Genomic DNA, 53,974 nt, shown 5'->3' with positions numbered 1-53,974 from the left:
CTCTCTCCTGCCAACTGAAAGTCGACTGACAATGTTACAGATGTGCTAATTCAAGATGAACTGTAACGGAATTGGAGGCGTCAGCAACCAGATACCAAAGGTGCAAATGTCATTTCAAATCAACTTCCAACGGCTCATTATCGATATTCTTTTGCACACGCGGGTTTTGACGATCATCCGAGCGACAAATCATCAGGGGCAACCAGCTCGCTGCCAGCGCTACCGGCGCCCGCCTCAATCCATATGCGCGGCAGGCGTGGCGGCGCCGGCCGGAGCGGTCTTCGGCTTGCGGAGCAGGAAGACAAACGGAATGGCAACCAGCGTCATCACCATCAGTAGTTTGAAGTCGTTGACATAGGAGATCATCATCGCCTGGATGTTGACCATGCGGTCCACCTGCGAAAGTGCCGTCGGATCGCCGCCTGCTGCCGCCGGCGAGAGTGCCCACAAATTGGGGTTGAACGGGTTGATGAAGGCCGACAATTCGGTGTGATTGACCTGCGTGTTGCGCACCATGAGAACCGTCACCACCGACACGCCGATTGACGAACCGAGATTTCGAACCAGGCTGAACAGGGCCGTGGCGTCGGTGCGGAAGCGCACGTCGAGCGTGGCGAAGGCCACCGTCGACAGCGGCACGAACACCATGCCCATGCCCAGGCCCTGGATGACGCCGGAGCTGAGGATCAGCCAATTGTCCATCTGCGGCGTGAAGGAAGACATCGTGTAAAGCGACTGCGCTGTGAGCAGAAAGCCGATGACGACGAGGATGCGGGCGTCGATCCTGCTCATGAGCCGCCCAACGACAAGCATCGAAATCATCGTGCCGACACCGCGCGGCCCCAGGACGACGCCGATGGTCACGGTCGGATAGCCGAAGATGGTCGACAGCATCGGCGGCAGCAGCGACATTGAGGCCAGGATCAGCACGCCCATGACGAAGATGAAGGCCAGACCGGTGACGAAATTGCGGTCGAGGAAGATCTTGGGGTCGATGAAAGGACGTTCCGCCGTCAGTGTGTGGATGATGAACACCCAGAAGCCGGTGATCGAAAGAGCAAGCTCGATCCAGATTTCGACCGAGGAAAACCAATCGACCTCGCCGCCGCGGTCGAGCAGCAGCTGCAGTGCGCCGACGCCGAGCGAAATCATGGCGAAACCGAAGAAATCGAAGCTGCGGAACCGCCGGGCAACGACCGGCAAATAGGCTGCCATGCCGAGGAAGGCGATGATGCCGACCGGCAAATTGATGAAGAACACCCAGCGCCAGTTGAAATTCTCGGTCAGCCAACCGCCCAGCGTCGGACCCAGGATCGGCCCCAGCATGATGCCGGCGCCCCAGATGGCCATCGCCTGGCCGTGGCGTTCCCTGGGGTTGATGTCGAGCAGGAAGGTCTGCGACAGCGGCACGATGGCGGCGCCGAACACGCCCTGCATCAGCCGGAAGAACACTATGCTCTCCAGGCTCCAGGCAATGCCGCAAAGCATCGAGAACACGGTGAAGCCGACAACCGCCGCCAGGAACAGTTCCTTGCGGCCGAAGCGGTCGGCCAGCCAGCCGGTCACCGGCGTCATGATCGCGGCGGCAACGATGTAGGAGGTCAACACCCAGTTGATGTTGTCGGGCGACGCGCCGAGGTCGCCGGTCATGGTCGGCAGCGCGACATTGGCGATCGTGGTGTCGAGCGCCTGCATGACCGTCGCCAGCATCAGCGCCACTGTGATCAGGCCGCGATGCGGCACTTCCTTGAAAGGTTCTGGTGTGGTCATGATGCGGAACTTCCGACAGGTAACAATAACGTGTACACTAGGTTTCCGGGCGGCGAGGCCTTCTCTGGTGAAGAGACCCTCATCGCGGTGGGACGCGATCTATCGATGTGGGGGTTACATCGATCGAAGGTCTCGACACATCAGGCGCTTGCCGCCCGGAAATCCAAGGTCCGAAGGATGGGCGCCGAGATGGTCCAGGTTCTGGGCAGGCCGCGATGCGGCCCGGTCCAATCCACCCCTCGTTCAACCTGCCGTCGGGCCGATCCTGTCATCTCAACTTCACCTCGCCTGCGGCGGGCGTTCTGCCGGGCCGTGATCCTGCTTTTCGAGATCACGGTCCATTCACAGTCTATTGTGCTTCGCCTGCGGTGGCGTGGCCGAAGATAGCGGGGAACCCGCGGGCCACGCCGGTATCCACCGTAACCGACGCGCTCATGCCGGTGCGCAGCGCCATTTTGGCGTCGGCATCGGTCAGTTCCAGGCGCACCGGAATGCGCTGCGTGACCTTGACCCAGTTGCCGGTGGCGTTTTGAGCCGGCAGCAGCGAAAACTCCGCGCCGGTGCCGGCGGCGATCGCCTTGACGGTGGCCTCGAAAGTTCTGCCCGGATAGGTGTCGACGACGATCTCGGCCTTCTGGCCAGGCTTCATGTGGGTAAGCTGGGTTTCCTTGAAATTGGCATCGATCCAGGTGTCGCCGGTCTCGACCAACGCAAACAGCGGCGTGCCGGAACCGACATACTGGCCGACCTTGAACGAGGAGGCCTGGCTGATGACGCCGTCGGCCGGCGCCTTGACCGTGGTCTGCGCCAGATCGTAGGCGGCCTTGTCGCGCGCGGCGAGTGCGGCCATCACCGTCGGATGCTTGTCGGTCTCGATATCGGGATTGCCGGCGAGAGCCGCCTTGGCGCTGATGATGCCTTGCTCGGCAACGGCCAGTTGCTGCCTGGCCTTGTCGAGATCGTTCTTGGCCTCGTCCAGCAACGATTTGGCGTTGATGCCCTTCTGGGCAAGGTCGGCGGCGCGGTCATACTGCGACTGCGCGTAGTCGACCTGGCTGGCATCGGACTTTTCCTGCGCCAGCGCCTGGCTGTAGGCGGCGCGCAGCTGTTCGATACCGACGCGTGCGACTGCGACCGCCGCGTCGGCCTGCGCCAATGCGATCCGGTAGGGCTCGGGGTCGACGGCAAACAGCACATCGCCCTGCTTGACCTGCTGATTGTCCGAGATGCCGACCTGAACGATGCGGCCGGCCGTGTCCGAGGCGATCGACACCTTGGCCTGCTGCAAATTGGCGTTCTCGGTTTCCTGATAGCGGCCGCCGGTCACCCAGACATAACCGCCACCAATGGCCAGCGCGGCTGGCAGGGCGACCATCAGCAGCAAGCGGCCGATGCGGCGCTTCTTGACCGGAGCCGGAGCGGGTTGAACCGGGGGAGCCATCGCGACAGGTGCTGCGGCCGGCTGTGCAGGCGCTTCGGCGGCAGGCTGCGCCGGCGTGTCGAGCTTGCTTACATTCTCGTCTAGTTTGGCTGCCGCGTTCATGCTGCTGCCCCTTCCGTATTCTTCAAGGACGACGTCTCGCCGTCCGCCAGGTTTTGCACGATGGTGTCCAGCGCCCGGATCAGGACGCGGCGGTCGTCCGGCGAAACGCCGACCAGCGATTCCTCATAAACTTCGCCGGCAAGGCTTTTGACCTCGGCATAGGCCGCGTTCGCCTTGGCTGTCGGGAAGATCATGCGCACGCGCCGGTCGGTTGCATCGGAGCGCCGTTCGATCCAGCCGCCCTCCTCCATCCGGTCGACGAGGCGTGAAACGCTGATCGGCTCGATTTCGAGAAGTTCGGCGAGGCGAGCCTGGGCGACGCCGGCCTCCTTGGCGACGCGAACCAGAAGCCGCCATTGTGCCGAGGAAAGGCCAAGACCGCTGGCGCGCGCCTCGAAGCGCTTGCGCATAAGGCGCTGCACGTCGTGGATCAAAAAGCCCAATCTATCTATGCCGTCGGAAACCATGAGCGGTATATATTATAAGCGTGCTTACCATTCAAGGCGCCGCATTGCGCCAGAGCCGAAAAAGAGGGATGGCAGCCATGCAGATGCGGTCACGGCACAGGCAATGACGGTTGCGGATGACCTCCCGACCGAGACGTGAATTGCCGTCGAGAACGCCGCGAGGAGAAAGGTCGTCTTGCGCGTCCTCGCCACCGGCACACCTAGGCTTTCGGCGGCATTTTCGCCGGCGGGGAAGGCATCGAGCCGGCGGTGGTTCCACAGGGCATAGGCAAGGATGGTGCCCGCACCCAGCGCGCCCGGATATTGTCCCAGCGAGCCAGGCCGAGGCCGCCCAGCAGCGGCTTTCCACGATGGTGACCTGCCACAGTCGACCAGCGCCCTTCGATTTTACGACAGGCGCAATTTCCATCAAACTGGCCTCGCAAAAAGCCGGCAGCATGGTGTGGGCAAATGCGAGGAGACTCATGAACCCGACCGAGAAAGCGCTGTGGTTTGTCGAGAGCCATTTGCCGGAAGCGATCTCGCTTGAGGATGTCGCGCAAAACAGCGGCGTCTCGCGCTTTCATGTGACGCGCGCCTTTGGCGCCGCCACCGGCCGTTCGGTGATGGGCTATATGCGCGCGCGCCGGCTGACCGAAGCGGCGCGCAAGCTGGCTTCCGGCGCGCCCGACATCCTCGCGGTCGCGCTCGATGCCGGCTACGCCTCGCACGAAGCCTTCACCCGCGCCTTCCGCGATCAGTTCGGCACGACGCCGGAACTGGTGCGCGCGCAGGGCAGCCTCAGCAATCTCGACCTGGTGGAGCCGATCCTGATGGACCAGTCCTTCCTCGCCTCACTGCCGCCGCCGCGCTTCGAGACCGGCCGTCCCTTCCTCATTGCCGGCCTCGGCCAGCGCTACAGCTGCGAAACCAGCGCGGCCATTCCGATGCAGTGGCAGCGCTTCGGTCCCTATATCGGCAACATTCCGGGCGAGACCGGTGACGTCGCCTATGGCGTCTGCGTCAATGGCGACGATGCCGGCAATTTCGACTATATCGCCGGGGTCGAAGTTTCGGATTTCTCGGACCTGCCGAAGGAGCTTTCGCGGGTGCGGGTGCCGGCGCAGAAATACGCCGTGTTCACCCATGCCGAGCACATCTCCACCATCCGCCGCACCGTCAACACGATCTGGAACAAATGGCTGCCGGCCTCGGGGCACGATATAGCCGACGGCCCCGAATTCGAGCGCTACGGCCCGGAGTTCGATCCGCGCAGCGGCAATGGCGGGCTGGAGATATGGGTCCCGGTGGCCTGAACGCCGCTACAGCTCCAGGTTCCAGTTCTGGCCGACCAGATCCTTGCCGAAGGCGTGATGGCGCTCTTCGTCCACCAGCCTGAAGCCGGCACTCTCGTAGACGTGGCGGGCGGCGGTCAGGATGTCGTTGGTCCATAGGGTCAGCGTCTTGTAGCCCTTGGCACGAGCAAAGCCGATGCACTCCTGAACCAGCCGCTTGCCGATGCCGAGGCCGCGCGCCGATGGTTCGACATAGAGCAGGCGCAGCTTCGCCACCGCGTCGGATTTGCGCACGACGAAGACCGAGCCGACCAACTCCCCTTGCCGTTCGGCAATCCAGCTGCGTTCCCATTCTGGATCGAAGGATTTTACGAAGGCGCCGAGGATTTCGGCGACCAGCGCCTCGTAGGTTTCGTCCCAGCCATAGTCCTGTGCGTAGATCTGCCCTTGGCGGCGCACCACCCAGCCGATGTCGCCGACCTGCAAGGGGCGCAGCATATACGGCACTTTGAACTCCGGGCTGTCGCCCAGGAGTTGCTGCACCGTCTGCATGGCCTTGACCAGCCGGTCCTGTTCGGCAGCAGGAAGCCGCGCCAGCAAGGCGGCGACCTGGTCGTGCGAAGCCCGGTTCAGCGGCGCGAAGGCCTGCCGTCCCACCGGCGTCAGCGTGATCGACGACTGCCGCGCATCCGACGCCAGCGGCGCGCGCGCAATCAGCTGCAGGTGCTCGAACTTCTTCAGGAGCCGGCTGACATAACCGGCGTCGAGGCCGAGATCGCGGATGAGATCGCTGGCGGTCAGGCCATCGCGATGCGCCAGTTCGTAGAGCACCCGCGCCTCGGTCAGCGAGAAGGCGCTTTTCAGCAGGCCTTCGTCGAGCAGACCTATCTGGCGGGTGTAGAAGCGGTTGAAAGCCCGCACCGCGTCGATGCCTTCCTTGCCGGGTTGATGATGGATCGTCATGGGAAGCCTCCTGCCCATCAACGATCGGTCATTTATTTGACTTAGTCAAGTATCGAGGAGATGCTCCCCCGGTCGTGTCTCAGGCGATGGCGCGGCGGCGCCGTGCGACCAGGACGAACAGGCCGAGCAGCACGACGCTGGCCGCAGCACTGGCGGCGGCAAATTCCGGCACCGGCCGAAAATCCTTGCCGTCGATCAGCAGCGATGCCGCGACCGGGCCGATCGCCAGACCGAAAAGCTGGGCCGCCGGCACCAGAAGCACGGCCGTGCGCGTCTCGTCGGCGGTGATCGCCAGCCGGATCTGATAGGGCACGATGAACAGAAGGATGAAGCCCATGATCAAGGCCGCGACCCAGAAAACCGTCAGGCCGGGGCTGCCGGCGAGCACCAGGGAACTGGCGACGGCGACAACGCCGATCGCCGCGATGGCGAAGCGGTAATCGATACTCGCCTCGAAGACGGTAGCCGTCATTGCGCCCAGCACCTGCAATGCGAGGCTGGCCGAGACGATCAGGCCGACGGTGCGGCCATCGATTCCGTATTGTGCGCCAAGCGGCTCCAGAAACGCCCAGACCGAGCCGAAGAACATGAAGTAGCAGAAGACGCACAGCAAAGCGGCAAGCGAAGGAACGGTCAGCACATTGCTGAACTGTTCCTCCTTGGGCAGGTCGGCATAGTTATCCGGGACGATAAAGGCGACCGCCACCGATGCGATGCAGACGACGGCAAGGACAATGAAGCCGCCCGCCGATCCGGCGGCCGGGATGACGTAAAGCGCCAACAAGAGCGCCAGGGCGCATTGCGCCAGAGTCTGAAGGGTGACGAAGAAGCCGCCGATGCGCTCGGCCCGGCGCGAACGGGCGATCAGTTCCGTGGCGACCGCCACCAGCCCACCCTCGGCGAGGCCCGCCACCGCGCGGGCGGCAATCAGCGAGGTCGAGGTCAGCGCATAGGCGGTCGCGCAGTTAGCCAGCGCCAGCAAGAGCAAAAGGCAGGCACTTTTCGAGCGCATATTGTGGGCGGCCAGCATCATGGCGATGACCGCCGATCCGATGCCGATGGCGATCATCTCCGCCGTGGCGACCAGCGCGAGTTCGTCACCGCTGACATGCCCTTCGGTGTAGAGCGCGCCGAGAAGCACCGGCTGCAGCCCGAGAATGAGCAGGCCGACCGAGCCGATCCACAATGCCGAGGCGAGCTGCGCCCCAGTCGGGTTGCCGACCAGCCAGTCGCCGTTCCCGGCATCGGCGTTACCAGCAGAAGTCACGGTCGCCTCCCAACGTCCTTGCCTGTCGGCAAAAAAACTGACAGTCTGTCAGCATTTAGAAACTGATACTCGATCATATTCGTTTGTCAATCAGTAGGGGGACTTGGCACCAATAAGGCTGGGGATGGTCTGGGCGATCGAATGGTCTGGGCGATCGAGAGGATGGCGGCATGAACGAAGCAGTGCAGATGACGACCGAACCGAGGCGCAGGCCCAAACAGGAGCGCAGCCGCGAGCGCATCGACGCCATCCTGTCGACGACCATGCGGCTGATCGGCGAGAAAGGCATCGACGCCGTCACCATGAAGGAAGTCGGCGCACAAGCCGGCGGGCCGATCGCCACCGTCTATCATTACTTCCCCAACAAGTCGGCGATCCTGGCGATGCTCTACGAGCGATTCTCCGAAGTGAGCCGCGCCCGGCTTGCCGCGATCGTTGCCGACGTCGGCGGGCTGGGCGACGTCATCGCGGCGGCCGACCGGCTGCTCGACGACTACTATGAGCGCGTCGCCGGCGACCCCGCCATTCAGGACCTGCAAAACGCCATCCAGGCCGACAAGGCGCTGAAGAATCTCGACATCGCCGAAACCCGGCGCCAGGCGACGATGTTCTGCGACCATGTCGGCCCCTTTCTCGCGCCAGAGCGACGCAATGAGTTCGGCCGTATGGTTTTCCTGATCTTCCAACTGGCCGGCGGCGTCGTGCGCATGGCGCTGACCCAGGACCAAAAGGAAAGCCGCCACACCATCGAGGACTACCGGTCGATCATCCATACGCAGTTGGGGCTGTTCCTCTAGCGGCCGATTCGACCCCGTCCGGTCCGGTGGATGAGGTTTTCGAAGCCGTCGGCCAGGTTGGCGGTGCCGGCGGCAACGATCTTCGACAGGTTTCTGGCGCGACCCGGGGTCTTGTTGGCATCGAGCAGCACGGCCCTGCCCTCATGCACGACAAAGTCGAATTTGCCATAGTCGAAGCCCAGCTTCCGACGCAAGGCGCGCAATTCGTCGGGAACCGCAACCGGCTCCCGGCGGATGGTGTCGTCGCCCTTGACCAGGCGCTGCGGCGAGACATAGCGGGTGCAGCGCTCCCGATCGCCGCAGAATATCCAGAACCGCGCCGCAAACCCGTCGGGCTCGATTTCGGGAATGAATTTTTCCACGATCAGGTCGGCACGCCTGAAAATCTCCGGCGCCACATCGGCCAGCGAGGCATGCACCTGATAACGGTCGAAGGTCTGCGCGCCCGGGAAAGGCACTGCCTTGCCGGCGCGAACGGATTTTCGGTTGAGCTGCTCCTCGGGCGTCCCCCAATGATTGAGGTTGCTCTTGACGATGACCTGGCCGCTCCAGTTGGCACCCTCCTCGAGGATCGCACCGCTGATGCGGCGCTTGGAAATGTCGGTTGCACCAAGATTGAGACAAATCGGAAATCCGCGCGCGTAGTCGACATAGTCCGATGGCGTCACTGTCGCGTCGACATGCAGGACGGCAATATCGGCGTTATGACTTGCCGAGGGTCCACGCATGATCTGCACGGAGTGACCGCGCCGTTTCAGCTCCGCCAGGACGTCGAACAGCATGTAGGGGCTGTCCTGGCGCAGCAGGAGGCCCCGCCGGCTCTGGAAGCGGTCAAATTCATGCGTTATGACGGCAATGCGGGCCATGGCCTATCCTGCATGAGGTAACTCGCAAGGCAACCAACAGCCTGGAAGGAAATATGTCCAGCCTTTCCCCAAACCGTTCCGCATGACTGAGCATTGGGACGCAATTCGCCGTCATTGGCGGCTTCTCGGGTCGCCGCTGTGTCCGCCCCCGGAAGCTGTCGCCGCCTATGAGCGCGAACTTAGCCTGCAATCGGTCGATGTGGTGCTGCTCGGGGTCACGCCGGAGCTTGCCGGCCTCGGAAGGACCATGCTCGCGATCGACGAGTCCACTGCCATGATATCGGGCATCTGGCCGGGCGATACCGCCTCACGCAAGGCGGTGATCGGCAACTGGCTGGAGTTGCCGCTGGGCGACGAAAGCGCCGGGGCGGTGATCGGCGACGGCTGTCTGTCGGCGCTGGACTCCTCGGTTGCACGGCAGGCGCTGCTTGCCGAGATCGCGCGTGTGCTGAAGTCCGATGGGCGGGCTGCATTGCGCGCCTATGCAAGCCCTCAGGTGCCGGACGATCTGCAGGAGGTCCGGGCGCTGACGCTGTCCGGTGGTGTCGCGACCTTCCACGAACTCAAATGGCGCATTGCCATGGCTTGTGCCGGCGGCGATCCCGACCGCGCCATTCCGGTGCGGGCGATCCTCGACGCCTTCGATGCGCTGTTTGCCGACCGGGAGGCCCTTGCCGCGACGACCGGATGGGAGATGCCGGTCATCGGCACCATCGATGTCTATGCGAATTCGCAGACTGTCTACAGTTTCGCCCCGGCGGCGACGCTGGTCGAAGAGGCGAGCCGGTTTTTTGACAGTGTCCGCCTCGCGCCGACAGGGACCTATGGGCTGGCTGAACGCTGTCCGCTTCTGGTGCTTAAATCGCCGCGGCGCCGGTAGGGTCTGCCGTCGGATCGCGGCACGGCTCCAATTGGCACAATTGTGCTCACCGTTCGCCTTGACTCTCGAAAGCCACGCGCTTATTTCAGCGCACGTTAGCACTCTCCCCAGGTGAGTGCTAACGCACATCCGGCACCGCCGGATCGAGGAACAGCTCTCACCGTTCTCATTCGAGGAAGAAAAAATGGCAAAGTCGAAGTTCCGCCCGCTTCATGACCGCGTGGTCGTACGCCGGGTCGAATCCGAATCCAAGACCGCCGGCGGGATCATCATCCCGGATACGGCAAAGGAAAAGCCGCAGGAAGGCGAGATCATCGCCGTCGGCTCCGGCGCTCGCGACGAAGCCGGCAAGCTGGTCCCGCTGGACGTCAAGGCCGGCGACCGCATCCTGTTCGGCAAGTGGTCGGGCACCGAAGTCAAGCTCAATGGCGAAGACCTTCTGATCATGAAGGAATCCGACATTATGGGCATCATCGGCTGATCATCGGCCTCACCGTCAACTAAATTCGGGCTTGATCGCAAGCCCCCTGCCAGGAGCTAAAAAATGGCTGCTAAAGACGTAAAATTCTCCCGCGACGCCCGCGAGCGCATGCTGCGCGGCGTCAACATCCTCGCCGACGCAGTGAAGGTCACGCTCGGCCCCAAAGGCCGCAACGTCGTCATCGACAAGTCGTTCGGCGCACCGCGCATCACCAAGGACGGCGTCACCGTCGCCAAGGAAATCGAGCTTGAAGACAAGTTCGAAAACATGGGCGCGCAGATGGTCCGCGAAGTTGCTTCGAAGACCAACGACATCGCCGGCGACGGCACCACGACCGCGACCGTTCTGGCGCAGTCGATCGTCCAGGAAGGCCACAAGGCCGTTGCCGCCGGCATGAACCCGATGGATCTGAAGCGCGGCATCGATCTGGCCGTCACCGAAGTCGTTGCGGCTCTCGGCAAGGCTGCCAAGAAGATCAAGACCTCCGAGGAAGTTGCCCAGGTCGGCACGATCTCGGCCAATGGCGACGAGTCGGTCGGCGCCATGATCGCCGAAGCGATGCAGAAGGTCGGCAATGAAGGCGTCATCACGGTTGAGGAAGCCAAGACCGCCGAGACCGAGCTGGAAGTCGTCGAAGGCATGCAGTTCGACCGCGGCTATCTCTCGCCCTACTTCGTCACCAACGCCGACAAGATGGTTGCCGAGCTCGAGGACGTCTACATCCTCCTGCACGAGAAGAAGCTGTCCAACCTCCAGGCCATGCTGCCGGTTCTCGAAGCCGTCGTGCAGACCTCCAAGCCGCTTCTTATCATCTCGGAAGACGTCGAAGGCGAGGCTCTGGCCACGCTGGTCGTCAACAAGCTGCGCGGCGGCCTGAAGATCGCCGCCGTCAAGGCGCCGGGCTTCGGTGATCGCCGCAAGGCCATGCTGGAAGACATCGCCATCCTGACCGGTGGCCAGGTCATCTCGGAAGACCTCGGCATCAAGCTCGAGAATGTCGGCCTCAACATGCTCGGCCGCGCCAAGAAGGTGTCGATCTCCAAGGAGAACACCACCATCGTCGACGGCGCCGGCAAGAAGGCCGAGATCCAGGGCCGCGTTGCCCAGATCAAGCAGCAGATCGAAGAGACCACGTCGGACTACGACAAGGAGAAGCTGCAGGAACGTCTGGCGAAGCTCGCCGGCGGCGTTGCGGTGATCCGTGTCGGCGGCGCGACGGAAGTCGAAGTCAAGGAAAAGAAGGACCGCGTCGATGACGCCCTCAACGCGACCCGTGCGGCCGTGGAAGAAGGCATCGTCGCAGGCGGCGGCGTCGCTCTCCTGCGCGCTTCGGCCAACATCAAGGTCACCGGCGTCAATGCCGACCAGGCTGCCGGCATCAACATCGTTCGTCGTGCACTGCAGGCTCCGGCCCGTCAGATCGCTTCGAACGCAGGTGCTGAAGCTTCGATCGTTGCCGGCAAGATCCTCGACAACAAGGGCGCGACCTACGGCTACAACGCCCAGACCGGCGAGTATGGCGACATGATCGCCATGGGCATCGTCGACCCGGTCAAGGTCGTTCGTACCGCTCTCCAGGACGCGGCTTCGGTCGCCGGCCTGCTCGTCACCACCGAAGCCATGATCGCGGAGGCTCCCAAGAAGGAGTCTGCTGGCGGCGGCATGCCTGGCGGCATGGGCGGCGGCGGCATGGGCGGCATGGGCGGCATGGATTTCTAATCCAAGCTATCCGGCTTATGCATACGGAAAGGGCGCCGAGAGGCGCCCTTTTTGTTTTGGAAAGCGGATGGTTAGGCGGCGCTGTCCGCCTGCCGCGCAACCTTGCCTGCAAGCACCGCCTGCTCGACAAGCGCCGCCACCTCGTCGGCCACCACCAGCACCGGGCCACGATCGCGGGTGGCCCTCGCAATCACCATCAGCCCTTCCAGCGAGGATTCGACCAGCAGTGCCAGGGCATGCGCCCGGCGTTCGGGCACTCCTGCCCTGACAAAGGCCTGTCGCAGCAAGCCGATCCATTGCTCGAAAGCCGATCGGCAGAGTTCCGCCAGTTCCGGCACATCGGTGGGTGAATCCAGCACCACCGGCGCGATGGGGCAACCCAGCGAAAAATCATTGTCCTCCAGCATGCGCCCGACCGACTGGTAGATGTGATGGACGGCCACTGCAGGATCGCTCTCGGCTGCCAGTGCTTCGCCCAGCCTTTTCGTGACGTCGGCAACGCTGTTGCGCGTCACCTCGATGACCAGTTGGTCCTTGCCGCCTGGGAAATGAAAATAGAGCGAGCCGCGCGGCGCCCCGCTGGCGCCCAGAATGTCGTTGAGCGAGGTGCCGTGATAGCCGCGCTGCCTGAGCAACAAGCCTGTGGTCTCGAGTATGCGGGTGCGGGTGTCGTTGGCCATGTCAACCTCTGTCAGCAGTGACGCATTATAGGCCTTGCCAAGAATATGACAATCGGTCTATATAATATGTGGATCAGTCTATATACTATTAAGGGGAGTGACATGCGCAGCTACCGTCTCGAAGGGTTTGGTGGAACCGAATCCCTGGCGATGCGCGACGAGGCGCGGACGGAACCGAAACCGCATGAGATCGTGGTGCGAGTCCGCGCCGCCTCGCTCAATCGGCGCGACACGATGATCCTTGGCGGCACCTATCCCTTGCCGGCGCGGCAAGGCATCGTGCCGCTGAGCGACGGAGCCGGTGACGTCGTCGCAATCGGCGATGCCGTCACCCGTTTTGCCGTCGGCGACCGCGTCACCGGCAGCTACTTCGCCCGCTGGATCGATGGCCGCATCAATGCCGGTCTGATCGACCAGCTCGGCTGTACGCTTGACGGCATGCTGACTGAGTTTGCCGTGCTCGACGAACAATGGGCGGCGCGACTGCCCGATCATCTGAGCTGGCACGAAGCGGCGACGCTGACCTGCGCCGGCGTGACGGCCTGGAACGCGGTGACCGGGACCCGGATTCCGAAGCCTGGTCAATGGGTTCTCACCATCGGTTCGGGTGGCGTTTCGCTGTTTGCTCTGCAGTTCGCCAAGTTGCTCGGCTGCCGGGTTGTCGCCATCACATCGCGCGCGGAGAAGGCCGACAGGCTGCGGGCGCTGGGCGCCGACCTCGTTGTCTCCAGCACCGACATACCGGAATGGGGCGGCTGGGCGCGCGAGCAGACAGGCGGCATCGACCTCGTCGTCGAAACCGGCGGCCCGGCCACCTTCGCGCAGTCGCTGATTGCCAGCACGCTTTATGGACACATCGTGCTGCTGACGCTGCAGGACGCCAGTGGCAGATCGATCGAGATGCCGGCAGCGCTTTATCAGCGCAGCCTCGCCACCATCAGCCGCCTGTTCGTCGGCAGCCGCAGCAATCTCGAGGCCATGCTGCGCGCCGTGTCGCAGCATCGCCTCAAGCCCGTTGTCGACAGGGTCTTCCCCTTTGCCGAAGCCCCCGAAGCGTACCGCCACTTCCAGCAGGGCGACGTGTTCGGGAAGGTTGTCATCGACTGCGCCTGACCCAATTGCCCGCTTTTCAACCCCGAACCAGGAGAACGACCATGACCATCCGTGAAGCTTCCGCAGAATGGCAAGGCACGCTGAAGGAAGGCGGCGGCCGTCTGCGGCTTGGCAGCGGCGTCTTCGAAGGCGCCTATTCCTTTCCGTCGCGGTTCGAGAACGGTCCGGGCACCAATCCCGAAGAGCTGATCGGGGCAGCACATGCCGGCTGCTTCTCGATGGCGCTGACCTTCATCCTCGGCCAGGAAGGCCACGTCGCCCGCACCATCCGCACCGTCGCCAAGATGCATCTCGGCGCGACCGCCGCCGGGCCGACGATCACCCGCATCGAGCTCGAAACGGAGGCGGAGGTCACGGATCTCGCCGAAGACGAGTTCGAACGCCTGGCGCAGTCGGCCAAGGCGACTTGCCTCGTCTCGCGCGCCTTGGCCGGCGTGCCTCAGATCACCCTAAAGGCCGTGCTGGTCAAAGCCGTCAAAGATCAATGAAACCGGGAGAATATGATGAAACAGGAGCTTATCATGGACGCAGCCGGGAATGATTTGTCCCGGCAGACGGCCGAGATCATGCATCGCTTCAACGATGTGTTCCAGCTGCACGATCCGTCCGCGCTTGCCGAGTTGGTGGCGCAGGATTGCGTTATCGAAAACACCGTGCCGGCGCCGGACGGCGCCCGCCATGCCGGCAAAGAGGCGTGCATTGACCTATGGTCGGCGATCGCCACCCAGCCCGGCACGCGCTTCGACCTCGAGGAAACCTTCGTCGCCGGTGAACGGGCGACGATCCGCTGGCGCTACTTCATGGCCGACGGCAACTCCATCCGCGGCGTCAACCTGATGCGTGTCGCGGACGAGCTGATCGTCGAGGCGATGGGTTACGTCAAAGGATAGAAGCGTTGCCCGGCACTCCCGTTCCCAGCCCGGAATCTCGCTCAAGTCGAGTTTCCGGGCCGGTTTTCTGGTCACTGGATGACGCGGTGCAGCTTCACCGTGGTGCTGGGACTGTTCTGGATGGTCTGGAAGATCACGCAATAGCGATCCGTGAGTTCGAGCAGTTGGTCGAGCTGACTTTGGGGAGCGTCGGTGTCGATGTCGAACCGCAAGCGGATTTCCTTGAAGCCGACTGGAACACCCGCAGTCACGCCGAGCGTGCCGCGAAGATCGACGTCACCTTCCGCGGAAACTTCGGCGGACCTGATCGGAATTTCGAGCACGGCCGCCGCCGCGCGCATCGAGACACCGGCGCATGCGATCAGCGCCTCCAGCAGCATGTCGCCGGAGCACAGTTCCTGGCCGCTGCCCCCGGCCATCGGATGGATGCCGGCAAGCGCCAGCCCGCGTCCGGTCTCGACCTGGCAGGTGACGGTGGACGCGTCGGCGACGCCTTTGGCCTTCAAGGTGAGGAACGCGGCCTTCGCATCCCTGCGATAGAGATCCTTGATCGGCTCCTGCGTGGCGCGAAATGTTGCGATTTCCATGAACAATCTCCTGTCTTGAATTGTCGTTGTCAAAAATGGCGAGCAGTGGCCGGGCCCTTATTCCGGCACCGCGATGCCGGAGCCGCCGAGCTCAGCCGGAAAGTCCCTGAGCTTGGGCAGCCCGTCCTTCATCGGCAGCACGGTCTCAGCGTAGTTGACGTGAACCCCAGGCGTGAATTTCACGCCTGGTATCGTTGCCGCATAGACATCGACCAGGCCGAGCGGCGGATGAACGGTCATCAGATGACCACCGCATTTCGTGCAGAACTGGCGATCGCTCATTTCGGTCTTCTCGAACCCGGACAGGAACTCCGCGCCCCCGGTGACCTTGACGTTCTGAGGCTTCCACAGCGTGAATGCGTTCACGGGAGACGCCGACCACGATCGACAAGAACCGCAATGGCAATAGCCCATTGCCTCGGCGGCTCCGTGCACTTCGATTTCCACGGCGCCGCAAAAACACCCGCCCTTATGTACCGTCATGACTTTTGTCCCTGATTGGTTTCGACAGCACTCAGCGCCCACTCTCGGCAGCGCTTGAGCACCGGTGCAGGTTTAGGAGTTCTGGCCGCGAACTGAATGATACGGCGTCCGCCTCGCTTGACAGCGCGTCCGGAACTCGAAAGGGATGGCTCACCGGCTAGCCGGGTGCGGGACGAAACGGAATGGCCGGGGATGCTCTGTCTGACCTGTTGAGGACGGTACGCCTTACCGGCGCGACGTTTTTTGACATTGAGGGCCACGAGCCGTGGGCCGTCTGCTCGCCGGCGCCATCGTCCATCCTGCCGAAGATCCTGCCCGGTGCGGACCATCTGATCTCCTACCATGTGGTAACGGCCGGTCGCTGCTTCGCGCGCATCGTCGGCCAGGAAGCGATCGCGCTGGAGGCCGGCGAAGTCGTCGTCTTCACCAGGAGCGACCCGCATATTATGTCCAGCAATCCGGCGCTGCGCGCCGATCCCCCGACAGCCGACGTTCTCGACATCGCAACAGCCGGCCGGATGCCGTTTTACATCAACTGCGCCGGCGACGGCGCGACCTCGGCCAGGCTGGTTTGCGGCTATCTCGCCTGTGATGCACAGCCTTTCAATCCACTGCTCGAGGCTTTGCCGCCGGTGATCAAGGCCGGAGATGCCAAAGGCGATGGCGGCTGGCTCAGCCAGTTCATCAACCTGGCTGTCACGGAGGTGGCGCAAAAGCGCGCAGGCAGTGAAACGGTGCTCACCAAACTGAGCGAACTGATGTTTGTCGACGTGTTGCGCCGTTACTTGGAATCGCTGCCGCCACAAACCACGGGATGGCTGGCTGGCCTGCGCGATCCGCACCTGGCGAGGGCACTGGCGCTGATCCACGACCGGCCGGCGCATAACTGGACGGTGGAGGCGCTGGCGAAGGACTCCGCGCTGTCGCGCAGCGTGCTCGCCGAACGCTTCACCAGGCTGGTCGGCATGCCGCCAATGCATTATCTCGCCAAATGGCGCATGCAGATCGCCTCGGAGCTGCTCAGCGCCGGCTCCAGCAACATGGCCAGCATCGCCGCTGAAATCGGCTACGAATCCGAGGCAGCGTTCAGCCGCGCCTTCAAGAAGATGATCGGCCTTCCGCCCTCGGCCTGGCGTCTAGGCATCCGGACCGGACCCGGAACCGACGAAGAGTAGGCCGAGGCCTGGCAGCTCCTGTTCTATCGATCAGCCAGCGCCAGCTTGGCGCCGAGCATGACAAAGGCGCCGGCGAAGGTGCGGCGCATCCAGGTCAGCACCATCGGCCGCGACACGACGTGGCTGCGGATCGAGGCGGCAAAGATGCCGTAAGCGACGAAGACGACGAAGGTCAGCAGCATGAAGACGCTCGAGAGTTCGAGCATCTTGGCAAATGCGTTCGGTTCGGTCGTGCTGACGAATTGCGGCAGGAAGGCAAAGAAGAAGATCGACAGCTTCGGGTTCAGGATGTTGATCAGGATACCGGAGGTGATGACCTTGGCTGCCGAGCGGGGTGCCGCGTTTTCATCGACGCTCAGGCCGCCCTTCTCGTTCAGCGTGTTCCAGGCCATGTAGAGGAGATAGGCGACGCCGAGATATTTCAGCGTCTCGAAGGCGACAGCACTTGTGTGCAGCAGCGCCGCCAGGCCGGTGATGGCGGCGGCCATATGCGGGATGATGCCAAGCGTGCAGCCGAATGCAGCAGTGATCGAGGCGCGCGCGCCTCGCGAAAGCCCGGCGCTCAGCGTGTAGAGAACGCCGGTGCCGGGCGAAGCCACGACGATCAGCGACGTCAACAGGAATTCGATGCTCATGGTTCCTCCAACGCCCTGCCCGTGGTGGAAGCTATCGGGGGATGTGGGATGAGGCAAGGTGGGCGTCGGCTAGATCGTTGGCATCCCGTGCGCCTTGCGCGCCATCAGGCAATCGTCGCCGCCAGGCATGCAGGCGTGGCAGACGTCCGGGCGGATCTCGTAGATGCCGCAGGCCGTGCGCTTGCCGATCTCGCCCGTAAGCGCCGAACAGCGCACGCCCTCGCAGCGCATGCCGGACAGGTCGGCGGACACGAACTTTTCCGGAATGCGGTCAAGTTGCGCATCGTCCTCGGTCGAGAAGCGCGGCCATTCGGCCGAGTAGGAACAGCAGGCGCCGCAGCTCTGGCAATCGAAAACCGGCTGGTCGTCCTGTTTTGACGACCGGATATCCCTGGCGGCCAACGCGACCAGCCCAGGCGCTGCGAGATTGCGATCGGCTTGGTGCGGCAAGGCGCTATTTCTTCTTGCCTGCCTTGCCCTTGGGCGTGGCGGCTGGCGCCTCGAACAGATCGGTCGCCGACGGTTCGGCGGCCTTCGGCGCGGCAGCGGGCTTGGCCTGCTTTGCAGTGGCAGCAGCCGGCGCTGCCGGCTGGTCCTTGGTGGAAAACTTTATGGCCATGTCAGTCCTCGTCGGAAAAGCGGGATGATGGTGCGCGCGGATTGCGCAAGCGGCCGATCAGCGCCGAGACCGCTGTGATGTTCATTTCCTCGGGCGACCAGTTCCTCGCCTCGGCAATGTGGTGCGCCGCCAGTTCGCGATGCGTGCTGCCGCTATAGGCGGCATCCTGGTAGGTCACGCGCTCCTGGGTCTTTTTGTCCTCGCGGACATATTCGACCAGATAGTTCGGGGCTTCGGCACGGCCGCGCACGCCGACGCGCACCTGGGCATCGCCATGCGCGCGCTTGCAGCGCTCGAGCTTTTCCAGCACACGGCGGACATATTCGACCGGCTTGTCCAGGCCCGGGACCATGGACGCGATGGTCGCATCGGCATCGATCGGCGTCGGCGGTACGCGCTTGGTGGCCATCAGCGTTTGCCTGCCCGCTTTGGCAGCGCCGCAAGGACTGCGGCCGCTGCCATGTCGTCGGCTTCCTTTTCCTTGCGCAGTTCGCGCAAGCGCGCGGTCTTGGCTTCGCGCGCCTCGCTGACGGCATCACGCTCGGACAGGATGCGGTTGAGTGACATGGACTGGGTTTGCGTCTTGCTGAACAGCGAGCCGGCCTGGTCGGCGGTCTTGGATTGCGTGGTCAAAACTTTCTCCTGTCGGGAGCCTGGTGCCGATAGAGCGAGAGCGGTCTTCGATTAGGACCAAAGCAATACGGCAGCGGGGCAGTATGGGCGGTTCAGATTGCTGGAGCGTCCCTTAGCACGTTCCGGCCGGCGTGCGGCGCACTTTTAGCGGCATGACGCACAAAATGAAAAAGGCCAGGCACCGCCTGACCTTCCATGAAAGCGCCGCGCATCCAGTTGGATGCGCAAGGCGCTCCTTTCAGCCTTTCATCGGTGCCAGTACATCCGTGGTCACCGGAAGGCCGAATTCCTTATCAGGCCGCCTTCAACTGGTCGGCGGACATCTTGCCCGACTTGTTGTCGCGGGTCATCTCGTAGCCGAGCTTCTGACCCTCGACGATGTCACGCATGCCGGCGCGCTCTACGGCCGAGATGTGGACAAAAACGTCGGCGGAGCCGTCGTCAGGTTGAATAAAACCAAAACCTTTGGTGGCGTTGAACCATTTCACTGTGCCGGTGGCCATGAAGAACCCTTTCCCTGGCAAATATTCGTTCACCATCGTGCGACTGCACAACAGCGTTTTGTCTCGATTTTTGATGGGGAAGTTCGTCAAAGGCGCGCATGCATGCGCGGATAACAAAAGTCGGTCAAACAAATATCGACATGTTTCTTATAGACTTCTTTTAGCGCCGAGTCAATTTCTGGTTTGGCCGCAGCCAAAATTCAACCTGAGGATGCCTGAGGCATAAGCCTCAACTGACGAGGTGGCGGAGCGCAAGGCGTTCCCAAAAAATATTCCACGCCCCGGAACCAATCGCAAGCCGGCGCATTTCCGTGGTGTCAGCAATTCAGAGAGCAATCTCGGTAATGCTGGCAAAAGGACGCCTCCCGCACATTAAACGGTGCGAGAGGCGTTCTTGTATGTGCCGTTGTCTGACACAATTCCCAAGGGAAAACCGTTTCACACTTTTCCTTAAACTTACGCTCGCCTACAGGATCGCGCTGATCAGCGGCAGGATATCGTAGTGGAAACCGCGGCCGAAGCTCGACACCGGATCGCCGTCGGTGACCGCTCTTGCCTCGGCTTCGCTGCCGACACGCAGGATCAGCAGACCCCAAGGGCCGGCGGCCGGGTCGGCGACCGGCCCGGCCAGGATCATGGTGCCCTCGGCAAGCTTGCCGCGCAGATAGTCGGCATGCCGGCCCATCAACTCCCTCTCCTCCTCCGTCAGGGTGAAGGCGAAGTCCGGCCGAGGCGGGATCAGCCGGCAGTGGAAGATTGTTGGCGCGGTAGTCTCACGCGGTCCATCAGTGCTGGCCATCGGTCACTCACCGTGATGTCACTAGTGGTCCTATTCGTCCGGGCCGGGTTCCGGCCAAGTCTCCTTCGCCGCTTCTGCATACCAGTGCCGCATCGCCGGCGTTGCCAGCACGGCGTCGACATAGGCGCGCGTGTCGGGCGCCAGTTCGCCGCCATAGGTGTCGAAGCGGGTGACGACAGGTGCATACATGGCATCGGCCGCGGTGAAATGACCGAACAGGAAGGGGCCGCCCTTGCCGTATTGTTCCCGGCACTGGCGCCAGATCGTTTCGATGCGCGCGCGCTGCATTTCGCCTTCGGCGTCGAGCGGCTTGTGGGCCTTCGGCCGGCGCAAATTCATCGGCCAGCCATAGCGCACCTCGCGAAAGCCGGAATGCATCTCGGTCGCCACCGAGCGAGCCAAGGCGCGGGCGCCGATATCCTGCGGCCAAAGTTTTTTCTCAGGAAACAGGTCGGCCAGATATTCAAGGATGGCAAGGGTTTCCCAGACGATCCTGCCATTGTGATTCAACACTGGCACAAGGCCGGTCGGCGACACTTTCGCCAGATTGGCAAAAGTCTCGGGCGTGCGCAGGCGCACGAAACCTTCCTCGAACGGGATCTCCAGATGCTTCATCGCCACCCATGGCCTCAGCGACCAGGACGAAAAGCACTTGTTGGCGATGATGAGCGTAAATTCAGCCAAGGCGGTCTCCCCAAAATTTCGACACACTAGTCACACGATACGACGCGGCAAAGCGTTTCGGCGACCATATAAGCGACCAGATGCGACGATGATCGCCGCCCAGGGAACCTAAGCCAAGCCGGCCCGTTTGCCTCCTGCGAATGAATCCCCGGAATCCCAGGAGATGCAAAGATGGTGAACAAGGATCAGGTTGCCGGCGTGGCCAAGCAGGTCAAGGGCTCGGTCAAGGAGGCCGGCGGCAAGGCGACCGGCAACAGGCAGACCCAGGCCGAAGGCACGGCCGACAAGACCGCCGGCAAGGTGCAGAAGGTCTATGGCGACGTGAAGGACAAGATCAAAAAGGCGCTCTGACCCGATCTTGCAGGCAATGAGGAAGGCGGCTCAAGGCCGCCTTTTTCTTGTCAGAGGCTGAGGCTCTTGCTGAAGGCGCTGGTGAACTTGACCCCGCCCCGGTCGCCCGCCGCCTCGCCCAGCACCACGTCCATGCCGTCCCCGGTTACCCTCACCAGCGCGAAGCCACCCATATAGGCAGCCTTCGGCTTGAACAGGTCGAGGCCATCGCTTTTGTAGATCATAGGCACTTCGTGCTGATGGCCATGGAAGATGGCGATGACATTGTAGCCCTTCAGCGCCGCCAGCAGCGCCTGGCGGTCGGCCTCGCTCCACCAATGCGGCGCGCCTGCGCCGTCATCGTCATAGGTGCGCTTGGCCGGGTCCCACCGCTCGACCGAGAAAGTGTCCCAGCCATAGTGCTGGAACAGGATGACGGGACGGCCATCCGCAGCGTAGGTCGTCAGATCCTGCTTCAGCCACGGCAGGCTGCTCACCGCGCCGTGGCCGGTGTCGCCGGCAAACCGGTGGGTCTGGACGAGATGCAGGCCGCCCCAGTCCCAGGAATAGCAGTCGGTGTCGACATCGTATTCGGTGGCCGGCACCGGGGGCTTGAAGAACACGCCGGGGCGATGGTTGACCTCGACATAGTCGCGCAATTCGCGCCGGTACCAGTCGACGTGCGGCGGCGAGCCGTTCTGGTCGAGATCGTGATTGCCGAGGCCGACATAGACCGGCATGTGCACGCGATCGGGACCGACGCCCTGTTGATAGCGCTGGCTGAACTGCAACAGTTGCGTGCCTTCGCTGGGCTCGGTGATCTGGCCGCCGCCATCGTCGGTGATGTCGCCGCCGACAACGAGGCCGAGCGGCGCATCGATGCGGCCGCCGGCCGAACGCAGGCGGGTTGCAACGCCATCGATCTCGACTGGCCATTGCCGGCCGGCCAAGCCATTGAGGACAGCGACATTGCGCAACAGCGCGGCATCGGTCTTGCCTTCCTCCAGGCAGTTGGGGCTGAGGCCGCTCGACATGCGGCAGGCATGGACATCGGCGATGAACAGAAAGGTGGCGTCGATGGGCTGGATGCGCTTGCCGGTCTGGCCAAGCGCGGCGCGCGGCAGCATGCCAGCCATGGCAAGGCCGGCTGCCTGTGCGAGGAAATTGCGACGGGAGAGGACGAGCTTGCGATTCATGACCTGAAATTCAGCACAGCCGGCGCCCCACCGTCCAGTTGCCAGGAATGGCAGGTCGACACGGCACTGAGGCTCTGGCATTTCTTGGGTCATGCTGGCGCGCAGCAAATACAAGCAGAGGGGAGGATTTCATGAGAGCCGTTTCGATAGGCGTGGTGCTGGCTGGGTTGCTGCCGGCGGCTGCGGTGCATGCCGCCGATTGTGTCGACGCAAAATCGGCCAAGGCCGGCTTCGTTCTGGAAATGCCCGGCGTCCGCAGCGAGTTTCGGCCGGTGGCCGGCGGCATGGTCTCCGTTGCCAACACCTACGAATCGCAATCGCCGCAGACACAGTTCCTGTTTGCCGGCCTGGTCGAAGTGTTTCGCGACAGCGATACCGGACGGGTGGCGACGATCCCGTTTTCCGATCTGCGAAAACTGTTTCCGCTGAAGACGGGAGCCAAGAGCACGATCGAATTCGTCGAGCTGTCGCCGAACAAGCAGCCGAAGAGCACCAAGACGCTGAGCCTGGTCGTCAAGGGCAAGGAGACGTTCAGTGTCGGCGGCTGCAAATACAACGTGCTGGCGGTCACGGAGACCTTCAAGAACGGCGCCGGCGAAACGCTGGACACATTTACCGCGCTTTATGCGCCTGATCTGCAAGCGTCCCTCGCCCGGCGCTACGACGAAGGGACCAGCGCGGAATCGGTGAACGGTTACGAGACGATCAAGCCGCTTTCCAACTAGAACAGCGCAGTTCCGGCCTCAAGGTTTTCCCGGCCGCAGCAGGATCCTGCTACGCCGCTTCGCTCTGCTCGGGAATGGCGGCGTTGAGCTACCCTGAAGTTCGGCCAGGCAATCGCGCAGCACGCTGGCATCCTGTGCCGCCTTGGCCATCGACATGGCGCCGGAATAGGCGGCGATGGCGAGTGCCGCAAAGCGCTCGGGGTCGGTGCCCTGCTCCCTCCCCGACTGCTGGTCGGCTCGCACCTTGTCGGCAACCGCCTGACGCCATCCGGCAAAGATATCGTCCAGAGCGGCGCGGAAATCCGGGTCAGCGAGCGACAGTTCATGCGCCAGATTGTTGAGCGGACAGCCGCGCACGAAGCCTTGCTGCTCAAGCTCGGTCGCCACCGCCTCGAACACCGCGCGCACGCCTTCGCGCGCCGAGCCTGCCGCCCGTACAGGGTTGATCCAGGTTTCATCGAGGGCCGCTGCCACGCGCTCCTCGATCACCGCCAGAGCGAGCGCCTTCTTCGTCGGGAAATGATGATGCAGCGCGCCGCCGCTGACGCCTGCGGTCGTCATCAGCTCGCCAAGGGCGGATGCATGATAGCCACGCGCCTGGAACGACGCTTCGGCGATATCGAGCACCTTGTTGCGCAGCCCTTCGGGATCGTTGGTGCGTTTTCGCGGCGGCCCTTTCGGAGCCCGAGCAATCTCTGCTGACATTTGCCAACGATAGCAGATTGACAAAACAGGACAACCGGTCTGTTTTATAAACCGGATGATCATCCTGTTTTTTGGAGACGACACAATGACCGTACCCCTGAATGCGCCTGCGGCGGCAAAACTGCTCGCTTCGCCTGTCGTCGAGTTGCGGCAGTACACGCTGAAGCCGGGCCGGCGCGAGACGCTGATCGACATCTTCGACAGTCGGTTCATCGAAGGCCAGGAACACGCCGGCATGACCATCATCGGACAGTTCCGCGACCTCGACCGCCCCGACATGTTCGTCTGGCTGCGCGGCTTCGGTGGCATGGAAGCGCGGAAGCAGGCGCTCACCGCCTTCTATGACGGGCCGGTGTGGACGGCGCACCGCGACGCCGCCAATGCGACGATGATCGATTCCGACGATGTACTGCTCTTGAAGCCGGCATGGCCAGGCGCCGGCTTCGATCTGTCAGGCTCGCAGCGAGGCGCCATGCCGGCGGATGGAAAGTTGAGCGCAGACAATGGCTTGACCGGTGTTGTTGTCATCCAGATTCATCATCTGCGGTCTGGCGCCGAAGCCGATTTCGCCGGCAATTTCGAAACGGACGCCGTTCCGGTCCTTATCGGCGCCGGCGGACGGTTGCTTGGCGCCTTCATCACCGAGCACGCTGAAAACAGCTTTCCCCGCCTGCCGGTGCGCTTGAGCGAAAACGTCTTTATCGCGGTGACGGGTTTCGACAGTCCCGAGGCGCATGCCAGTTACGAAGCCGCAGTTGCCGCTTCGCCCCAATGGCAAGCGGCCGATGTGACCTGGCGGACCGAAACCTTGCGCCTGACGCCGACGTCGCAGTCGCTGCTGCGGTAACCGGATCGGCACGCGGCCAACCGAAGTTCATACTGAGCGATAGGCCGGCGGCTTGACCGCCCTCGCCGATCGGCATTGCCTTCGTGACGCGGGCAACAGCGAGAGCATTCGATGCGACTTGGCCTTCAATGAGACTTTCTGGCAAACGAGCACTGGTGACCGGCGGCTCGGACGGCATCGGCCTGGCGATATCGGAAGCTTTCTTGCGCGAGGGCGCCGACGTGCTGATCGTCGGTCGCGACACCAGCAAGCTCGAGACCGCCCGCGAGACACTTGCGGCGGAGGGCAACGTCGGCACCCAGTCGGCCGATCTCTCGACCTCTTCCGGCATCGATGCCGTGGTCGATCGCGCGAAAGCAACCGGCCCACTCGACATCCTCGTCAACAATGCCGGCGTCGCTTATCTGGTGCCTTTCGAGACCGTCACCGAGCACCAATTCCAGCAATCCTTCGCGCTCAATGTGACGGCGGCGTTCTTCCTTACCCAGCGCCTGCTGCCGCATTTCGGCGCCGGCGCTTCGGTCATCAACATCTCGTCCTACTTCGCCAACAAGATGATCCCGAAGCGGCCATCGAGCCTGTATTCCTTGTCCAAGGGCGCGCTGAATTCGCTGACCAAGTCGCTGGCCTTCGAGCTTGGTCCGCGCGGCATCAGGGTCAATGCGATTGCGCCCGGCACGGTCGAGACCGCCATGCGGCGCAAGTCGATCGAAAACCTGCCGGCGGCAGCGCAGGCCGAGCTGAAAGCCTATGTCGAGCGCAGCTACCCGCTCGGCCGCATCGGCCAGACCAGCGATCTTGCCGGCATCGCCGTCTATCTCGCCAGCGACGAGGCGGCGTGGACCAGCGGCGGCATTTTCGCGATCGATGGCGGGTATACGGCGGGGTGACCGTTTGGACGGCCCTCTGCCTCGAACAAGCGGAGCACTTGACCAAACTTCCGATACCGCGTCTGTCTGCAGATTGAGCAATGCTTCAGACATTCGTGGTGCCATGCTGTCTATCGATCCACTGATCCTCTTCTACACAACGTTCTTCAGCAAACCCGTCGATATCGCGTCGATACAGTGCGAAATGCCCGGGCGGTGGACACTGGACAAACGACGGATTTCCGAGGCCGCGGCAGTCGTCTTCCATATTCCGAACTTTCGCGAAGTTGGCGATGCCTACAAATACCCTGGTCAATATTGGGTCGCCTGGTCGATGGAATGCGGCCAAAACTACAAGCGACTTGCCGACCCCAAAATCATGCGGCACTTCGATATCATCATGACGCATGAATCCCGGTCTGATGTCTGGGTACCCTACCTTCCGCGTGCGGTGTGGTGGAAAGATGCGCTGGCCAGACCAATCGTGCCGAAAACGGAAGAAGCGCCGGTCGCACTCTTCCAGTCGGCCGGCCTGAATTATAGCGGCCGTGTCGATCTGGCGAACGAACTGGCGCGCCACATGAAGATCGATTCTTATGGCCGATATCGCAACAACCGATCGGTCTCTGGCCCCGATCTGGGCTCGAAGACCAAGATCGAAACCATTGCGCGGCACAAATTCTGCCTGGCCATGGAGAACTCGATCGAGGCCGACTATGTCACCGAGAAAATCTATGACGCGTTCATGGCAGGCACGGTGCCGATCTACCTTGGCGCTCCCAATGTGGACGAGTTCGTTCCGGAGCACTCCTTTATTGACGCCAGTGCCTTCGCCAGCGCCAGCGATCTTGCAGCCTATCTCCAGCACCTGATCGCAACGCCGCAAGACTACGAGGCTTATTTCGACTGGCGCTCAAAGCCATTGCCCGACAATCTCGTCAAACGGGTGCAATCATTGGAAACACCCGCGTTCTGCAGACTGATGAGCGTCGTGCGCCAGCGTCTGGAGGCGCGGACAAGCACGCCTTCCGGACGGCGAACACTTCCGTTCGGCTATAGATCCTATCTCAGGACAAAGCTGCGCCGTTGGAGGAAAAAGGTTCCGAGCTGACGGTCCGCGATCAGGCGCGCTTTCAGCAAAATACGGAGGACAAAGAGCGTCTCTTGCGACGTCGAGACGGCTTCGACCTTGCCGCCATGCATCTTGGAAATCTCCGAGGCTATGTGGAGGCGCTCCCAGGGTGGACTTGAAATTCTCGGCTTCGCGATCCGAAGCTCGATCCGGATGCGATGCCGGATTTTGGTCGGGAAACTGAACAGAAGGACAAGTGCATAAGCTACCTCATCGCTGCTGTTGCCAGTGAGACGCCGGCACGGATGGTAGTTTGTGTGGCATCGTCGTTCGTGAGTAGACGAGAATTGCGCATTGCTGATCCTGGGGGAAGTTTGCGTAGAGCAATCCGCCAGCTCGACATGATCGAGCTAAATCCGCAAGTTTCCGTCCACTTTATGGGATCAAGCCGCACTGAGGAGCAATTTCCTTCACACGAAAGTGGAGGGTGCAGGATCCCGAAGGGCGGCGCTACTGCTTCAACCGATTTACTGCCTGCCGGCCGCAATCTCTGCTTGAAGGCCATTGTGCAACGCGATACGCCGTTGCCGAATTCGATCGTCGGAGAGACAAGTGACCGCTGCCAGGACCAGAACCGAAACCGACACGTTCGGCCCCATCGAGGTTGCCGCCGACCGTTACTGGGGCGCGCAGGCGCAGCGTTCCCTCGGCAATTTCAGGATAGGCTGGGAAAAGCAGCCGGCCTCGATCGTGCGTGCGCTCGGCATCGTCAAGCGAGCGGCGGCGGAAGCCAATATGGAGTTGAAGCGGCTCGATCCGGCAGTCGGCAAGGCGATCATCGAGGCGGCGCAAGAGGTGATCGACGGCAAGCTGAACGATCATTTCCCGCTGGTCGTCTGGCAGACCGGCTCGGGCACGCAGTCCAACATGAACGCCAACGAGGTGATCTCCAACCGGGCGATCGAACTTCTGGGCGGCGTCATGGGCTCGAAGAAGCCGGTGCACCCCAACGACCACGTCAATATGAGCCAGTCGTCGAACGACACCTACCCGACAGCCATGCACATCGCGTGCGCCGAGCGCATCGTGCACGATCTGCTGCCGGCGCTGAAGCATCTCCACGCTGCGCTCGAGGTCAAGACGAAGGCCTTCGCCCACATCATCAAGATCGGCCGCACCCATACGCAGGACGCGACACCCCTCACGCTGGGCCAGGAATTTTCCGGCTACGCCGCGCAGGTGGCCTCTTCGATCAAGCGCGTCGAGATGACGCTGCCCGGCCTGCAGGAACTGGCGCAGGGCGGCACCGCCGTCGGCACCGGCCTCAACGCGCCGGTCGGCTTTGCCGAAAAGGTGGCGGCGCGCATCGCCGAAATCACCGGCATCGCCTTCGTCACCGCGCCGAACAAGTTCGAGGCGCTCGCCGCGCACGATTCCATGGTGTTCTCGCATGGCGCCATCAACGCGGCGGCCGCCGCCCTCTTCAAGATCGCCAACGACATCCGCTTCCTCGGCTCCGGCCCGCGCTCGGGCCTCGGCGAACTGTCGCTGCCGGAAAACGAGCCGGGTTCCTCGATCATGCCGGGCAAGGTCAACCCGACCCAATGCGAGGCTCTGACGCAGGTCTGCGTGCAGGTGTTCGGCAACAACGCCTCGCTGACCTTCGCCGGCAGCCAGGGCCATTTCGAGCTCAACGTCTACAACCCGCTGATGGCCTACAACTTCCTGCAGTCGGTGCAGTTGTTGGCCGACGCCTCGATCTCCTTCACCGACAATTGCGTCATCGGCATCGAGGCTCGCGAAGACAACATCAAAGCCGCGCTCGACCGCTCGCTGATGCTGGTGACCGCGCTGGCGCCGACGATCGGGTACGACAATGCCGCCAAGATCGCCAAGACCGCGCACAAGAAGGGCACCACCTTGCGCGAGGAAGCACTGGCCACTGGGCTGGTCAGCGAGGCAGACTACGACCGGCTGGTGCGGCCGGAGGACATGACGCATCCGGGTTAAGCGATTCCAGGGAAAGTGCCTTCCTCGAACCGCGCAGCCCTTCCTCTTTGGAATTGCGTCAACTAGAAATCCAAATTTTGTGGCGGGACAATTTGCTCCCGCCGCTGCTGGCCGCGACAAGAATTTTGCGTCGGTCGAACGATCCCGAAATGTACGTCCTGTGAACAATGTGTCGCCGGACTGGCGGCTTTGGTGAACAGTCGGCTTGGTCTATCTGAAGGGACATCAACCCTTTTCGGAGAGCCACCATGTCCATCAACACTTCCGCTGCCGGCGCCGGCATCGCGTCCAACAGCTCCACCACCATCCTGCTCGGCCGCATCCTGCTCGCCGCCATCTTCCTGCTTTCCGGCTTCGGCAAGCTCACCGCCATTTCCGGCACCGCCGGCTATTTCGGCGCCATGGGCCTGCCGGTGCCGACCGTAACGGCCATTGTCGTCGGCCTGATCGAATTGCTCGGCGGCCTTGCCGTGCTCGTTGGCTTTCAGACCCGCATCGCCGCCTGGGTGCTCGCGGTTTTCACCATCGCCTCGGCCTTTGTCGCCCATACCGGCTGGGCCGACCAGAACCAGATGATCCATTTCCTGAAGAACGTCGCCATCACCGGCGGTTTCCTGCTGCTGGCTTCCTCGGGCCCTGGCGCCTACTCGATCGACGCCAAGCGCGGCTGAGCTTTCCCTCCCCAAGCCTGAAAAAAGCGGCGTGGAATTTTCCACGCCGCTTTTTCGTTGTCTGCCCAAGCGCACGCTCGTCCCATCCCTGCTAGGGTCGGTCTCGAAACAGCCGGCGGACAGACAACGGAGATGACCATGCCCCGCGATGCATTGCTTCTGATTTCCCGGCTGCTGCTCGCCGCCCTGCTCGTTCCCTCCGGCTACCACGCGCTCGCCGACATTGCCGGGACGACCGGCTATTTCGCCGGCCTCGGCATGCCATTGCCGACGCTTGCTGCCTGGGGCACCGGGCTGTTCGAGTTGATTGCCGGTCTCTTGGTACTGGTCGGCTTTCAGACGCCGGTCGTTGCGATACTTCTTGCCGCTTTCTGCGTCGTTGCAGGCTCCATCGGCCACTACGGCCAGGGCGGCGATGACCCGATGCTCACCTTCCTGCACCAGCAGATGCTGATGAAGGATATTGCTATCGCCGGTGGATTCCTGGCGCTAGCGATGGCCGGCGCCGGGGCCTGGTCGATCGACGGGCGCCGCGCCGCGGTCTGATATCGTCAAATATCGTCCCAGGTTGATTCCTCGCCGAGGCAGGTCGACCCCCACTGCGTCTCGGCTTCGCCGAGGCCACCTCTCCCCGATCGACGGGGTATAGGAAGGGCGCGAGCCTATTGCCGCCAACGCTTTCAACGAGGCTCCCTTCCTTTCCCTCCGGAGGGGGAAGGTGGCGGTGCGAAGCAGCGACGGATTGAGGAAGCCGGTCCTCGAACGCGAGACCGACGACGACATGGTTTTGGTGTCAGGCCGCGCCTACTTCACCGACACGCTCTGCCCACCCTCGACCGCCAGCACCAGCCGGCGGTTGGTGATCCGCGCCAGTTGCGCCAGCCGTCCGGCCGGGCGTTCGCCGTAAAGATCGGAAAGTGAGGCCGGCAGCACCAGCGCCAACGTGCCATTGCCGCGGTTTTCCCATTTCAGCCGCGGCATGACGCCGGGCATGGCCGCAGTCAGCAGATAGACGACGCGCAGCACCGCCGCCAGGATGCGGGCGCGCTCGAGATAGCGCGGCGTCGCCAGGCCGCGGATTTCCGGCGCCGCATCGTTGAACACGCCTTCGTGGCGGAACAGGCCGACCAGCGCCAGGAAGGCACGGCCGGGGTGATCGACGCCAATGAAGGAGGCGTGGGCAATGATGTTGAGCGACTGCTTGCCGCGATATTCCGGGTGTGCGCGCCAGCCTATATCGGCCAGCAGACAGGCAGCGTGGCGATAGCGCGCCTCATCCTCCGTCTCGTCGATGCCGAAGGCGGCAAAGGTCTTGTCCGTCCATTCGACAAGCTCATGCGCATGGGTGACCGAGCGCGACCGCAGCCGCGCCAGTTCCTCCGAAGCGGAGACCAGCGGATCGGCCTTCTGCTCGGCAGGGTCGAGCAGCGAATAGAGAAACCCTTCGCGCACGCCCAATGCCGAGACGATGATCTTCGACGGCTGCATCGCCGCCATGATCTCCTGTAGCACGACCGCGCCATAGGGCAGCAGCGAACGGCGGTTCTTCGACACACCTTCGATGCCCTTGACCTTCTCGATCTCGCCTTTCGCCACCTGCTTCAGGAAATTGGCGGCGCTTTCGACACCGATCTCATAGTGGTGCATGACGCCAAGCGGGTAGTTGGTCATTTCCATGTGCAGCCGGGCAAGGTTTCGCCAGGTGCCGCCAACGGCGTAAAAGGGCCGTCCCAGCCCGCCCTTCAACAATTTGGCGCGCGCCAGTTCGTCGCGGGTGATCTTTGCCGCCTGGGCGAGCGAATTCCTGGCCATGTCCTGCAGCCGCAGGCCACCCAGCGGCAGCGTGATGCCGTCGCCGATCGCCTCGCCATTGATGTCGATAAGCTCCAGGCTGCCGCCGCCAAGATCGCCGGCAATGCCATTGGCGGGGTGGAAGCCCGAAATGACGCCAAGCGCCGAATAATGCGCCTCCTGCCGGCCAGTGAGCACGCGGATCTCGGTCTTGAGCACATCCTGGGCGCGGTGGATGAAATCGGGGCCGTTGATCGCTTCGCGGGCCGCGGCCGTTGCCAGCACAAACATGTGCTCCGCACCCGCCTGGTCGGAGAGCGCGCGGAAACGGCGGAACTCCTCCATCGAGCGCGTCACCGCCTCGGGGTCGAGCTTGCCGGTCGAAACGATGCCGCGGCCGAGGCCGGCCAGCATCTTTTCGTTGAACAGCAAGGTCGGCGAGCGCGCCAATCCTTCATAGACGACAAGGCGGATCGAGTTCGAGCCGATGTCGATGATGGACAGCGGCCGGCGATCCTGCAGCCGGCCTTGGGACGTTGAAATCATCAGCCGGTGTTCTTCTTGCGACGCTTGAACTGCGCGATGCGCTTGGGCGCATGCGACTTCAGCGCGTCACCCCGTCCCGACAGGCTCGGATTGGTCATGAAATATTCCTGCGCGTTGAACGGTTCCTCACCCTCCTCCAGCACGACGCGCCGGGAGGTTCCGTCAGCCAATACGTCGAAACTTTGCTGGTTGTCCATGATGTTGCCCAGCATGATCTGGCCAAGGATCTGTTCATGCACCGTTGGATTGGTGATCGGCACCATGGTCTCGACGCGGCGGTCGAGATTACGTGGCATCAAGTCGGCCGAGGCGATGTAGACGATCGCCTCGTCCGACGGCAGGCCATGGCCGTTGCCGAAGCAATAGATGCGGCTGTGTTCGAGGAAGCGGCCGACGATCGACTTGACCCTGATGTTTTCCGACAGGCCGGGCACCTGCGGCCGCAGGCAGCAGATGCCGCGCACGACGAGATCGATCTCGACGCCGGCACGGCTGGCGTCATAGAGCGCGTCGATGATGTTGGGATCGACGAGCGCGTTCATCTTCATCCAGATGCGCGCCGGACGGCCAGCCAGCGCGTAGGCGACCTCGTCGGCAATGTGCTTGAGGATACGGCTGCGCAGCGTAAACGGCGAGATGGCGATCCGCATCTCATCGGTCGGCTCGGCATAGCCGGTGATGAAGTTGAACAGCTGGGCGACATCGCGCGCGATCGTCGGATCGGTGGTGAAGAAGGACAGGTCGGTGTAGATGCGCGCGGTCACCGGATGGTAGTTGCCGGTGCCGAGATGGACATAGTTGCGCAGCTTGCCGTCCTCGCGCCGCACTACTAGCGACATTTTCGCATGGGTTTTGAGTTCGAGGAAGCCGAACACGACCTGGACGCCGGCGCGTTCGAGGTCGCGCGCCCAGCGGATGTTGGCTTCCTCGTCGAAGCGCGCCTTGAGCTCGACCAGGGCGGTTACCGACTTGCCGGCCTCGGCCGCGTCGACCAAGGCGCGCACGATCGGGCTGTCGTTGGAGGTGCGGTAAAGCGTCTGCTTGATCGCCACCACCTCCGGGTCGGCCATCGCCTGGCGCAGGAATTGGACCACCACGTCAAAGGATTCATAGGGGTGGTGGACGACGATGTCCTTCTCGCGAATGGCCGCGAAACAGTCGCCGCCATGCTCGCGGATGCGCTCGGGAAAGCGTGGATTGTAGGGGGTGAACTTCAGGTCGTCGCGCGGCACGGCGACGATCTCGGAAATCTGGCTGAGCGCCAGCGGGCCGGTCAGAACGCTGATGCGGCTCGAAGAGACGCCAAGCTCGCCGGCGACGAACTCGCGCAATTCGCCGGGCATCGACTTGTCGAATTCGATGCGGATGACCGAACCGCGGCGGCGGCGCTTCAGCGCCGTCTCGAACAGGCGCACGAGATCTTCCGACTCTTCCTCGACCTCGATATCGCTGTCCCGGATGATGCGGAAGGTGCCTGAACCCTTGACCTCATAGCCGGGGAACAGCTTGCCGATATAGAGGCCGACAGCCTCCTCCAGTGGAATGAAGCGAACGTGCTGCTTGCGGTCGGGCAGACGGATGAAGCGCTTCAGCGCCACCGGCAGGCGCAGAAGCGCGCTCATCTCCTCGCCATTCTTGCGATGGCGCAATTGCAGCGCCATCGAGAAGCCGAGATTGGGAATGAACGGAAACGGATGCGCCGGGTCGATCGACAGTGGAGTCAGGACCGGGAAGACCTGGTCCTGGAAATGGTCTTCCAGCCAGACTTTCTCATCCTTGGTTAGTGCATCGCGGGTGATGCTCTCTATGCCTTCCTTGTTGAGCAGCAGCATCAGCGCTGAAAGGCTGTTCTGCTGGTCCTCCTGCAGCCGCTCGACCTCGCGCAGCAATTGTTCCAGCTGCTGCTCCGGCGTGCGGCCGTCGGGGCTCTTGAGCGCAATGCCTTCGCGCACCTGGCCGGCAAGGCCGGCGACGCGGACCATGAAGAATTCATCGAGATTGGCGGCCGAAATCGACAGGAAACGGACGCGTTCGAGCAGCGGATGGTGCTCGTTCTGTGATTCCTCGAGCACACGCCGGTTGAACTGCAGCCAGGAGAACTCACGGTTGACGAACCGATCGGGGTTGCCGCCCTCGGGGCTCGCCACCTCGACATTGATGAATTCGCTCTGCACCGGCTTCAGTTCGTTCATGGTTCCTGCTCTTCCCCGCCAACCGTCCCTTGGAGCGCCGCTGGACGTGCCATGCCTCTAACACGCTTTTTTGACGCATGGCCCTTCGGCGAAAACCATTCCGATTTCAGGGACATGCACTTAACCGGCTCAACGTATCCTCTGACAGGCTTTTGCGACAGTTTCATTTCATCGATCTTGCAAACAGGCCTGTTATGTTCCAGATGCTTTTCGACGAGATCAAGGAGACGACGATGGCAGGCGGTTCCATTCCCCATTTCCAGAACGATGCGGGCCATCCGGCAATCGACATCGGCGTCAAGGAATTCATGTGCACCGGCGCCAACCCGCCCTTCGACCACCCACACGTGTTCCTCGACATGGGCGACGACAATGAAAAGGTCTGCCCCTATTGCTCGACGCTCTACCGCTATTCGGCGAAGCTGAGGGCGACGGAAACGCTGCCGGCCGGTTGCCTTTATATCGACCAGGCCGCCTGATCCTTCCGCGACAAGCCCGATGGAAGACATCAGGTCCCGGCAGGTCATAATCGCCGGGGCCGGCATCGCCGGGCTGACCGCCGCCCTTGCCTTCGCCGGACGGGGTTATCCGGTAAAGCTTATCGAACAGGCACAGCACCTAGAAGCGGCCGGCGCCGGCATCCAGCTTTCGCCCAACGCAACACGCATTCTTCGAAAACTCGGCGCGCTCGACCGGCTGTTGCCGGCAGCGTTGCGGCCGGAAGCGGTCGTGCTCAAGGACGCCCGGACGCTGCGCGAACTGGCGCGGGTACCGCTCGGGCACGCCGCCGAAGCGCGCTGGCAGGCGCCCTATCTTGTCGCCCATCGCGCAGATGTGCAGGCAGCGCTGTTGGCGCAAATGGCTGAACGGCCGCAGATTGAGCTCATCACCGGCGCCCGCGTGACCGGCATCGTCAAAGACGCGCAATATGTCGCCGTGACCGCCGAAGTGGACGGCCGCGAGATCGAGGCACGCGGCAAACTGCTGGTCGGCGCCGACGGCGTCTGGTCGGCGGTCAGGGCGCAACTCGCAGGCGAGGACTTCGTCAAAAGCCGTTTTTCGGGCGAACTCGCCTGGCGAGTCACGATCGCGGCCGAGAGCGCCGCCGGCGAAGCCTTTGTCGCGATCGGCGCCGCCGACTGCGTCACCACGTTCCTGCATCCAGGCTTCCACATGGTCGCCTACCCCGTCAGCAAAGGCCGGGCCTTCAATCTCGCCGCCTTCACCAAGGGTGAGCGCATGGCCGAAGGTTGGTCGGGCCATGCCGATCCTGCGATCCTCACGGCTGCCCTGCGCGGCACCGCGCCGGGCCTGACGAAGCTTGTGGCACTGGCCGGTCCATGGACGGCCTTTCCGATCCACACCGTCGAACAACAGCGGTGGACGAGCCCGCAGGGCATCGCGCTGATCGGCGACGCCGCGCATGCGATGACGCCGTTTGCCGCACAGGGCGCGGCAATGGCGATCGAGGATGCGGTGACACTAGCCGGATTTGTTGCCGCGGCGCCTGCTGGTCTCAGGGGGGCGCTTGCGGCGTGGGAACAGGAACGGCGTCCGCGTGTGGCTAAGGTTGCCCGCCGTGGCGCTGTCAACCGGCTCGCCTGGCACGCTTCGGGGCCGGTGGCGATGGCCCGCAACCTGTTCCTGACAATGCGCTCGTCCGAAAAGCTCGCCGCCGACCTGGACTGGCTCTATGGCTGGCAGGCGTAAGGAAAGCAGATCCGAGACGATCCAGTTCGTCGATGTAGCGATCCTTCGCACCCCCCTCTGCCGCGCCGACTTCAAAAGATCCAACACTGTCGGGGTGCGGCGTAGGGGCTGCTAATTATACAGCCGCATTGAAAATCGCAGCGAGGCCGGCAGCGGGTTCCACCAGCCGGTGCGCAGGCCGGCGGTGCGCAGGCCGGCGGCTGTCCAGGTGTTGCAGCCGACAAGCGCGTTGAAATGGCCGTTCGCCTCGAAGAAGCGGTCGAAGCTGGAATGGGCGGCGTTCTCGATGACGACCGGACCATGCGGCCCTTGCTGGAAACTCGCGTCGATATAGTCGAGCAGCGCTGCAAAATGCTCCTCATCGAAACCGGTGACAGCAGGGTGCGGCTCGGCGATGGTCCCGGCGATATCGACATGCATGACCGAGGCGTCCAGTGTCAGCGCCTTGAGGACGGGCACTGCCTTCAGCTGCGACCAGCTCGGCGTCGCCAGATAGAAGGCCCGGCCGCCCCAGCCAAAGACGATGTAGCGCACTTCTGGGGCGTCGACAGCCGGCGCACCTCGTCATCGACGGGAATGGCGATGTCGGTGTGGATCGGATTCTCCAGCACCAGAATATGGCGCGTGCCCTCACCCGCTGCTGACGCCGGCCACAGCGGACGCGGCACCAGCGTGCCGAGCGTGGCAGCGAGCGCGACCACGATAATCAGCATGGCCACGAAACGCAGGGCTTTTCTCATGCGGCGGCGGCTTTGTGTTTCAATGGAGAAGATCGACCCCAGATAGCAAAAGAGCCCGGCCGCATTGCGGCCGGGCTCTTTTGGTTCGCATGAAAATGCTCAGTGCAGGATCTGCGACAGAAACAGCTTCGTGCGCTCGTGGCGCGGATGGTCGAAGAACTCGGCCGGCGTGTTCTGTTCGACGATCTGGCCCTGATCCATGAAGATCACCCGGTTGGCGACTTTGCGGGCAAAGCCCATTTCGTGGGTGACGCACAGCATGGTCATGCCTTCCTCGGCCAGGCCCACCATCGTCTCCAGCACTTCCTTGATCATTTCTGGATCGAGCGCCGAGGTCGGCTCATCGAACAGCATGATGCGCGGGTTCATGCACAGCGAACGCGCGATCGCCACGCGCTGCTGCTGGCCGCCCGACAGCTGGCCCGGATATTTGTTGGCCTGTTCGGGGATCTTGACGCGCTTGAGGAAGTGCATCGCGATTTCCTCGGCCTGCTTCTTCGGCGTCTTGCGCACCCAGATCGGTGCCAATGTGCAGTTCTCCAGGATGGTCAGATGCGGGAACAGGTTGAAGTGCTGGAACACCATGCCGACCTCGCGGCGCACCTCGTCGATCTTCTTGAGATCGTTGGTGAGTTCCTTGCCGTCGACGATGATCTTGCCCTTCTGGTGCTCTTCCAGCCGGTTGATGCAGCGGATCATGGTCGATTTGCCCGAGCCCGAAGGACCGCAGATGACAATGCGCTCGCCGCGCATCACCTTGAGGTTGATGTCCTTCAGGACATGGAACTCGCCATACCATTTGTGCATGCCGATGATGTCGATTGCGACATCGGTGGTCGAGATGTGCATCTTCTTGGCATCGACCTTGATCTCTTCGGCGCTGACCGCGTTTTCTATGACCATGGCAGGTTCCCCTTTTTGTTCTGTCTTTTAGCTATCATGCATGTCGTTGTCCCAAAACCGCTAAACACTTTTGGGCGACATGCATCAACGTTTGTGGCCGGTGTCGAGCCGGCGTTCCGTGTACATCGAATAGCGCGACATGCCGAAGCAGAACAGCCAGAAGACGAAGGCTGCAAAGATGAGACCGGATCTCGCGGTCTGTGGCGTCGCCCAATTGGCGTCCGAGAAGTTCTGCTTGACGACGCCAAGCAGGTCAAACATCGAGATGATGATGACGAGGCTTGTGTCCTTGAACATACCGATGAAGGTATTGACGATGCCGGGGATGACCAGCTTCAGTGCCTGCGGCAGCACGATCAGCACCATCTTCTGCCAGTAGCCCAGGCCAAGCGAATCCGCACCCTCATACTGGCCCTTGGGGATCGCCTGCAGGCCGCCGCGCACCACTTCGGCCATATAGGCGGCGGCAAACAGCGAGACGCCGATCAGCGCCCTGAGATATTTGTCGAACGAAACCCCGGCGGGCAGAAACAGCGGCAGCATGACGCTGGCAAAGAACAGAACGGTGATCAGCGGGATGCCGCGAACGAACTCGATGAAGACCACGCACAGTGTCTTGACGATCGGCATCTTGGAGCGCCGGCCGAGCGCCAGCACGATGCCCATCGGCAGCGACACGGCAATGCCGACAAAGGACAGGCTCAGCGTCACCAGCAGCCCGCCCCATAGCTGGGTCTCCACATGCGGCAGGCCGAAGATGCCGCCGACCAGGAGCACGAACGCGATGATCGGCAGTGCCAGGAATAGAAGAATGGCGTTCAACCCCTTCCGCGGCACGCGTGGCATCAGCAACGGCACCAGCAGCGCCACGAACAGGACGGCGACCAGGATCGGCCGCCAGCGCTCTTCCAGGGGATAGCGGCCAAGCATCAACTGGCCGAACTTCGCGTTGACGAAGGCCCAGCAGGCGCCTGACCAGCCGTCCGGCTGGATGCCGCCTTGCGCCACCGTGGCGCATACAGTCCGGTCCGGCCCCGTCCACTGGGCGTTGATGAAGGCCCAGTTGACGACGGGCGGCACGATCATCACCACCAGCGCAATAGCCACTACAGTCAGGATGACGTCGCCCACCGAACCGATCAGGTTCTTGCGAACCCAGGCCAAAGGCCCCCGCACGCCGGCCGGGGCTTGTTGAGCGAGTGCCATTTCGGTCCGCACCCAGGAGGTATCATGTTCCTGCATGGTCTTACCTCTCCACCAGCGCCATCCTGGCGTTGACCACATTCATCACCGCCGACGTCACCAGGCTGATGATGAGATAGACGACCATCATGATCAGCACACCCTCGACCGCTTGACCGGTCTGATTCAGCACTGTGCCGGCGATCGCCGTCAGGTCGGGGTAACCGATGGCAATGGCCAGCGACGAGTTCTTTGTCAGGTTGAGATACTGGCTGGTCAGCGGCGGGATGACGATCCGCATGGCTTGGGGAACGACGACAAGCCGCAGGATAGATCCCGGCCGCAGCCCCAAGGCGCCAGCCGCTTCGGTCTGACCCTTGCTGACGCCGAGAATGCCGGCGCGCACGATCTCGGCGATGAAGGAGGCCGTGTAACAGGACAGCGCCAAATAGAGAGACAGGAACTCCGGCCCGATCTGAAAGCCTCCGGTCAGGTTGAAGGTCGATTGTTTTGGAAAGTCGAAGCTCAAGGGAAAGCCGCTCAGCGCATAGGCCAGGAGCGGAAGGCCGACGATCAGCGCCGCCGAAGTCCAGAATACGGGAAACTGCTGGCCGGTTGCCATTTGCCGCTGGCGTGCCGTGCGCGCGACAAAAAAAGCCATGGCGATGCCGACAAGCAAGGCGACAAACATCAGCCAGGAGCCGTCGCCCCAGATAGCGCGCGGAAAATAGAAACCGCGTTGGTTGAGGAAAGAGCCGAACGGCAAATTGAAACTGTCGCGAGGCGCCGGCAGTACCGCGAGCACGCCTGAATACCAGAAGAAGATCACCAGCAGCGGCGGGATGTTGCGGAACACCTCGACATAGACCGTGCAAATCTTGCGAACCAGCCAGTTGCGCGATAACCGGCCGACGCCGACAATGAAGCCAATGATGGTCGCGGTGATAATGCCGGCAACGGCGACGATAATGGTGTTGATAAGCCCGACGACAATGGCCTGGCCATAGGTCGAATCGGAATCATAAGCGATGGGCCTGACTGGAATGTCAAAGCCTGCTCGGTTGTTCAGGAAGCCAAAACCGGAAGTAATATGCAGGCGCTGCAGGTTGACGATGACGTTGTGGACGATCCACCAGACGCCCGCCACCAGCAAGATGACAACCACCGCCTGGAAGAAAAACCCGCGGACTTTCGGATCGTTGATGAAGGAACCGCGGCTCGGCTCCTCGCGAAGAACTTCCTGCGACGCCATTGCTCATCCCCTGGAAAGAGAAACCGGAAGGCAGATGATCTGCCTTCCGGATCACATTTCGATCAGCGGATCGGCGGTGCGTATTGCAGGCCGCCCTTGGTCCACAGCGCATTGATGCCTCGCGCGATCTTCAGCGGGCTGCCGGTGCCGACATTGCGCTCGAACATCTCACCGTAATTGCCGACTGCCTTGACGATGTTGACGACCCAGTCATTGCTCACGCCAAGGTCGGTTCCGATCTTGGTTTCGGCTTCCTGACCGAGCACGCGCTTGATCTCCGGATTATCCGAGGTCTTCATCTCTTCGACATTGGCCTGGGTGATGCCCAGTTCCTCTGCCTGCAACAGGGCGAAGTAGGTCCACTTGACGATGTGGTACCACTGGTCGTCCCCCTGGCGTACGGCGGGGCCGAGCGGCTCTTTGGAGATGATCTCGGGCAGCACGACATGGTCGGCCGGCGCACTCAGCGTCAGGCGGATGCCATAGAGGCCGGATTGGTCGGTGGTGTAGACGTCGCAGCGGCCGGCGTCATAGGCAGCGTTGACCTCTTCCAGCTTTTCGAAGACGACCGGGTTGTACTCCATCTTGTTCGCCTTGAAGTAATCGGCGAGGTTGAGCTCGGTGGTGGTGCCGCTCTGCACGCAGACTGCCGCACCTGAAAGCTGCAGCGCCGAATTGACGCCAGGCAGTTTCTTGGCGTTGATCATGAAACCCTGGCCGTCATAATAGGTGACGCCGATGAAGTTCAGGCCAAGCGCGGTATCGCGATTGATGGTCCATGTGGTGTTGCGCGACAGGAGATCGATCTCGCCCGACTGCAACGCGGTGAAGCGCTCCTTGGCGCTGAGCGGCGTGAACTTGACCTTGGAGGCATCGCCGAAGACTGCACCAGCGACAGCGCGGCAGAAATCCGCGTCGATGCCTTTCCAATCGCCTTTGTCGTCAGGCGCCGAGAAGCCGGCCAGGCCCGTCGAGACACCGCACTGGATGAAGCCCTTCGCCTTGACGGTATCGAGCGTTGTCGCCGACGCGGCCGAAGCCATCCATCCAAGCGCAGCGGCACCGAGAATGCCAATTGCAATATGTTTCATAACCCACAGACCCTTTTCTGTTTTCAGGTAAACCCTGATCCTCAGGCAAATCCTGATCTTTTCCCGCGTGAACCCGGCTCCCATCCGGCTCATTCCGGAACCTCGCGTCGTAACCGACGCCCGGCCCCTCCCATTCACGAACTGCATCGAAGGCGATTATCTCTGTGAGGTCAAGGGAAATGACCGTTTCACGACAGCTTTGAAAACCAATTGCCGCAAATGCCTGAATTGCGGACAACAGCATCAGGAAAGCAGCAAGCCCCGCAAATAAAACCGGCAAAGTCCGTCGACGCTAATCCACATCCACTCATGAAATCCGCGGCTCTGGATCGCCACGCATTCCAGACTATTCATGGGGGAATTGGCCTATGCAAAGGGCACCGCCTGGCGGGCGCCCGCTGTTGCACGGCCAATGCCGCCGCTCTATGGCTAGCGCTTTCACCACGAGGCGAAGAGCAATGGCGACTGACGGCAACGAAATGGGTATCAACACGCGGCTTGCCCATTCGGGCAACAATCCGCACGACTATTTCGGCTTCGTCAATCCGCCGATCGTGCATGCCTCGACCGTGCTCTATCCCAATGCGTCGGCGATGGCGGCGCGCAGCCAGAAATACACCTATGGCACACGCGGCACGCCGACCACCGATGCGTTGGCGCATGCGATCGACGCGCTGGAAGGCTCCGCCGGCACCATAATCGTGCCGTCGGGCCTGGCGGCGGTGACCGTCCCGTTGCTGGCGTTTCTCTCGGCAGGCGATCACATCCTGATTGTCGATTCCGTCTACCATCCGACCCGCAATTTCGCCGACACGATGCTGAAGCGGCTGGGTGTCGAGGTCGAGTATTACGATCCGCATGCCGGCGCCGGCATCGCCAGCTTGATCAAGCCGAACACCAAAGTCGTGTTTACGGAATCACCGGCCTCCAACACCTTCGAGGTGCAGGACGTTCCGGCGATCGCCAAGGCGGCGCATGAAACGGGCGCCATCGTCATGATGGACAACACCTGGGCAACGCCGCTCTATTTCCGTCCGCTCGACCACGGCGTCGATATCTCGATCCATGCGGCGACGAAATATCCGGCCGGGCATTCGGATGTGCTGCTGGGCACAGTGTCTGCCAATGCCAACTGCTGGAAGCAGCTTTGCGAGACGTTCTACACGATGGGCTGCTGCGCCGGCCCCGACGACGTCTACCAAGTCCTGCGCGGCCTGCGCACGATGGGCGTTCGGCTGGATCACCATCAAAAGAGCGCGCTTGCCATTGCCGTCTGGCTTGAAGGCCAGCCCGGCGTGGCGCGCGTGCTGCACCCGGCGCTCCCCAGCCACCCCGACCACGCGGTGTGGAAGCGTGATTTTTTCGGCTCGAGCGGCATCTTTTCCATTGTGCTCAAAGGCGGCGGCCAGAGACAGCAGCACGCTTTCCTCGATGCGTTGAAAATCTTCGGTCTCGGCTATTCCTGGGGCGGCTATGAGAGCCTTGCCGTGCCAGTCTTCCTCGGCGACCGTACCGTCGCCAAGGGCCCCTATGACGGCCCGCTGATCCGGCTGCAGATCGGGCTCGAGGATGTCGAGGACCTCAAGGCCGATATCCTGCGCGGGCTGGAAGCGGCCGCTGCGGCATGACACCAGCAAACTTGCGAAGCTGATTCCGCTAGCCCGCTTAACCGTTGAAAGGATTGGCGAGCGACTTTCGTAGGACGATCGACGTCGCAAAGCCGCTCATGGGTAGACCAAGCGCAATGTTATTTCCCCAACGCGCGCTTTTTCGGATCGGTTTGACTTTCAAAATCGTCGGCCCAACGCCATTGCAGGCGCTGCGCGCACAATTCCAGCCGGACTGAGCTTGCCATGGCCTTTCGTCTCTTTGTCCCCATTCTCGCCGGCGCGACGCTGCGCGAGCGCCTCATCGCCTGCATCGGGGCGATGATCGGCATTGCGCTGACCGGCGCGATCGGCGCGCTGGTGCTTGGCAATGGCCCGCATGTGCCGCTGCTGGTGGCGCCGATGGGGGCGTCGGCGGTGCTGCTGTTCGCGGTGCCTGCAAGCCCGCTGGCGCAGCCATGGTCGATCATCGGCGGCAATACAATATCGGCGCTGGTCGGCGTGATCGTGGCCCATTTCGTCCATCAGCCCGTTCTCGCCACGGGCATTGCCGTGGCGATGGCGATCGCCGCCATGTCGTTCTCGCGCTGCCTGCATCCGCCGGGCGGAGCCGCCGCACTGACCGCCGTGCTCGGCGGGCCGGCCGTGATCGGTGCCGGCTTCCTGTTTCCGTTCGTGCCGGTGGCGCTGAACTCCATGATGCTGGTCGCGCTCGGCTATGCTTTCCACAGGCTGTCGCGACGCAGCTACCCGCATGTGCCGGCCCCTGCCCCGAAAAGCACGCACGGAACCAGCGATCCGCCGGCTCAGGAGCGCATCGGCTTCCGGGCCGAGGACATCGATGCCGCGCTGGCTGCGCTCGACGAGACCTTCGACATCGACCGCAACGATCTCGAACAGCTGCTGCGACAGGTCGAACTGCAAGCGACGATGCGCGCACACCGAACCATGTTGTGCGAGGACATCATGTCGCGCGACGTGATTTCGGTCGATGAACACGCGTCCGCCGATCGGGCGCGTCATCTGCTGCTCGACCACAATATCCGCACGCTGCCGGTTGTCGACAAGGACGCCAGGCTGGTCGGCACCGTTGGATTGAGGGAATTGGCGCGAGCCGACGAAGCCGTCGGAAGCGTTACGTCGACAGCGTCGACCGCCGCCGCCGGTACGCCCGCCATGGCCCTGCTACCGGTGCTCACCGACGGCCGCACCCATGCAGTCATCATCGTGGACGGGGACAGCCGCATCCTTGGCCTGATCACGCAGACCGATCTGCTTGCGGCAACGGCACGAGCGCAGGATGCTGACAAGCCGCTGGCGGAAGCAGTATTCTAGGCGCCGTCGGAGCCGGGCGAAAATGGCCGGGAACCTTTTGCCGGCGATGTCATCCAATGTCTTGATCGAGGTTTCGAGCGGGGATTGGATCGAGGAACTGGCCATGCCTGCTATGTCTCTACCAATGCCCACTGCTGCCTCAAGCGAGATGCTTCTCGTGCGCCGCGCGCTGGCACGCGAAGGCAACGCCTTCCGCATCATCATGAAGACCCATAATCAGCGGCTCTATCGCATCGCTCGCGGGGTGGTGCGCAACGATGCTGAAGCCGAGGACATCGTCCAGGAGGCCTATGTCAGAGCCTTTGCCCATCTCGATGCCTTTCGCGGGGAGTCCTCATTGGCCACCTGGCTGTCGCGCATCGTCATCAACGAGGCGCTCGGTCGTATGCGCAAAAGGCGGCGGACGGTGGCGAAAAACCCGCAAGCCGAAATCATCCAGTTCCCCCTCAATCCCAGCGACGATCCGGAGCGGACGATGGCGCAGCGGCAGATCCTCGAGTTGGTGGAACGGGCGACCGACAGCCTACCCGATGTTTATCGGACGGTGTTCGTGGCGCGGGTTATCGAGGGGCTCAGTATCGAGGAGACCGCCGAGCTGCTTGGCGTGCGGCCGGAAACCGTCAAGACAAGGCTACACCGCGCCCGCGCCCTGGTACGCAAGGCACTCGACGACCAGATCGGGCCGGTGCTGCTCGACGCCTTCCCGTTTGCCGGCCGGCGCTGCGACAGGCTGACCAGCGCCGTCATGCAGCGGCTCGGCCTGGAGAGCTGATCATCGGCTGATTTGGCCGATTTCCCCGGGAACGTTTGCCGCCGCTGCGCATCCAATGACCGTCAACTGAAAAACACGGCCCGGCGCGATCCCGCGTCCAGGCGAAGGAGATGCCATGCTTACCCGACACACCGCCGCCCTCGCTGCCTTGCTGCTGCTTGGCGCTGCCCCGCTCACGCAAGCCGCCGACAAGCCGACGGACCCGCAGATCGCCCACATCGCCTACACGGCAGGCGTCATCGATGTGGAAGCCGCCAAGCAGGCGATCAAGAAATCGAAGACCAAGGAGGTCGTGGATTTCGCCAACGACATGGTGCGCGACCACGAAGCGGTCAACGCGCAGGCACTGGAACTGGTAAAGAAGCTGAAGGTGACGCCGGAAGACAACGCAACCAGCCAGGCGCTGACCAAGGCTGCGGCCGAGGAGCGGGCGAAGCTCGCCAAACTCGACGGCGCAGCCTTTGACAAAGCCTATGTCGACAACGAGATCGCCTACCACAAACAGGTCGACGGCGCGCTTGAAACCCTTTTGATCCCATCGGCCAGTAATACCGAGTTGAAGAGCCTGCTGGAGACCGGCCTGAAGATTTTCCAGGGCCATGAACAGCACGCCGAGCATGTTGCAGGTATGCTGAAGTAAGGACCAGGCCATGTCGAAACGGCAGCTGTGGATTGCACTGGCGCTGGTCTTCGGGACCTCACCCGTGCAGGCCGAAACCATCCAGGTCACCATCGACAAACTTGTCTTTTCGCCGGCCACCGTCGACGCGAAGGTCGGCGACACGATCAAGTGGGTGAACAAGGACGTGTTCGCACATACGGCTACCGTCAAGGGTGGCTGGGAAGTGATGATCCCGCCGAAGACAACAGCGAGCCTGCCCCTGCGGAAGGCGGAAGCGGTCGAATATTTCTGCCGCTTCCACCCCAACATGAAAGGTCATCTGGCCGTGACGGCGCCTTGATCCCGGTCCGCAAGCCCGTCCTGCTGCGTTGAGGCTCGCCTGGCTTCATCCGGCCGGGTGATGTGTGTCCACGAGCCGTCACAGCCCGGCTGGCGGCGTGCGATCCAGGCATCCAGCCCTTCGCGCAGATCAGCGGTCGGAGCCATGCGGGCGAACTGCTCGGCCTCGACAGCCAAGCCTTCCGCGATGCTCTGGTTCAGGCCCCGCGCCACTGCTGTGAGGATCGAGGCAATTGCTGCAGGAGAATGTCTGGTCATGCGCCGGGCGAGATCAATTGCGGCGGGCATCAGCTCCTCATGCGGCACCACCTGGTTGACGAGGCCGAGTTCGACGGCGCGCGGCGGCGGGAACCAATCGCCGGTCAACAGCAGCTCGAGCGCCCGCTTGCGCCCTGCCAGTCTCGGAAGCCGCTGCGTGCCGCCGAAAGCGGGCGGCATTGCAAGGTTGATCTCAGGCTTGGCGAACAAGGCGCGGTCGCTGGCGATAGCGAGCGGCACGGCTTCGGTGATCTCGCAGCCGCCGCCGAAGGCGATGCCGTTGACGGCGGCGATGACGGGCTTGCGGAATGCCTCCAGCCTTGCGGTCAGGCGCTGTCCGCGCATGACGAAGTCGCGCAGGGCAACGTCGACGCCGATGTCCACGCTGCCTGAGAATTCATGGATGTCGCCGCCGGCGGAGAAGGCGCGCTCTCCTGCTCCAGTGAGGATGACGGCGCGGATGGCATCGTCGGTCTCGGCGGCATCGAGGAGCGCAAGCAGGCGATCAATCAGCGCATAGTTCAAGGCGTTGAGCTTTTCCGGCCGATTAAGTGTGAGGATGGCGATCCCGTTGCGGGCCTCGGTGAGCACAAGCTCGGTCATGTCTTCTCCTTCCCTGTGTTTGTCGACGGAGAGGATCAGGCTTTCGGTTGTATGTATATTCACTAGTCGGTATACTTGCGTATGAGCGAAGCACCAAGCCCTACCCGCAAACGCATTGTCGATGCCGCAACGAAGCTGTTCTATGCCGAGGGGATCGGCCGCGTCAGCGTCGATGCAGTGGCGGAAAAAGCCGGGCTGACCAAGCGCACGCTCTACTATCATTTCAAGAGCAAGGACGATTTGATCGCGGCCTATCTCGACGGTCGCGACCAGCCGAACCTCAAGCAGATGGCCGGCTGGTTCGAGATGACCGAAGGCGATGTCGAGCGCAAGGTCGAGGCGATTTTTACCAATCTGGCGCGCGTGGCGAAGCACCCGAAATGGAGAGGCTGCGGCTTTCTGCGCACGGCAGCCGAACTCGCTTCCATGCCCGGACACCCGGCCGTTAAAGCGGGGGCGCGGCATAAGCAGAATTTCGAGACCTGGCTGGCCGGCGAACTCACAGGCCACGGCGTCGACGAGCCGCAGACCCTGGCGCGCGAAATCGTGCTTTTGATGGACGGCGCGTTCTCGATCATGCTGATCCACCGCAACCCCGACTATGTCGAGGCCGCCGGACAGGCCGCTGCAACGCTGGTTCGGGCAAGGTCAGGATCGGCGACTATCCGCTAGAGCGTTCACCGTTTAGTGGAGACGGCGAAACACGCTATCTCTTTGTTTTGACGCAATTCCGGACGGAGAACCGCTTCACATTTTTCGTGGAGTTGCTCTAGAATCCAGCCGCCAGCCATGCCGTGCCGACGGCAAGGGTGAGCAGCGTCAGTGGCAGGCCGACCTTGAAGAAGGCTGAGAAGGACAGCTGCGTGCCGGCCGCCCGCGCCTGTTCGGCGACGATCAGGTTGGCGACCGAGCCAAGCAAGGTGAAGTTGCCGGCCAGCGTCGAGCTCATCGCCACCACCAGCCAGGCACGCCCGGGGTTTTCAAGGCCGGGTATGAATGGCCGCAGCGCCAGCACGGCCGGAACATTGCTCATGATGTTGGAGAGCACCGCGGTGAAGCCCGATAGACGCCAGACGTCGTCCAGCCCGAGGTTCTTGGCCGAGGCGATGATGTCGGGCGTCAGCAGCGTCTTTTCGGCGCCGGCGACAACGATGAACAGGCCGGCGAACATGAACAGCAGCGGGCCGTCGATCTCGCGGTAAATGCGTGCCGGCTTGAGGGCGCGGGTGAGCAGCAGGATGGCGCCGCCGATGAGCGCTGCCTTGGCAACCGGTACGCCGGCGAAGAAGGCGATGGCCAGGCCAATGCAGACAACCACCGCCTTCAGCACCTGTCCCGGCAGCATGCGGCCGCGATAGACTTCCGGGTTGAGATCGGCGGTGCGGGCGAATTCGGCGCGGTAGACGATGCGCACGATGACGACGACCGCGACGAGGCCGAAGAGGGCAACCGGCGCCAGGGCGGCCGAAAAAGCTGGGTAGGAAATTCCCGACAGCGCGCCGATGACCATGTTCTGCGGGTTGCCGGTGATGGTGGCGACGCTGCCGCAGTTGGACGCGGTGGCGGTGGCGATCAGATAGGGAATGGGATTGCGATTGATGACACGGGTGACGTGGACGACGATCGGCGCCATGACCAGGCAGATGGCGTCGTTGACCAGGAACGCCGACAACACGCCGGTCAACAGCGTCACCATCACCAGCAGCACGAAAGGCGCGTGCGCATGCTCGATAGCGTAGGCGCCAAGCGCCCGGAAGGCGCCGGACACCTTCAGATGCGCCACCACGATCATCATGCCGAGCAGCAGCGTAATGGTGTCGAAATTGATGGCGCGATAGGCATCTTCCATACTGAGTGCGCCGATGGCGATCATCGCCGCCCCCCCCAGCAAGGCGATCCCTGCCCGGTCGAGACGGAGGCCTGGAATACGCCCGATTGCGACGCCGGCATAAGTCAGGACAAGGATGAAAAGTGCCGCTGCGCCCATCAATGTCATTGGCAGACATCCTTGTCCAAACGAACCGACGCAGGAACGGACTGTTCCCGCTCGGGCATTTGCCGGGCAGCTTTAACGCCGCTCCAGCAAAGCGAAAGCCTATAACGATCCGAATGCGAAAATCGGTGGGCAAAATCGCGGGTTGACCGATGCCGGGAGCAACCGGAGCTTGATCTTGAGACGGCCGAGATTGGGAATGAGACACGCGCGGCGGACTGCCGGTGGCCTGAGATTGCCATCCGCGAACTTCCCCTCGGAAGGCTATCGTGGCGTATGTAATTAAATTCTAATTTAGGCTTTCCGGGTATGGATAGCTTAGCATATTTCGTCCTTGGGGTTTCAGATGGTCCAGGTTCTTGAGAGGGAATGCCGTGTCTCGGAGAACGAGGCTCTGCTGGCGCGTCCGATGGAATGTCCACAATGCCACGGAACCCGCAAGGTGTTTGTCTGTGCCCGGTGGGCCAGCTCGAACGGCCATTGCTGCCCCGGAGGAACACACCGGCTCAGTTGCCCCGGTCACAGCGTCGCGTGCATGGAGTGCGAAGAGAACCTTGAGCGTGTCTGAAGCGATCGCGACTATTTCCTGTCGGGAAAACGCAAAAAGCCCGCTCCGGCGAACCGGAGCGGGCTTTGCAACCATACGCCAAGAGTACCCTGCTTAGACCAGTACCCTGCCGAGAGCCGACCCGCTTTGCGTTTCCGCCACCGCAATAAATTGGTAGCGGCACTTCCAGAAAAGCGATTGTTGGCTAACCGCCGTCGAATTACTCGCCCGACTGGCCGTCGCCAGTCACACTGCTGCCCAGAATTCCAAAGTCCTGAGACTTAGTTCCTTGTCCCGCAGTCAGGAATCCATCCGCATCCAGGCCGCGCCGCAGCAGTTCCCGCACCGCCGCGGACCGGCTTGGCATGCGCTTTTCGAAGCGCCAGTTTTCCAAGGCAGCCAATTCCTCGGCTGTCAGCATGATCTGCAGTCGCTCGGGTCGTTCCAGCTCGGCCATTCGCGCCTCCAACCGTCAAGACCAAAAAATATGGTGAGTTAGTATGTGTCTCAATTGCAGTATAGCTAGGGGTCCCCGTGCAGCGCGTCAAGAGAGGCTGATGGGTGACTCACATACAAGACCAACGATGAGGAAGACACGCCGATAGCACAACCCGCGCAGTCTGCTAACTACTTGATTTACTTGAGAATACTTTATATTCTTCTTGCCATCTGAAGGTCGTTGGCGCATCTTGACCACGACGGGACAACCGGCTCCTGAAAGGAAGGTTTCCATGCGCTACGGATATTCGGCTCGGCTACGGGAGGATCTCAATTCACGGGTCCTGGGCGCGCTGCGCTCGCGCGGAATGGTCAATATTGCGGTGGTTGCCGAGGACATACGATTGCGTAACCTGGACGAGAACGTCGCCCTTGAAGATGTCGAGCGGCTTGTGATGCAGACGGCCCAACTCTACGGCGCGGTGATGGAGTTGGACGGACTGACCTCCGTCGAGGCGGGGAGATTGACTTCGCTTGCCGACGATAAGCACGAACTGCCTGGCATCGGCAATTCCGACACCACAGGCGGCCAAACCGGTCACCTATTGGGATTGTCCTAAGGCGCGACCCGCTCTTTCAATCGACAAAAATCCGCGAGAGAGATTTGGACCGAGCGCAGCGGCGCCTTGAGCGTCCAGACAACGCCTTGTTCCCCAAATTTTAGTTGTCCGGTGCCGCTAAGCGCTTGTGGCGCAACCCGCTTGAGCACGACGGAGCCAAAACCGCGGCGCGTCGTCCCACTCAGGTTCGGCCCACCCAATTCACGCCAGATCAAGCTAAAGGTATCGGTGCCGTCGGTTGCCGGCGCCGTATCCCATTCGATTTCGACTCGTCCGCCGTGACGTGAAAGTGCTCTATGCTTTGCGGAATTGGTGGCCAGTTCGTGGAAAGCGATGCCGAGATACTGCACGGCATTCGGGCGAAGCGTGATCACAGGCCCGGCCACCGACAAACGGTCCTGCGCCGCGAAAGCTTTGAGTTGCGCCTTGAGCAGGTCGCCGATGCTGGCGCCGCGCCATTCGGCGTCGACCAGGAGATCGTGTGATTGCGAAAGCGCCGAGATGCGCTATCGCACCTGTTCGAGGAATGTCGCCGGACTGCCCGCCGATTTGCTCGTCTCATAGATCATCGAAATGATGACCGGATGCGGGCTTCGTCGGCTTGCGTTTGCGTGCGCAGATCAAGCAGCTGTTGATGGCGCCGACAATTTCGCCCGATCCGTCGCGGAGCAGGCGTGGGTGGGCTATAAACGGAATAAGTTCGCCGTCCGGCCGCTCTGCCTGCAATGGCCTGGTCCCACGTGATATCGTGTCCTTCAACCATGGAAACGGCCATCGGGCACTCAGCATGCGCCATCGGCCGACCATCGAGGTGACGGAGTTTCCACGAGCCGCACCACAGGTCTCGGCCAAGACCGGACGATGCCCCCAAATGTCGGCAGCGGCCTCGTTGTAGAACGTGATGCGGCCGTTTTTGTCGGAACCTCGTCAGCCCGGGGCGGTTCTCCCGTTAGCCCAGCCTGACCCAGCAACAAGTCGCCTGGAAACCGTGTCGCCGATGGCAAACGACAACCATTACGGCAAACAGACCTGATCGGCATCCAGCTTCAAAGGCCGCGGAACGCTGTTTCGCAGCCTTTACGTTGCGCCGGCGGCTTCGCATCGACAGGAACCAATCTATGGCCAGAGCGTTTGCCGCTGCGTACTCTTCTCAGACGTAGCCAGACGGAGTGAGGGACATGGCTTCATCGGTACTTATCGGCATTCTGATCACTTTCCTGGTGATCATCCTGGTGCTCTATCTCATCCAGCGTCTGCCACTCGATGGCCGCACGAGGCAGATCGCGCAGATCGTTGTCATCATTATCGGCATCATTTCGCTGTTGAAATACCTGGCCGCATTTTAGGATAAGGATCGCCATGATATCCCAAACAATGGCATGGATCATTGGAACGGCGTTGTTTGCAGCAACAAGCACGGCCTACGCCCGACCCGACACGCGTTCGATGACCTGCGAGGAGACGCAGCGCCTGATCCAGAGCCATCACTCGGCGGTGTTGACGACCGGCCGGAATACTTACGATCGCTATGTCCGCCAATACGGCAACGAGTGCGACTGGCCGGAGGTGCCGGTCGCTGCCTCCGTTCCGACACGTGATGGCCAGTGCCGTGTCTATTGGTGCCGGGAACCGGTGTTCGATTTCCCGAACTGACATATCCAGCAGCCTTGCGGCGGTCGTTGCCATGGCGCTCCCGGGTTCAGACGATGCATTGCGCGAGGCGACATGGAACCCTTGCGCTGCGGGTGAATTGATTGTGCGCATGGCGCTGCAAGATGTAGCGGTGTGATGCCCAAACAGATGGAGGAGCGGTCATGCCCAATGATACAAGGCGGAGCGGCAGCTGCCTGTGCGGCGGCATCCAGTTTTCGGTGACGGGAGATCCCTTTCGGATTGGCCTTTGCCATTGCAAGGACTGCCGCAAGGCTAGCGGGTCGGCTTTTTCGGCGTTTGCAGTGTGGCCGCTCGAGGCGTTCGAAACGACGGGTATCGTCAGCAGCTACGGCGACAGAAGTTTTTGTCCCACCTGCGGCGGCCGGGTCCCTTTGGTTCGTGAGAATGAGGTGGAAGTGACGATTGGCAGCCTCGATGAGGTGCCCACCGAAGGGCTGGAGCCCAGCTATGAACTCTGGGTCAATCGCCGTGAGCACTGGTTGCAACGCTTGCCTGCCGCCCGGCAATTCGAGCACGACCGAGTCGATGACGAGCCGACAAACCGGACAGCCGAACCGATTTCTGACGGTGTCGAGACGCCGTCTAGCTTGCCGCAACGCAAGTCGGCCTAGCGCGAGCGGCGCAGACAGCCGGCAGGCACGAAATTCATTCTCGAAACCGCCCGATGCCGACAGGACCGGGTCCGACAACATTTCACCCGGGTAGAAGCCAAACGCAAAAAAGCCCGCCTTGGCGTCAAGCCAAGGCGGGCGGTAGATCATCCGGCCTGCGCTGCCGTGGAACGATGGATTGGCCAAAGCCCTGGGCTGAGACCCATGCCGTTTGTAACCGGCGATTGACTACGGAGCGTCCCCGGTCAGCTGGAATTCGTCTTGTGGTTGCAACGATGCTACGTTTTGTTTGGAAACGAGAGCTTAAGACCACGCAATATCGTTACGTCAACTATGCTGTCCAAGTATGTCGTGGTGTGAACTGAATGAATCTTCCTGTCTTGTACAAAAGAACGCTTTGTTTATTTTCTTTCCGTCACATAGTGTAGCGAATCTTGAATCCGGATGGGGCGGCTTTCATGCAGCCAGCGCCTTCGCAGGATCGCGGTCCGCACGTGCAATATCCACTTCACGGCAATCTTCATGCAAGCATAGTCAGCACAAAGTTCATGCGCAGACATTGGGGGGCACCGATGGACCAGCCGAGCAAAATGGAGAACCTGCAGTTCGCGCAAGGGATACTGCGGGAGCTTCGGCAGAAAGCCGAAGGCGACGGCGAGAAGCTTCTGACCTACCTCATCGACATGGCCTACCTTGAAGCCAGCGACCGCATCCGTGCCCACTGGGTCGGCAATCACGAGCCCGAAAACCGCAGGGCCAAGGGGTAGTGCCAAGGGGTAAACCCGAAACGGGGCGATGGTTGCCCCCACGGAGCGTTTGATCAGACGCTTGGGGCCGGCGAGGCCACCGGTCAGTTGGCAATACCGGCTGAGAGGTCAGCCAGAACCTCCCTCACCCGAGTTTCGCTGACGCCGCGCGTGTCCTTGACCCAGCTGGGCGTCGAAAGCGGCGGTTCGATAAAGCGAACATGGTTGTTTACGGGCCCATGCACATAGGGGCGATTCAGCCCGTAGATGAGCGCGCATGGGACGTTCAGGGCAGCGGCGGCGTGGGAAATCCCGCCATCAACCCCGAGGAACATGGTCGACGCAGCGATTTGGCACATCGCGTCAGCAATCGACGGGGTCGAGGTGAAGTCGATTGCCTCAGGAATGGCGGCGCGGATTTTTGCGGCACCGGCGTGCTCGCGCGGTCCGCCTACAATCCAGATTGCCCAGCCGCGATCATGATGGTCTCTGGCGATCGAAATGAAGCGCTCGACGGGCCATGAGCGGAAATTCTCAATGTCGGCAGTATAGAGCGCCAGTGCCGGTCGGTCGGCATCGATCTTCTTGTGCTGGCGCCATTCGTCCAGTTCGGCCGGATCGACCACAAGCCGGGGCGCCGGCCACTCTGCGCCCGCAGCCGGCTTTTCGCCAAGCGAGGCAATCGAGCAGACTTCCTCGAACAGCCGCGTCTTGCGGGGTCCGAAGGCCCATAGATGGGCCAACCAGCCGGCGGGGAAGCGATTGAGGAGGCCGAATTGCAACTCCTGCGGATAGCCGATGCGCTCCTCTATTCCGGCCATGAACGCCATCAGCGCCGCCTTGGTGCTGCTGGTCATCAGATAGGCCGTACGGTAATTTTCCTTGCGCAACTCGCCAACCAGGCGGCTGCGCTCGCCAAAACCGGGGCGCTGATGACGCTTGGCAAGCGCCCAGCCCTTCCTGACATGCGGCATCAGGCGCGCCAGCGGCGCTGCAACGGGCGAGGTGACGACATCTATGGGGCGATCAGGAAATCGCGCGGCAATGATCTGGATGGCGGAATGGCAACGGACGAAGTCGCCGACCGCGGGGAAGCCGACGAAGAGGATTGGATCGCCGGTCGTCAAGGAAGCGCTTCGCCGTCAAGGA

At 62.3% G+C, this 53,974-nt stretch carries 61 protein-coding genes and 2 pseudogenes (1 of these 63 cut by a window edge); 30 read left to right on the top strand and 33 right to left on the bottom strand.

Annotated features, from left to right (window positions below; translation table 11 throughout):
• Positions 1–234: 234 nt before the first annotated feature.
• From NKJ76_RS13075 to NKJ76_RS13060, 4 genes and pseudogenes are all read right to left on the bottom strand, one after another.
• Positions 235–1,770 (bottom strand): DHA2 family efflux MFS transporter permease subunit, encoded by a 1,536-nt coding sequence (locus NKJ76_RS13075; protein ID WP_352537585.1) that lies wholly within the window; start codon positions 1,768–1,770, stop codon positions 235–237.
• Between the two features lie 349 nt (positions 1,771–2,119).
• Entirely contained in the window at positions 2,120–3,313 is a 1,194-nt protein-coding gene (locus NKJ76_RS13070; protein ID WP_352537584.1) for an HlyD family secretion protein, read from the bottom strand.
• Positions 3,310–3,780, bottom strand: coding sequence for a MarR family winged helix-turn-helix transcriptional regulator (locus tag NKJ76_RS13065; RefSeq protein WP_352537583.1), 471 nt, complete (start codon positions 3,778–3,780; stop codon positions 3,310–3,312). Before NKJ76_RS13065 ends, NKJ76_RS13070 begins: the two co-directional genes overlap by 4 nt.
• Before the next feature lie 126 nt (positions 3,781–3,906).
• Positions 3,907–4,115 (bottom strand): annotated as a pseudogene (locus tag NKJ76_RS13060) (iron chelate uptake ABC transporter family permease subunit); the annotation flags it as partial.
• A 129-nt stretch (positions 4,116–4,244) separates the two neighbouring features.
• Between NKJ76_RS13060 and NKJ76_RS13055 the strand changes: the two are divergent.
• Entirely contained in the window at positions 4,245–5,075 is an 831-nt protein-coding gene (locus NKJ76_RS13055) for an AraC family transcriptional regulator (RefSeq protein ID WP_352537582.1), read from the top strand.
• 6 nt (positions 5,076–5,081) lie between these two features.
• Here NKJ76_RS13055 and NKJ76_RS13050 read toward each other — a convergent pair whose 3' ends face one another.
• Entirely contained in the window at positions 5,082–6,017 is a 936-nt protein-coding gene (locus tag NKJ76_RS13050) for a bifunctional helix-turn-helix transcriptional regulator/GNAT family N-acetyltransferase (RefSeq protein ID WP_352537581.1), read from the bottom strand.
• A 79-nt stretch (positions 6,018–6,096) separates the two neighbouring features.
• Complete coding sequence (locus NKJ76_RS13045) at positions 6,097–7,284, bottom strand: MFS transporter (protein ID WP_352537580.1); 1,188 nt, start codon at positions 7,282–7,284, stop codon at positions 6,097–6,099.
• A gap of 170 nt (positions 7,285–7,454) precedes the next feature.
• Between NKJ76_RS13045 and NKJ76_RS13040 the strand changes: the two genes are divergently transcribed.
• Complete coding sequence (locus NKJ76_RS13040) at positions 7,455–8,081, top strand: TetR/AcrR family transcriptional regulator (protein ID WP_352537579.1); 627 nt, start codon at positions 7,455–7,457, stop codon at positions 8,079–8,081.
• On the opposite strand, the gene NKJ76_RS13035 is transcribed toward NKJ76_RS13040, so the two are convergent.
• On the bottom strand, positions 8,078–8,947 hold the full coding sequence (locus NKJ76_RS13035) for a hypothetical protein (protein WP_352537578.1): 870 nt from the start codon (positions 8,945–8,947) through the stop codon (positions 8,078–8,080). The two genes, NKJ76_RS13040 and NKJ76_RS13035, sit on opposite strands and share 4 nt — an antisense overlap.
• An 82-nt stretch (positions 8,948–9,029) precedes the next feature.
• Here NKJ76_RS13035 and NKJ76_RS13030 point away from each other — a divergent pair, with 82 nt between their 5' ends.
• The 3 genes from NKJ76_RS13030 to groL all read left to right on the top strand — a co-directional run bounded on the left by NKJ76_RS13030 (position 9,030) and on the right by groL (position 12,027).
• Positions 9,030–9,827 carry a class I SAM-dependent methyltransferase gene (locus NKJ76_RS13030; protein ID WP_023689544.1) on the top strand — a complete coding sequence of 266 codons (798 nt, stop codon included), beginning with the start codon at positions 9,030–9,032 and terminating at the stop codon, positions 9,825–9,827.
• A gap of 184 nt (positions 9,828–10,011) precedes the next feature.
• Positions 10,012–10,308 (top strand): co-chaperone GroES, encoded by a 297-nt coding sequence (gene groES / locus NKJ76_RS13025; RefSeq protein WP_006203049.1) that lies wholly within the window; start codon positions 10,012–10,014, stop codon positions 10,306–10,308.
• Positions 10,309–10,371: 63 nt separating this feature from the next.
• Positions 10,372–12,027, top strand: a complete 1,656-nt coding sequence (gene groL, locus NKJ76_RS13020) for a chaperonin GroEL (protein WP_023709705.1) — start codon at positions 10,372–10,374, stop codon at positions 12,025–12,027.
• A gap of 71 nt (positions 12,028–12,098) precedes the next feature.
• Here the strand turns inward: groL and NKJ76_RS13015 are convergent, their stop codons facing one another.
• Positions 12,099–12,707 carry a TetR/AcrR family transcriptional regulator gene (locus NKJ76_RS13015; RefSeq protein WP_023697706.1) on the bottom strand — a complete coding sequence of 203 codons (609 nt, stop codon included), beginning with the start codon at positions 12,705–12,707 and terminating at the stop codon, positions 12,099–12,101.
• Positions 12,708–12,809: 102 nt separating this feature from the next.
• Between NKJ76_RS13015 and NKJ76_RS13010 the strand changes: the two genes are divergently transcribed.
• Genes NKJ76_RS13010 through NKJ76_RS13000 form a run of 3 tightly spaced genes read left to right on the top strand, consistent with a single transcriptional unit; the run spans position 12,810 to position 14,710 of the window.
• Positions 12,810–13,820 (top strand): zinc-dependent alcohol dehydrogenase family protein, encoded by a 1,011-nt coding sequence (locus tag NKJ76_RS13010; RefSeq protein ID WP_023689923.1) that lies wholly within the window; start codon positions 12,810–12,812, stop codon positions 13,818–13,820.
• A gap of 41 nt (positions 13,821–13,861) precedes the next feature.
• Positions 13,862–14,308, top strand: a complete 447-nt coding sequence (locus NKJ76_RS13005; RefSeq protein ID WP_352497271.1) for an OsmC family peroxiredoxin — start codon at positions 13,862–13,864, stop codon at positions 14,306–14,308.
• A 15-nt stretch (positions 14,309–14,323) separates the two neighbouring features.
• Entirely contained in the window at positions 14,324–14,710 is a 387-nt protein-coding gene (locus NKJ76_RS13000) for a nuclear transport factor 2 family protein (RefSeq protein ID WP_023828901.1), read from the top strand.
• Between the two features lie 71 nt (positions 14,711–14,781).
• On the opposite strand, the gene NKJ76_RS12995 is transcribed toward NKJ76_RS13000, so the two are convergent.
• Positions 14,782–15,297 (bottom strand): OsmC family protein, encoded by a 516-nt coding sequence (locus NKJ76_RS12995; RefSeq protein WP_023684308.1) that lies wholly within the window; start codon positions 15,295–15,297, stop codon positions 14,782–14,784.
• 57 nt (positions 15,298–15,354) lie between these two features.
• Positions 15,355–15,780, bottom strand: a complete 426-nt coding sequence (locus NKJ76_RS12990) for a GFA family protein (RefSeq protein WP_023715197.1) — start codon at positions 15,778–15,780, stop codon at positions 15,355–15,357.
• A 182-nt stretch (positions 15,781–15,962) separates the two neighbouring features.
• Between NKJ76_RS12990 and NKJ76_RS12985 the strand changes: the two genes are divergently transcribed.
• Entirely contained in the window at positions 15,963–16,955 is a 993-nt protein-coding gene (locus NKJ76_RS12985) for an AraC family transcriptional regulator (protein WP_352497270.1), read from the top strand.
• 23 nt (positions 16,956–16,978) lie between these two features.
• On the opposite strand, the gene NKJ76_RS12980 is transcribed toward NKJ76_RS12985, so the two are convergent.
• From NKJ76_RS12980 to NKJ76_RS12945, 8 genes are all read right to left on the bottom strand, one after another.
• Complete coding sequence (locus NKJ76_RS12980) at positions 16,979–17,590, bottom strand: LysE family translocator (RefSeq protein ID WP_023671507.1); 612 nt, start codon at positions 17,588–17,590, stop codon at positions 16,979–16,981.
• A gap of 69 nt (positions 17,591–17,659) precedes the next feature.
• The gene (locus tag NKJ76_RS12975) at positions 17,660–18,040 is read right to left on the bottom strand and encodes a YkgJ family cysteine cluster protein (RefSeq protein WP_023684310.1); all 381 of its coding nucleotides are present in this window, start codon (positions 18,038–18,040) and stop codon (positions 17,660–17,662) included.
• 4 nt (positions 18,041–18,044) lie between these two features.
• A complete protein-coding gene (locus NKJ76_RS12970) occupies positions 18,045–18,209 on the bottom strand; it encodes a hypothetical protein (RefSeq protein ID WP_023671505.1) in 165 nt (54 codons plus the stop codon).
• 1 nt (position 18,210) lies between these two features.
• The gene (locus NKJ76_RS12965; protein ID WP_023671504.1) at positions 18,211–18,618 is read right to left on the bottom strand and encodes a hypothetical protein; all 408 of its coding nucleotides are present in this window, start codon (positions 18,616–18,618) and stop codon (positions 18,211–18,213) included.
• On the bottom strand, positions 18,618–18,842 hold the full coding sequence (locus tag NKJ76_RS12960; RefSeq protein ID WP_023689917.1) for a hypothetical protein: 225 nt from the start codon (positions 18,840–18,842) through the stop codon (positions 18,618–18,620). Before NKJ76_RS12960 ends, NKJ76_RS12965 begins: the two co-directional genes overlap by 1 nt.
• Before the next feature lie 293 nt (positions 18,843–19,135).
• Positions 19,136–19,345 carry a cold-shock protein gene (locus NKJ76_RS12955; protein WP_023671502.1) on the bottom strand — a complete coding sequence of 70 codons (210 nt, stop codon included), beginning with the start codon at positions 19,343–19,345 and terminating at the stop codon, positions 19,136–19,138.
• Positions 19,346–19,811: 466 nt separating this feature from the next.
• Entirely contained in the window at positions 19,812–20,144 is a 333-nt protein-coding gene (locus NKJ76_RS12950) for a YciI family protein (RefSeq protein ID WP_352537577.1), read from the bottom strand.
• A gap of 30 nt (positions 20,145–20,174) precedes the next feature.
• Positions 20,175–20,828: a glutathione S-transferase family protein gene (locus NKJ76_RS12945; protein ID WP_023827237.1), complete on the bottom strand. Its 654-nt coding sequence runs from the start codon at positions 20,826–20,828 to the stop codon at positions 20,175–20,177.
• A gap of 171 nt (positions 20,829–20,999) precedes the next feature.
• On the opposite strand from NKJ76_RS12945, the gene NKJ76_RS12940 reads away from it, so the two are divergent.
• Positions 21,000–21,179: a CsbD family protein gene (locus tag NKJ76_RS12940; RefSeq protein WP_023671498.1), complete on the top strand. Its 180-nt coding sequence runs from the start codon at positions 21,000–21,002 to the stop codon at positions 21,177–21,179.
• Positions 21,180–21,229: 50 nt separating this feature from the next.
• On the opposite strand, the gene NKJ76_RS12935 is transcribed toward NKJ76_RS12940, so the two are convergent.
• A complete protein-coding gene (locus NKJ76_RS12935; RefSeq protein ID WP_023671497.1) occupies positions 21,230–22,354 on the bottom strand; it encodes a metallophosphoesterase in 1,125 nt (374 codons plus the stop codon).
• Between the two features lie 131 nt (positions 22,355–22,485).
• On the opposite strand from NKJ76_RS12935, the gene NKJ76_RS12930 reads away from it, so the two are divergent.
• Positions 22,486–23,079 (top strand): hypothetical protein, encoded by a 594-nt coding sequence (locus tag NKJ76_RS12930; RefSeq protein ID WP_023671496.1) that lies wholly within the window; start codon positions 22,486–22,488, stop codon positions 23,077–23,079.
• 18 nt (positions 23,080–23,097) lie between these two features.
• Here the strand turns inward: NKJ76_RS12930 and NKJ76_RS12925 are convergent, their stop codons facing one another.
• Entirely contained in the window at positions 23,098–23,784 is a 687-nt protein-coding gene (locus tag NKJ76_RS12925) for a TetR/AcrR family transcriptional regulator (RefSeq protein WP_023755902.1), read from the bottom strand.
• A gap of 85 nt (positions 23,785–23,869) precedes the next feature.
• Here NKJ76_RS12925 and NKJ76_RS12920 point away from each other — a divergent pair, with 85 nt between their 5' ends.
• The 6 genes from NKJ76_RS12920 (at position 23,870) to NKJ76_RS12895 (ending at position 29,799) form a co-directional block, all read left to right on the top strand.
• Complete coding sequence (locus tag NKJ76_RS12920) at positions 23,870–24,631, top strand: NIPSNAP family protein (RefSeq protein WP_031204161.1); 762 nt, start codon at positions 23,870–23,872, stop codon at positions 24,629–24,631.
• Positions 24,632–24,759: 128 nt separating this feature from the next.
• Positions 24,760–25,521, top strand: coding sequence for an SDR family NAD(P)-dependent oxidoreductase (locus NKJ76_RS12915; RefSeq protein ID WP_023747763.1), 762 nt, complete (start codon positions 24,760–24,762; stop codon positions 25,519–25,521).
• Between the two features lie 4 nt (positions 25,522–25,525).
• Positions 25,526–26,611: a glycosyltransferase family 10 domain-containing protein gene (locus tag NKJ76_RS12910; protein WP_352537576.1), complete on the top strand. Its 1,086-nt coding sequence runs from the start codon at positions 25,526–25,528 to the stop codon at positions 26,609–26,611.
• A gap of 573 nt (positions 26,612–27,184) precedes the next feature.
• A complete protein-coding gene (fumC, locus tag NKJ76_RS12905; RefSeq protein ID WP_352537575.1) occupies positions 27,185–28,582 on the top strand; it encodes a class II fumarate hydratase in 1,398 nt (465 codons plus the stop codon).
• Positions 28,583–28,830: 248 nt separating this feature from the next.
• On the top strand, positions 28,831–29,253 hold the full coding sequence (locus tag NKJ76_RS12900) for a DoxX family protein (protein ID WP_023694684.1): 423 nt from the start codon (positions 28,831–28,833) through the stop codon (positions 29,251–29,253).
• A gap of 138 nt (positions 29,254–29,391) precedes the next feature.
• Entirely contained in the window at positions 29,392–29,799 is a 408-nt protein-coding gene (locus NKJ76_RS12895) for a DoxX family protein (protein WP_031244280.1), read from the top strand.
• A 258-nt stretch (positions 29,800–30,057) separates the two neighbouring features.
• Here the strand turns inward: NKJ76_RS12895 and ppx are convergent, their stop codons facing one another.
• Both ppx and NKJ76_RS12885 read right to left on the bottom strand, forming a co-directional pair.
• Positions 30,058–31,590: an exopolyphosphatase gene (gene ppx / locus NKJ76_RS12890; RefSeq protein WP_023697723.1), complete on the bottom strand. Its 1,533-nt coding sequence runs from the start codon at positions 31,588–31,590 to the stop codon at positions 30,058–30,060.
• Positions 31,590–33,782, bottom strand: coding sequence for an RNA degradosome polyphosphate kinase (locus tag NKJ76_RS12885; RefSeq protein ID WP_023700662.1), 2,193 nt, complete (start codon positions 33,780–33,782; stop codon positions 31,590–31,592). Before NKJ76_RS12885 ends, ppx begins: the two co-directional genes overlap by 1 nt.
• A gap of 233 nt (positions 33,783–34,015) precedes the next feature.
• Here NKJ76_RS12885 and NKJ76_RS12880 point away from each other — a divergent pair, with 233 nt between their 5' ends.
• Both NKJ76_RS12880 and NKJ76_RS12875 read left to right on the top strand, forming a co-directional pair.
• Positions 34,016–34,261 carry a zinc-finger domain-containing protein gene (locus NKJ76_RS12880; RefSeq protein WP_023705697.1) on the top strand — a complete coding sequence of 82 codons (246 nt, stop codon included), beginning with the start codon at positions 34,016–34,018 and terminating at the stop codon, positions 34,259–34,261.
• Positions 34,262–34,280: 19 nt separating this feature from the next.
• Positions 34,281–35,492 (top strand): FAD-dependent monooxygenase, encoded by a 1,212-nt coding sequence (locus tag NKJ76_RS12875; protein ID WP_352537574.1) that lies wholly within the window; start codon positions 34,281–34,283, stop codon positions 35,490–35,492.
• A 111-nt stretch (positions 35,493–35,603) separates the two neighbouring features.
• Here NKJ76_RS12875 and NKJ76_RS12870 read toward each other — a convergent pair.
• The 5 genes and pseudogenes from NKJ76_RS12870 to NKJ76_RS12850 all read right to left on the bottom strand — a co-directional run bounded on the left by NKJ76_RS12870 (position 35,604) and on the right by NKJ76_RS12850 (position 40,660).
• Positions 35,604–36,232, bottom strand: a pseudogene (locus NKJ76_RS12870) (TIGR02117 family protein).
• 99 nt (positions 36,233–36,331) lie between these two features.
• On the bottom strand, positions 36,332–37,135 hold the full coding sequence (locus NKJ76_RS12865) for an amino acid ABC transporter ATP-binding protein (RefSeq protein WP_023671483.1): 804 nt from the start codon (positions 37,133–37,135) through the stop codon (positions 36,332–36,334).
• A gap of 84 nt (positions 37,136–37,219) precedes the next feature.
• Complete coding sequence (locus NKJ76_RS12860) at positions 37,220–38,377, bottom strand: amino acid ABC transporter permease (protein WP_023700666.1); 1,158 nt, start codon at positions 38,375–38,377, stop codon at positions 37,220–37,222.
• A 4-nt stretch (positions 38,378–38,381) separates the two neighbouring features.
• A complete protein-coding gene (locus NKJ76_RS12855; protein WP_023671481.1) occupies positions 38,382–39,569 on the bottom strand; it encodes an amino acid ABC transporter permease in 1,188 nt (395 codons plus the stop codon).
• Between the two features lie 62 nt (positions 39,570–39,631).
• On the bottom strand, positions 39,632–40,660 hold the full coding sequence (locus NKJ76_RS12850; protein WP_023671480.1) for an amino acid ABC transporter substrate-binding protein: 1,029 nt from the start codon (positions 40,658–40,660) through the stop codon (positions 39,632–39,634).
• Between the two features lie 458 nt (positions 40,661–41,118).
• On the opposite strand from NKJ76_RS12850, the gene NKJ76_RS12845 reads away from it, so the two are divergent.
• The 5 genes from NKJ76_RS12845 to NKJ76_RS12825 all read left to right on the top strand — a co-directional run bounded on the left by NKJ76_RS12845 (position 41,119) and on the right by NKJ76_RS12825 (position 45,336).
• Positions 41,119–42,288 carry a cystathionine beta-lyase gene (locus NKJ76_RS12845; RefSeq protein WP_023739195.1) on the top strand — a complete coding sequence of 390 codons (1,170 nt, stop codon included), beginning with the start codon at positions 41,119–41,121 and terminating at the stop codon, positions 42,286–42,288.
• A gap of 225 nt (positions 42,289–42,513) precedes the next feature.
• Positions 42,514–43,602: an HPP family protein gene (locus NKJ76_RS12840; RefSeq protein ID WP_352537573.1), complete on the top strand. Its 1,089-nt coding sequence runs from the start codon at positions 42,514–42,516 to the stop codon at positions 43,600–43,602.
• A 103-nt stretch (positions 43,603–43,705) separates the two neighbouring features.
• Positions 43,706–44,374, top strand: a complete 669-nt coding sequence (locus NKJ76_RS12835; protein WP_352537572.1) for an RNA polymerase sigma factor — start codon at positions 43,706–43,708, stop codon at positions 44,372–44,374.
• Positions 44,375–44,489: 115 nt separating this feature from the next.
• The gene (locus NKJ76_RS12830) at positions 44,490–45,014 is read left to right on the top strand and encodes a DUF4142 domain-containing protein (RefSeq protein ID WP_352537571.1); all 525 of its coding nucleotides are present in this window, start codon (positions 44,490–44,492) and stop codon (positions 45,012–45,014) included.
• A 10-nt stretch (positions 45,015–45,024) separates the two neighbouring features.
• Complete coding sequence (locus NKJ76_RS12825; RefSeq protein ID WP_023705690.1) at positions 45,025–45,336, top strand: cupredoxin domain-containing protein; 312 nt, start codon at positions 45,025–45,027, stop codon at positions 45,334–45,336.
• Here NKJ76_RS12825 and NKJ76_RS12820 read toward each other — a convergent pair.
• Positions 45,312–46,196: a crotonase/enoyl-CoA hydratase family protein gene (locus NKJ76_RS12820; protein ID WP_023705689.1), complete on the bottom strand. Its 885-nt coding sequence runs from the start codon at positions 46,194–46,196 to the stop codon at positions 45,312–45,314. The genes NKJ76_RS12825 and NKJ76_RS12820 overlap by 25 nt on opposite strands.
• An 81-nt stretch (positions 46,197–46,277) precedes the next feature.
• Between NKJ76_RS12820 and NKJ76_RS12815 the strand changes: the two genes are divergently transcribed.
• Entirely contained in the window at positions 46,278–46,868 is a 591-nt protein-coding gene (locus tag NKJ76_RS12815) for a TetR/AcrR family transcriptional regulator (RefSeq protein ID WP_023705688.1), read from the top strand.
• Between the two features lie 97 nt (positions 46,869–46,965).
• Here the strand turns inward: NKJ76_RS12815 and NKJ76_RS12810 are convergent, their stop codons facing one another.
• Positions 46,966–48,192 (bottom strand): anion transporter, encoded by a 1,227-nt coding sequence (locus NKJ76_RS12810; RefSeq protein WP_352537570.1) that lies wholly within the window; start codon positions 48,190–48,192, stop codon positions 46,966–46,968.
• A gap of 764 nt (positions 48,193–48,956) precedes the next feature.
• Complete coding sequence (locus NKJ76_RS12805; protein ID WP_023671471.1) at positions 48,957–49,193, bottom strand: hypothetical protein; 237 nt, start codon at positions 49,191–49,193, stop codon at positions 48,957–48,959.
• A 274-nt stretch (positions 49,194–49,467) separates the two neighbouring features.
• On the opposite strand from NKJ76_RS12805, the gene NKJ76_RS12800 reads away from it, so the two are divergent.
• Positions 49,468–49,794, top strand: coding sequence for a hypothetical protein (locus NKJ76_RS12800; protein ID WP_023705687.1), 327 nt, complete (start codon positions 49,468–49,470; stop codon positions 49,792–49,794).
• Here NKJ76_RS12800 and NKJ76_RS12795 read toward each other — a convergent pair.
• Positions 49,791–50,168: a sensor histidine kinase family protein gene (locus NKJ76_RS12795; RefSeq protein ID WP_245261169.1), complete on the bottom strand. Its 378-nt coding sequence runs from the start codon at positions 50,166–50,168 to the stop codon at positions 49,791–49,793. The genes NKJ76_RS12800 and NKJ76_RS12795 overlap by 4 nt on opposite strands.
• Positions 50,169–50,972: 804 nt before the next feature.
• Between NKJ76_RS12795 and NKJ76_RS12790 the strand changes: the two genes are divergently transcribed.
• The 4 genes from NKJ76_RS12790 to NKJ76_RS12775 all read left to right on the top strand — a co-directional run bounded on the left by NKJ76_RS12790 (position 50,973) and on the right by NKJ76_RS12775 (position 52,846).
• The gene (locus NKJ76_RS12790; RefSeq protein ID WP_023705685.1) at positions 50,973–51,140 is read left to right on the top strand and encodes a Thivi_2564 family membrane protein; all 168 of its coding nucleotides are present in this window, start codon (positions 50,973–50,975) and stop codon (positions 51,138–51,140) included.
• Positions 51,141–51,168: 28 nt separating this feature from the next.
• Positions 51,169–51,447, top strand: coding sequence for a hypothetical protein (locus NKJ76_RS12785; protein WP_023705684.1), 279 nt, complete (start codon positions 51,169–51,171; stop codon positions 51,445–51,447).
• 161 nt (positions 51,448–51,608) lie between these two features.
• On the top strand, positions 51,609–52,079 hold the full coding sequence (locus NKJ76_RS12780) for a GFA family protein (protein ID WP_023705683.1): 471 nt from the start codon (positions 51,609–51,611) through the stop codon (positions 52,077–52,079).
• A gap of 572 nt (positions 52,080–52,651) precedes the next feature.
• A complete protein-coding gene (locus tag NKJ76_RS12775) occupies positions 52,652–52,846 on the top strand; it encodes a hypothetical protein (RefSeq protein WP_023705682.1) in 195 nt (64 codons plus the stop codon).
• Between the two features lie 83 nt (positions 52,847–52,929).
• Here NKJ76_RS12775 and waaF read toward each other — a convergent pair whose 3' ends face one another.
• Together waaF and NKJ76_RS12765 are read right to left on the bottom strand one after the other, a co-directional pair.
• Positions 52,930–53,952, bottom strand: coding sequence for a lipopolysaccharide heptosyltransferase II (waaF, locus tag NKJ76_RS12770; RefSeq protein ID WP_023671465.1), 1,023 nt, complete (start codon positions 53,950–53,952; stop codon positions 52,930–52,932).
• Positions 53,949–53,974, bottom strand: the final stretch of a protein-coding gene (locus NKJ76_RS12765) for a glycosyltransferase (RefSeq protein ID WP_023808296.1). Its footprint extends 916 nt past the window's final position; 26 of the gene's 942 nt are visible here — the last part of the coding sequence; the start codon falls outside the window, past its right edge; it ends in the stop codon at positions 53,949–53,951. Before NKJ76_RS12765 ends, waaF begins: the two co-directional genes overlap by 4 nt.

This window comes from Mesorhizobium sp. M0029, from assembly GCF_040323735.1.
In the GTDB taxonomy this organism is placed as follows: Bacteria; Pseudomonadota; Alphaproteobacteria; order Rhizobiales; family Rhizobiaceae; genus Mesorhizobium.
This window is presented reverse-complemented; position numbering and strand designations above follow the sequence as displayed.

What these genes read in the sequence shown, in the direction of transcription:
- NKJ76_RS12830 (WP_352537571.1), top strand. Translation starts at nt 44,490, where the DNA reads ATGCTTACCCGACACACCGCCGCCCTCGCTGCCTTGCTGCTGCTTGGC.
- NKJ76_RS12880 (WP_023705697.1), top strand. Translation starts at nt 34,016, where the DNA reads ATGGCAGGCGGTTCCATTCCCCATTTCCAGAACGATGCGGGCCATCCG.
- NKJ76_RS13035 (WP_352537578.1), bottom strand. Translation starts at nt 8,947, where the DNA reads ATGGCCCGCATTGCCGTCATAACGCATGAATTTGACCGCTTCCAGAGC.
- NKJ76_RS12860 (WP_023700666.1), bottom strand. Translation starts at nt 38,377, where the DNA reads ATGCAGGAACATGATACCTCCTGGGTGCGGACCGAAATGGCACTCGCT.
- NKJ76_RS12810 (WP_352537570.1), bottom strand. Translation starts at nt 48,192, where the DNA reads ATGACATTGATGGGCGCAGCGGCACTTTTCATCCTTGTCCTGACTTAT.
- NKJ76_RS13015 (WP_023697706.1), bottom strand. Translation starts at nt 12,707, where the DNA reads ATGGCCAACGACACCCGCACCCGCATACTCGAGACCACAGGCTTGTTG.
- NKJ76_RS12840 (WP_352537573.1), top strand. Translation starts at nt 42,514, where the DNA reads ATGGCCTTTCGTCTCTTTGTCCCCATTCTCGCCGGCGCGACGCTGCGC.
- NKJ76_RS12780 (WP_023705683.1), top strand. Translation starts at nt 51,609, where the DNA reads ATGCCCAATGATACAAGGCGGAGCGGCAGCTGCCTGTGCGGCGGCATC.
- NKJ76_RS12900 (WP_023694684.1), top strand. Translation starts at nt 28,831, where the DNA reads ATGTCCATCAACACTTCCGCTGCCGGCGCCGGCATCGCGTCCAACAGC.
- ppx (WP_023697723.1), bottom strand. Translation starts at nt 31,590, where the DNA reads ATGATTTCAACGTCCCAAGGCCGGCTGCAGGATCGCCGGCCGCTGTCC.
- NKJ76_RS12995 (WP_023684308.1), bottom strand. Translation starts at nt 15,297, where the DNA reads ATGGAAATCGCAACATTTCGCGCCACGCAGGAGCCGATCAAGGATCTC.
- NKJ76_RS12885 (WP_023700662.1), bottom strand. Translation starts at nt 33,782, where the DNA reads ATGAACGAACTGAAGCCGGTGCAGAGCGAATTCATCAATGTCGAGGTG.
- NKJ76_RS13005 (WP_352497271.1), top strand. Translation starts at nt 13,862, where the DNA reads ATGACCATCCGTGAAGCTTCCGCAGAATGGCAAGGCACGCTGAAGGAA.
- NKJ76_RS13000 (WP_023828901.1), top strand. Translation starts at nt 14,324, where the DNA reads ATGAAACAGGAGCTTATCATGGACGCAGCCGGGAATGATTTGTCCCGG.
- NKJ76_RS13010 (WP_023689923.1), top strand. Translation starts at nt 12,810, where the DNA reads ATGCGCAGCTACCGTCTCGAAGGGTTTGGTGGAACCGAATCCCTGGCG.
- NKJ76_RS12970 (WP_023671505.1), bottom strand. Translation starts at nt 18,209, where the DNA reads ATGGCCATAAAGTTTTCCACCAAGGACCAGCCGGCAGCGCCGGCTGCT.
- NKJ76_RS12920 (WP_031204161.1), top strand. Translation starts at nt 23,870, where the DNA reads ATGACCGTACCCCTGAATGCGCCTGCGGCGGCAAAACTGCTCGCTTCG.
- NKJ76_RS12805 (WP_023671471.1), bottom strand. Translation starts at nt 49,193, where the DNA reads ATGGCCGAGCTGGAACGACCCGAGCGACTGCAGATCATGCTGACAGCC.
- NKJ76_RS12820 (WP_023705689.1), bottom strand. Translation starts at nt 46,196, where the DNA reads ATGACCGAGCTTGTGCTCACCGAGGCCCGCAACGGGATCGCCATCCTC.
- NKJ76_RS12935 (WP_023671497.1), bottom strand. Translation starts at nt 22,354, where the DNA reads ATGAATCGCAAGCTCGTCCTCTCCCGTCGCAATTTCCTCGCACAGGCA.
- NKJ76_RS12895 (WP_031244280.1), top strand. Translation starts at nt 29,392, where the DNA reads ATGCCCCGCGATGCATTGCTTCTGATTTCCCGGCTGCTGCTCGCCGCC.
- NKJ76_RS12815 (WP_023705688.1), top strand. Translation starts at nt 46,278, where the DNA reads ATGAGCGAAGCACCAAGCCCTACCCGCAAACGCATTGTCGATGCCGCA.
- NKJ76_RS13040 (WP_352537579.1), top strand. Translation starts at nt 7,455, where the DNA reads ATGAACGAAGCAGTGCAGATGACGACCGAACCGAGGCGCAGGCCCAAA.
- NKJ76_RS12855 (WP_023671481.1), bottom strand. Translation starts at nt 39,569, where the DNA reads ATGGCGTCGCAGGAAGTTCTTCGCGAGGAGCCGAGCCGCGGTTCCTTC.
- NKJ76_RS12950 (WP_352537577.1), bottom strand. Translation starts at nt 20,144, where the DNA reads ATGGCCAGCACTGATGGACCGCGTGAGACTACCGCGCCAACAATCTTC.
- NKJ76_RS12965 (WP_023671504.1), bottom strand. Translation starts at nt 18,618, where the DNA reads ATGGCCACCAAGCGCGTACCGCCGACGCCGATCGATGCCGATGCGACC.
- NKJ76_RS12775 (WP_023705682.1), top strand. Translation starts at nt 52,652, where the DNA reads ATGGACCAGCCGAGCAAAATGGAGAACCTGCAGTTCGCGCAAGGGATA.
- NKJ76_RS13030 (WP_023689544.1), top strand. Translation starts at nt 9,030, where the DNA reads ATGACTGAGCATTGGGACGCAATTCGCCGTCATTGGCGGCTTCTCGGG.
- NKJ76_RS12825 (WP_023705690.1), top strand. Translation starts at nt 45,025, where the DNA reads ATGTCGAAACGGCAGCTGTGGATTGCACTGGCGCTGGTCTTCGGGACC.
- groES (WP_006203049.1), top strand. Translation starts at nt 10,012, where the DNA reads ATGGCAAAGTCGAAGTTCCGCCCGCTTCATGACCGCGTGGTCGTACGC.
- NKJ76_RS12915 (WP_023747763.1), top strand. Translation starts at nt 24,760, where the DNA reads ATGAGACTTTCTGGCAAACGAGCACTGGTGACCGGCGGCTCGGACGGC.
- NKJ76_RS12845 (WP_023739195.1), top strand. Translation starts at nt 41,119, where the DNA reads ATGGCGACTGACGGCAACGAAATGGGTATCAACACGCGGCTTGCCCAT.
- NKJ76_RS12980 (WP_023671507.1), bottom strand. Translation starts at nt 17,590, where the DNA reads ATGAGCATCGAATTCCTGTTGACGTCGCTGATCGTCGTGGCTTCGCCC.
- NKJ76_RS12835 (WP_352537572.1), top strand. Translation starts at nt 43,706, where the DNA reads ATGCCTGCTATGTCTCTACCAATGCCCACTGCTGCCTCAAGCGAGATG.
- groL (WP_023709705.1), top strand. Translation starts at nt 10,372, where the DNA reads ATGGCTGCTAAAGACGTAAAATTCTCCCGCGACGCCCGCGAGCGCATG.
- NKJ76_RS13050 (WP_352537581.1), bottom strand. Translation starts at nt 6,017, where the DNA reads ATGACGATCCATCATCAACCCGGCAAGGAAGGCATCGACGCGGTGCGG.
- NKJ76_RS12990 (WP_023715197.1), bottom strand. Translation starts at nt 15,780, where the DNA reads ATGACGGTACATAAGGGCGGGTGTTTTTGCGGCGCCGTGGAAATCGAA.
- NKJ76_RS12925 (WP_023755902.1), bottom strand. Translation starts at nt 23,784, where the DNA reads ATGTCAGCAGAGATTGCTCGGGCTCCGAAAGGGCCGCCGCGAAAACGC.
- NKJ76_RS12930 (WP_023671496.1), top strand. Translation starts at nt 22,486, where the DNA reads ATGAGAGCCGTTTCGATAGGCGTGGTGCTGGCTGGGTTGCTGCCGGCG.
- NKJ76_RS13075 (WP_352537585.1), bottom strand. Translation starts at nt 1,770, where the DNA reads ATGACCACACCAGAACCTTTCAAGGAAGTGCCGCATCGCGGCCTGATC.
- NKJ76_RS12790 (WP_023705685.1), top strand. Translation starts at nt 50,973, where the DNA reads ATGGCTTCATCGGTACTTATCGGCATTCTGATCACTTTCCTGGTGATC.
- NKJ76_RS12955 (WP_023671502.1), bottom strand. Translation starts at nt 19,345, where the DNA reads ATGGCCACCGGCACAGTGAAATGGTTCAACGCCACCAAAGGTTTTGGT.
- NKJ76_RS12865 (WP_023671483.1), bottom strand. Translation starts at nt 37,135, where the DNA reads ATGGTCATAGAAAACGCGGTCAGCGCCGAAGAGATCAAGGTCGATGCC.
- NKJ76_RS12875 (WP_352537574.1), top strand. Translation starts at nt 34,281, where the DNA reads ATGGAAGACATCAGGTCCCGGCAGGTCATAATCGCCGGGGCCGGCATC.
- NKJ76_RS13065 (WP_352537583.1), bottom strand. Translation starts at nt 3,780, where the DNA reads ATGGTTTCCGACGGCATAGATAGATTGGGCTTTTTGATCCACGACGTG.
- NKJ76_RS12850 (WP_023671480.1), bottom strand. Translation starts at nt 40,660, where the DNA reads ATGAAACATATTGCAATTGGCATTCTCGGTGCCGCTGCGCTTGGATGG.
- NKJ76_RS12940 (WP_023671498.1), top strand. Translation starts at nt 21,000, where the DNA reads ATGGTGAACAAGGATCAGGTTGCCGGCGTGGCCAAGCAGGTCAAGGGC.
- NKJ76_RS12785 (WP_023705684.1), top strand. Translation starts at nt 51,169, where the DNA reads ATGGCATGGATCATTGGAACGGCGTTGTTTGCAGCAACAAGCACGGCC.
- NKJ76_RS12985 (WP_352497270.1), top strand. Translation starts at nt 15,963, where the DNA reads ATGGCCGGGGATGCTCTGTCTGACCTGTTGAGGACGGTACGCCTTACC.
- NKJ76_RS13070 (WP_352537584.1), bottom strand. Translation starts at nt 3,313, where the DNA reads ATGAACGCGGCAGCCAAACTAGACGAGAATGTAAGCAAGCTCGACACG.
- NKJ76_RS13055 (WP_352537582.1), top strand. Translation starts at nt 4,245, where the DNA reads ATGAACCCGACCGAGAAAGCGCTGTGGTTTGTCGAGAGCCATTTGCCG.
- NKJ76_RS12800 (WP_023705687.1), top strand. Translation starts at nt 49,468, where the DNA reads ATGCGCTACGGATATTCGGCTCGGCTACGGGAGGATCTCAATTCACGG.